This is a genomic window from Dyadobacter diqingensis, assembly GCF_024220585.1.
Lineage (GTDB): Bacteria > Bacteroidota > Bacteroidia > Cytophagales > Spirosomataceae > Dyadobacter > Dyadobacter diqingensis.
Genome location: NZ_JAMXKF010000004.1, coordinates 115,344 through 173,014, shown reverse-complemented (window position 1 = coordinate 173,014; position 57,671 = coordinate 115,344). Strand labels below are relative to the sequence as shown.

The 57,671-nt window shown below is 45.1% G+C and carries 38 protein-coding genes and 1 pseudogene (2 of these 39 cut by a window edge); 8 read left to right on the top strand and 31 right to left on the bottom strand.

Features of this window, described 5'->3' with window-relative positions; all coding sequences use genetic code 11:
* Positions 1-88, bottom strand: the 5' portion of a protein-coding gene (locus M1L62_RS13175; protein WP_254560050.1) for a SusC/RagA family TonB-linked outer membrane protein. Its footprint begins 3,152 nt before the window's first position; only the first 88 of its 3,240 coding nucleotides appear in the window; it begins with the start codon at positions 86-88; its stop codon lies off the left edge, out of view.
* A gap of 557 nt (positions 89-645) precedes the next feature.
* On the opposite strand from M1L62_RS13175, the gene M1L62_RS13170 reads away from it, so the two are divergent.
* Positions 646-4,758 (top strand): hybrid sensor histidine kinase/response regulator transcription factor, encoded by a 4,113-nt coding sequence (locus M1L62_RS13170; protein WP_254560049.1) that lies wholly within the window; start codon positions 646-648, stop codon positions 4,756-4,758.
* Positions 4,759-5,192: 434 nt separating this feature from the next.
* Positions 5,193-6,905 (top strand): tetratricopeptide repeat protein, encoded by a 1,713-nt coding sequence (locus tag M1L62_RS13165; protein ID WP_254560048.1) that lies wholly within the window; start codon positions 5,193-5,195, stop codon positions 6,903-6,905.
* Here M1L62_RS13165 and M1L62_RS13160 read toward each other — a convergent pair whose 3' ends face one another.
* From M1L62_RS13160 to M1L62_RS13125, 9 genes and pseudogenes are all read right to left on the bottom strand, one after another.
* Positions 6,906-10,715: a T9SS type A sorting domain-containing protein gene (locus M1L62_RS13160; RefSeq protein ID WP_254560047.1), complete on the bottom strand. Its 3,810-nt coding sequence runs from the start codon at positions 10,713-10,715 to the stop codon at positions 6,906-6,908.
* A 5-nt stretch (positions 10,716-10,720) separates the two neighbouring features.
* On the bottom strand, positions 10,721-11,551 hold the full coding sequence (locus tag M1L62_RS29575; RefSeq protein WP_254560046.1) for a phage tail protein: 831 nt from the start codon (positions 11,549-11,551) through the stop codon (positions 10,721-10,723).
* Between the two features lie 9 nt (positions 11,552-11,560).
* Positions 11,561-11,701 (bottom strand): annotated as a pseudogene (locus M1L62_RS29715) (tail fiber protein); the annotation flags it as partial.
* A gap of 54 nt (positions 11,702-11,755) precedes the next feature.
* Positions 11,756-12,265, bottom strand: coding sequence for a phage tail protein (locus M1L62_RS13150; protein WP_254560045.1), 510 nt, complete (start codon positions 12,263-12,265; stop codon positions 11,756-11,758).
* 68 nt (positions 12,266-12,333) lie between these two features.
* Positions 12,334-13,353, bottom strand: a complete 1,020-nt coding sequence (locus M1L62_RS13145) for a phage tail protein (RefSeq protein ID WP_254560044.1) — start codon at positions 13,351-13,353, stop codon at positions 12,334-12,336.
* Positions 13,354-13,375: 22 nt separating this feature from the next.
* Positions 13,376-13,882 (bottom strand): phage tail protein, encoded by a 507-nt coding sequence (locus M1L62_RS13140; protein ID WP_254560043.1) that lies wholly within the window; start codon positions 13,880-13,882, stop codon positions 13,376-13,378.
* Positions 13,883-14,591: 709 nt separating this feature from the next.
* The gene (locus tag M1L62_RS13135) at positions 14,592-18,797 is read right to left on the bottom strand and encodes a M4 family metallopeptidase (RefSeq protein WP_254560042.1); all 4,206 of its coding nucleotides are present in this window, start codon (positions 18,795-18,797) and stop codon (positions 14,592-14,594) included.
* A gap of 389 nt (positions 18,798-19,186) precedes the next feature.
* Positions 19,187-20,161: an ankyrin repeat domain-containing protein gene (locus M1L62_RS13130; RefSeq protein ID WP_254560041.1), complete on the bottom strand. Its 975-nt coding sequence runs from the start codon at positions 20,159-20,161 to the stop codon at positions 19,187-19,189.
* 306 nt (positions 20,162-20,467) lie between these two features.
* Positions 20,468-20,887 (bottom strand): VOC family protein, encoded by a 420-nt coding sequence (locus M1L62_RS13125; RefSeq protein ID WP_254560040.1) that lies wholly within the window; start codon positions 20,885-20,887, stop codon positions 20,468-20,470.
* Positions 20,888-21,505: 618 nt separating this feature from the next.
* On the opposite strand from M1L62_RS13125, the gene M1L62_RS13120 reads away from it, so the two are divergent.
* A complete protein-coding gene (locus M1L62_RS13120; RefSeq protein WP_254560039.1) occupies positions 21,506-21,829 on the top strand; it encodes a hypothetical protein in 324 nt (107 codons plus the stop codon).
* A 230-nt stretch (positions 21,830-22,059) separates the two neighbouring features.
* Here M1L62_RS13120 and M1L62_RS13115 read toward each other — a convergent pair whose 3' ends face one another.
* The 10 genes from M1L62_RS13115 to M1L62_RS13070 all read right to left on the bottom strand — a co-directional run bounded on the left by M1L62_RS13115 (position 22,060) and on the right by M1L62_RS13070 (position 38,398).
* Positions 22,060-22,419, bottom strand: coding sequence for a hypothetical protein (locus tag M1L62_RS13115; protein WP_254560038.1), 360 nt, complete (start codon positions 22,417-22,419; stop codon positions 22,060-22,062).
* 22 nt (positions 22,420-22,441) lie between these two features.
* Positions 22,442-24,235, bottom strand: coding sequence for a phage tail-like protein (locus M1L62_RS13110; protein WP_254560037.1), 1,794 nt, complete (start codon positions 24,233-24,235; stop codon positions 22,442-22,444).
* Between the two features lie 761 nt (positions 24,236-24,996).
* Positions 24,997-27,237, bottom strand: a complete 2,241-nt coding sequence (gene hepB, locus M1L62_RS29570; protein ID WP_254560036.1) for a heparin/heparin-sulfate lyase HepB — start codon at positions 27,235-27,237, stop codon at positions 24,997-24,999.
* A gap of 181 nt (positions 27,238-27,418) precedes the next feature.
* Positions 27,419-28,345 carry a sugar phosphate isomerase/epimerase family protein gene (locus M1L62_RS13100; RefSeq protein ID WP_254560035.1) on the bottom strand — a complete coding sequence of 309 codons (927 nt, stop codon included), beginning with the start codon at positions 28,343-28,345 and terminating at the stop codon, positions 27,419-27,421.
* Positions 28,346-28,361: 16 nt separating this feature from the next.
* Positions 28,362-30,164: a PQQ-dependent sugar dehydrogenase gene (locus M1L62_RS13095; protein WP_256527691.1), complete on the bottom strand. Its 1,803-nt coding sequence runs from the start codon at positions 30,162-30,164 to the stop codon at positions 28,362-28,364.
* A 116-nt stretch (positions 30,165-30,280) separates the two neighbouring features.
* Positions 30,281-31,750 (bottom strand): RagB/SusD family nutrient uptake outer membrane protein, encoded by a 1,470-nt coding sequence (locus M1L62_RS13090; RefSeq protein WP_254560033.1) that lies wholly within the window; start codon positions 31,748-31,750, stop codon positions 30,281-30,283.
* 24 nt (positions 31,751-31,774) lie between these two features.
* Positions 31,775-35,242: a SusC/RagA family TonB-linked outer membrane protein gene (locus M1L62_RS13085; protein WP_254560032.1), complete on the bottom strand. Its 3,468-nt coding sequence runs from the start codon at positions 35,240-35,242 to the stop codon at positions 31,775-31,777.
* A gap of 116 nt (positions 35,243-35,358) precedes the next feature.
* Positions 35,359-36,360 (bottom strand): FecR family protein, encoded by a 1,002-nt coding sequence (locus tag M1L62_RS13080; RefSeq protein ID WP_254560031.1) that lies wholly within the window; start codon positions 36,358-36,360, stop codon positions 35,359-35,361.
* 28 nt (positions 36,361-36,388) lie between these two features.
* Positions 36,389-36,946, bottom strand: a complete 558-nt coding sequence (locus tag M1L62_RS13075; protein ID WP_254560030.1) for an RNA polymerase sigma factor — start codon at positions 36,944-36,946, stop codon at positions 36,389-36,391.
* A gap of 858 nt (positions 36,947-37,804) precedes the next feature.
* Positions 37,805-38,398, bottom strand: coding sequence for an RNA polymerase sigma factor (locus M1L62_RS13070; RefSeq protein ID WP_254560029.1), 594 nt, complete (start codon positions 38,396-38,398; stop codon positions 37,805-37,807).
* Between the two features lie 509 nt (positions 38,399-38,907).
* On the opposite strand from M1L62_RS13070, the gene M1L62_RS29335 reads away from it, so the two are divergent.
* A complete protein-coding gene (locus M1L62_RS29335) occupies positions 38,908-39,033 on the top strand; it encodes a hypothetical protein (RefSeq protein WP_256527690.1) in 126 nt (41 codons plus the stop codon).
* A gap of 10 nt (positions 39,034-39,043) precedes the next feature.
* The gene (locus tag M1L62_RS13065; RefSeq protein WP_254560028.1) at positions 39,044-39,451 is read left to right on the top strand and encodes a cupin domain-containing protein; all 408 of its coding nucleotides are present in this window, start codon (positions 39,044-39,046) and stop codon (positions 39,449-39,451) included.
* 80 nt (positions 39,452-39,531) lie between these two features.
* Here M1L62_RS13065 and M1L62_RS13060 read toward each other — a convergent pair whose 3' ends face one another.
* The 10 genes from M1L62_RS13060 to M1L62_RS13015 form a co-directional block, all read right to left on the bottom strand.
* Positions 39,532-39,933: a VOC family protein gene (locus M1L62_RS13060; RefSeq protein WP_254560027.1), complete on the bottom strand. Its 402-nt coding sequence runs from the start codon at positions 39,931-39,933 to the stop codon at positions 39,532-39,534.
* Between the two features lie 69 nt (positions 39,934-40,002).
* A complete protein-coding gene (locus M1L62_RS13055; protein WP_254560026.1) occupies positions 40,003-41,274 on the bottom strand; it encodes a polysaccharide pyruvyl transferase family protein in 1,272 nt (423 codons plus the stop codon).
* Between the two features lie 111 nt (positions 41,275-41,385).
* Entirely contained in the window at positions 41,386-43,110 is a 1,725-nt protein-coding gene (locus tag M1L62_RS13050; protein WP_254560025.1) for a GMC oxidoreductase, read from the bottom strand.
* Between the two features lie 657 nt (positions 43,111-43,767).
* Entirely contained in the window at positions 43,768-45,591 is a 1,824-nt protein-coding gene (locus M1L62_RS13045) for a hypothetical protein (RefSeq protein ID WP_254560024.1), read from the bottom strand.
* A gap of 52 nt (positions 45,592-45,643) precedes the next feature.
* Entirely contained in the window at positions 45,644-46,645 is a 1,002-nt protein-coding gene (locus tag M1L62_RS13040) for a hypothetical protein (RefSeq protein WP_254560023.1), read from the bottom strand.
* A gap of 58 nt (positions 46,646-46,703) precedes the next feature.
* Positions 46,704-48,275 carry a DUF1961 family protein gene (locus M1L62_RS13035; RefSeq protein ID WP_254560022.1) on the bottom strand — a complete coding sequence of 524 codons (1,572 nt, stop codon included), beginning with the start codon at positions 48,273-48,275 and terminating at the stop codon, positions 46,704-46,706.
* Between the two features lie 134 nt (positions 48,276-48,409).
* The gene (locus M1L62_RS13030; RefSeq protein ID WP_254560021.1) at positions 48,410-50,305 is read right to left on the bottom strand and encodes a right-handed parallel beta-helix repeat-containing protein; all 1,896 of its coding nucleotides are present in this window, start codon (positions 50,303-50,305) and stop codon (positions 48,410-48,412) included.
* A 19-nt stretch (positions 50,306-50,324) separates the two neighbouring features.
* Positions 50,325-51,203: a phytanoyl-CoA dioxygenase family protein gene (locus tag M1L62_RS13025; RefSeq protein ID WP_254560020.1), complete on the bottom strand. Its 879-nt coding sequence runs from the start codon at positions 51,201-51,203 to the stop codon at positions 50,325-50,327.
* A gap of 124 nt (positions 51,204-51,327) precedes the next feature.
* Complete coding sequence (locus M1L62_RS13020; RefSeq protein ID WP_254560019.1) at positions 51,328-52,710, bottom strand: sugar porter family MFS transporter; 1,383 nt, start codon at positions 52,708-52,710, stop codon at positions 51,328-51,330.
* A 1-nt stretch (position 52,711) separates the two neighbouring features.
* Positions 52,712-53,557, bottom strand: a complete 846-nt coding sequence (locus tag M1L62_RS13015; RefSeq protein WP_254560018.1) for an IolE/MocC family protein — start codon at positions 53,555-53,557, stop codon at positions 52,712-52,714.
* Positions 53,558-53,754: 197 nt separating this feature from the next.
* Between M1L62_RS13015 and M1L62_RS13010 the strand changes: the two genes are divergently transcribed.
* Positions 53,755-54,603, top strand: coding sequence for an AraC family transcriptional regulator (locus tag M1L62_RS13010; protein WP_254560017.1), 849 nt, complete (start codon positions 53,755-53,757; stop codon positions 54,601-54,603).
* Positions 54,604-54,945: 342 nt separating this feature from the next.
* On the opposite strand, the gene M1L62_RS13005 is transcribed toward M1L62_RS13010, so the two are convergent.
* Positions 54,946-55,845 carry a helix-turn-helix domain-containing protein gene (locus M1L62_RS13005; protein ID WP_254560016.1) on the bottom strand — a complete coding sequence of 300 codons (900 nt, stop codon included), beginning with the start codon at positions 55,843-55,845 and terminating at the stop codon, positions 54,946-54,948.
* Between the two features lie 117 nt (positions 55,846-55,962).
* On the opposite strand from M1L62_RS13005, the gene M1L62_RS13000 reads away from it, so the two are divergent.
* Together M1L62_RS13000 and M1L62_RS12995 are read left to right on the top strand one after the other, a co-directional pair.
* Entirely contained in the window at positions 55,963-57,186 is a 1,224-nt protein-coding gene (locus M1L62_RS13000) for a multidrug effflux MFS transporter (protein WP_254560015.1), read from the top strand.
* A 44-nt stretch (positions 57,187-57,230) separates the two neighbouring features.
* Positions 57,231-57,671, top strand: the start of a protein-coding gene (locus M1L62_RS12995) for a subtype B tannase (protein WP_254560014.1). 1,074 nt of this gene lie beyond the right edge of the window; only the first 441 of its 1,515 coding nucleotides appear in the window; the start codon lies at positions 57,231-57,233; its stop codon lies beyond the right edge, outside the window.

The window sequence follows — 57,671 nt, the reverse complement described above, 5'->3', positions numbered from 1 at the left end:
CCGAAGTCCCGCCCAGCAATAAAATGGGAAGGGCGGATAAACCCGCGATCCTTGCCAACATGTTACGGTTTAATAGACAGTCATGCATAATTTAATTATGGGTTAATGTTTTAGATTTAATGAATTGCGGAGCCGAAATAGCTGCCATTCGTGATGGGAAATACCTGAGCGCCGGCCGGTATTTCTTAAAGGCGTATAGTATCATGTCATAGAATTTGGGTTAGATAAAATATTTAAATTAGTGTCAATTTGACAATACTAAATTTCGGCATAGTTATAGATCCCTGATGTGGCCGCTTATGTTATGAGCTCAGATTCATAATGACGATCCAAACTGCTAACAAGTACTAAGCGTATGCACCAAGACAGTCCATAATTTTTTCCAGATATTATTTGATTTATTTCCTACAAAAGTAATTCACGGCAATGCTCAGGTGTGAGCATATTTGTTCATTTTACAGATACAATTGTTCAAATGCGCGAAAAAAATGCCCGATTCTGTGACAAACTTGTATTTTTAGCATTATTTTTCGTTTGCGGAAAATAATCCGGTATGTCAAAGCCTCGAAGTTTTTTCCACGCTTAACGGGCAACCTCAAATCCTGTCGTCATGGAACAGGGCTGCTTATTTAACCCATCAGATCAATGCAATCCAAAATCCATTTCATATTCCGTTTCGCTTACTTACATGTGATGTTAAGTATATTGGCATTTGCTGCTCTGGCACAGCGTCCGGAGCCAAAGTTCACTTCACTTACATCCATGGACGGGTTATCGTCAAACACCGTGACGGCCATTTTAAAAGATCGCTATGGCCTGATGTGGTTCGCAACGGATGACGGTTTAAACAGATTTGATGGCACCGATGTTTTGGTATACCGCCACAATAAAAAAGATCCGGCGTCATTAAGGTCCAGCGACATTTCAAGTTTACATCAGGACAAAGCCGGCCGCATTTGGGTCGGAACGATTGAAGGAGGTTTACACCTTTATGACCGAAAAAGAGATTCATTTGTGAGCATCCCCTCTCCGCATAGTGTAACCAGTATCAGCAGTGATGCAACAGGGAGGCTCTGGGTAGCCACTACAAATGGGTTGATTAATGTAGATCCGGAAAGCCATCAAATCAGCACATTTTCCTCCGCAGCAAGTATTCCTGACCAAATCTCAAAAGGAATGATTCTCAGCGTAGCAGTCGACAGGAAGCAAAACGTGTGGATTGGCTCGGACAGCGGTCTCTTTAAAATAAATCCTGCTGACAAGGGAGAGGAACATATTAACTATTTGCAATTTCTGTCTGAGGATGCCGGTTCACATGCTGTAAAATCGATTATTGAAGACCGACAAGGGAATATTTGGGTTGGTACATTCAGTGGTTTGTATAAATTCAATACCAACGGACAGATCATCCAAACGTTCAGGTATCAGTCTGGGAATAAAAATTCGCTGAGCAGTAATATGGTCTTTGCGGTCGCACAGGAAAATGATCAGCACATCTGGATATGCACTGACGCTGGTCTTAACATTCTTAATACAGATAATGGAAACATTACACGTTATGGCCCGGACCCCAGAACACAGTTTAGTCTGAGCAACAAATCTGTGCGTTGTTTACTGATCGATAATGAAGGTATATGCTGGCTTGGTACCTACAAAGGCGGTGTAAATAAGTATGATAAAAATCTGGCTATTTTCGGACTAAAAAGATCGGACGTAAATGATCCATACGGGCTGAGTGCGCCGTTTGTCACCTCTTTCGCTCAAAATGCGTCAGGAAATTTGTTTGTTGGTACGGACGGCGGCGGCCTGAATCTGTATGACCGCAAAACCAACCTTTTCAAAAAATTTCAGATCAACCCGAAAAACAAAGCTGCATCCTCGGGACTGGCGATTCTGACTTTGGAACTTACCTCCGAGAATGAACTTTGGATAGGCACCTTTCAGGATGGTCTTTTCCGGTTTAATCCGAACACGGGTGCCTACACGCAATTTACACGCGGAAAAGATACTTCCAGCCTGGGCAACAATGACATTTTCTGTATAAAAAAAGACAGAGCTGGTAAAATATGGATTGGCACGAATGGCGGTGGTGTGCACCAGTTCGATCCGGTGACCCAACGGATTACAAGATTTTATAATCCCGGAACACCTATGTCGAAAAGGGCTATCCCGCTAAATGGCTACATCAGAGATATTGTGCAGGATCGTCGCGGGCAGCTTTGGATAGCCTCGCATGGAACAGGCGTCGCCGTTTTTAACCCGGTTACCCAACAATCAATCGTGCTCAATAAAAGCAACAGCAATCTACCGAGCAATATCGCATTTTCCATCCTGGAAGATAAAAAAGGAAATATATGGGTGGGCACATCCGGCGAAGGATTGGCTCTGTACAATCCACAGTCTAAAAAATTTATTTCCTACGGAGAAAAAGAAGGACTGGCCAGTAATATCGTTAATAAGATTTTGGAAGACGCCCAGGGGCGCATCTGGGTAAGCACCAATGAAGGGATTAGCTCTTTTGATGTCAAGAGCAAAAAGTTTACGAACTATACCACCTACAACGGCATTCAGAACAAAACCTTTGTCCTGGGCTCAGGTATCCGCGCTTCCGACAATATGCTTTTCTTTGGAGGTATTGCAGGATTCAACTATATCGATACCCGCAGTCTGCCTTCCGGAACAAACATGCCGCCCATTATCCTGAAAGATCTCCGGATTGGAAATCGCAGCATTACGCCGGCTGATTCAAATTTCATAGACGCCGATATTTCAGTAGCCAAAACGATAAGCCTGGACTACAAACAGAATTTTTCAATAGGTTACACCGCGCTGGATTATACAAATCCCAGACAGGTGCATTACCGGCACAGGCTCGTGGGCATGCAAACCGAATGGAACGAAACAGGCGTTAATAACTTCGCCAGTTATACCAACCTGAGTCCCGGCAACTATATATTTGAAGTTCAGGCCAGTAGCGACGGAATCAACTGGAGTCCTCAGACCACTTCGGTAGCCGTCATTGTAAAACCTCCTTTTTATCTTACCATCTACGCCTATATTTTCTATATCCTGGCGCCACTCGTCATTGTATTTTCGATGAGGCGTCGTGGCATACAAAAGCTTCAAAGGCAGTTTAAAGAACAGCAGCAGCGTGCGGAAGCTGAGCAAGTCCAGGAACTTGACAGACTCAAAATAAAGTTTCTGACCAATTTAAGTCATGAGTTCAGAACACCCATATCCTTAATTCTGGCACCTGTTGAAAACCTGTTGGGCAAGACGCAATCGACCGAATTGCAACCTCCGGTTATAGCCATTAAACGAAACGCAAAGCGATTACTTAATCTCGTGGATCAGCTGCTGGATTTGAAAAATATGCAGCAGCAGGAAGTAAGTCTGGACCTTGACAGTAAAGATATCATTTCGTACATCAAAGATACCTGCGATCAGTTCAGCGATCTTTCGATCAGAAAAGGTATTCAATTTAAAACCGAAAGTACGCTCAGTCAGCTCTCTATGGATTTTGATGCGAACAAGTTGGAACGGATCTTATTCAATCTGCTGTCGAATGCATTCAAGTTTACGCCCAAAGGTGGAGAAGTAACGTTAGAAATTTCTCGGCAAACAGACTCTGACGAAAAACCGTGGCTCGTGATCGCCATAGCAGACACGGGCATTGGTATTCCTGAGGATAAACATGAAAAAATCTTCGACCGATTTTTCCAAAATGACACGGACCAGTCTGTGCTTAATCAGGGAAGTGGAATCGGCTTGTCCATTGTGCGGGAATTTGTTCAGCTACATCAGGGAACGATCGCTGTCAAAAGCCGTCCTGGTTCCGGAAGTACATTCGTTGTAAAACTACCAGTCAGTGCCGACTGCCAGCCACTTCATGCGCCTGAGCAGCGCAACCCAGAGCCGGTAAAAGTCAATGCCGACTCGACTTCTCTCAGCAAGCAGGAAAAACCAAACATCGAAGATCCTTCAAATGTTCTGATCATAGAAGACAACGATGAGTTCAGACATTATCTCAAAGAAAGTCTGATGCCATTTTACAATGTGATCGAAGCAGTTAACGGAAAAGAGGGCTGGCAGAAAACGCTTAGTCACCACCCAGACCTCATTGTGAGTGATATCGCTATGCCGGAAATGGATGGCATTACATTGAGTCAAAAAATCAAGTCAGATAAAAGGACACATCACATTCCGATCATCCTTCTTACCGCGTCCACTGGTGAGCAGCAGCAGCTTGAAGGCCTGAATTCGGGAGCAAACGATTACCTGACAAAGCCATTCAACTTTGATATTCTGAATGCAAAAATCAACAATCTGATCCTGTTAAATCGTTTGTTAAAAGGTGTTTATTCCCGGCATATCAAGGTTTCCGGGCAAGATCCAAAGATCGAATCGAGTCAGGAAAAACTGCTCAAAGATATACTTTCTTATATTGAAGATAATCTGCATACATCGCAGCTCAGCGTGGAAAATCTAAGCAAACACGTCGGTATGAGCCGGGGAACCCTGTACAGTAAAGTGCTCGAAATGAGCGGACAAACGCCAATCGAATTCATTCGCTCCATCAAACTTGAAAAAGCGGCGGTTCTGCTGGAAAACAGTGATCTAAGCATTTCACAGATTTCTTACATGACAGGTTTTACGGCTCCCAATTACTTCGCAAAGTCGTTCAAAGCAAAATTCAACATGCTCCCGACAGAATATAAATCTAAGAAACGAAAGCACCAATTGCTGGTTAAAGTTTAGATTTCGAAAGTGGAGGCGCCAAGTAAAAAATGAATGATACCAATTGTGATCAAGCGAAGCGGATCCCGATTGAGCTAATGGCTTTAATTTTTTAATGGAGTTTATTAATCTATTTTTTTCTTTTAAAGCTCCAAAAGTGGTGAAGATGATCAGAGGCGCATTCTTGGCCTGGTCGAAACTAAATCAATTCACGGAGAGGTACAACAAGCAGCCCTCCTCTGCACGGTACTTGATTGGACTTCTGGAACGCTGTCCTCAGGTACAGTGTAACGATTTTGATACTCATAGCCAACATTCTCCTACCCAAAATTCGAACCGTAAACTAATTCGATGCACAACCTCTTTGTAGCCGTCGTTCATTAACAGTAAATTCACTTCATAAACCTTTTATGAGATGACTGGGAATTCCCCTCCCAATCAAAATTTACGAAAACATGAACCTCCTCATCAACGTTATTCTTTCCATCATACTGTGCGCGCTTAGTACGGGCAGTGCCGTTGGGCAATGGGATCATCTGCTGCACAAAACTTACCCGCAGCGCTTCCGCGATATCGGTAAGATTTATATCCGCGTGATGGACAACGGCGATTCAGCCTCGGTGTTTTCGGAAATATCTTCTCTGAAAAATTATGCCTTGGCGCATCATGACAGTGAACTGGAACTGGAATCGGATCTTTTGAAGGCGTATTATCTGAGCATCTGGCATAAAACACAAACCGAGCGCATCGTCTCGATGATCAATAAACTTGGTGCCAGAGCGGCGGAACAGCATAACATGCAAATTGGCCTGCGTTCGCTTAAGGTGCTTGGCGACTATTACTGGACCGGTGCCAGAAATTATGAACTGGCGTTTGAATACTTTATTCAGCAGGAAAATATTCTTAATAAGTTGAGCACAGACGAACTTCCCGATAAGGTCTATGCCCTGCTCAATATTGCTCATGCCTACCACGAATTTTCGGATTATAAAAAGGCGTCATCACTTTTCCGGCAGATCCTTACTTTGAAATACAACCCTGATCTGCACGCAGGGCATAACGCGGCACTTTGTGCGATCGCAATGATTCACCGGCAACAGGGCAACCTGGATTCGTCAGATCATTATTATCGAAGGACTATCCGCAAGGAGTCTCCCGGTAATTATGAGGTTTGGGCAGCTATTGCGCGTGGCGGGTTGGGCGAGAATGCATATGTAAGGGGTAACTACACAGAAGCGGTTCCATTGCTGCAATACAATATCGACCACGCCGTATCACAAAAAGATTTTAGGCGCGCAGCCGAAATTATGATTATCCTGGCCGATATTCACTTAAAAAACAACGAAGTTGAGAAAGCAGGGAAGCTGGCTGAAACCGCCCGACGTTATCTTGATCTTTGCCTTCCTGACCGCTACCGGCATTTCCAGGACCTCTATTTTATTCTCGTGAAAGTATCTGCCGCTCGCGGAAGGGTACGATTAGCCGAGGCTTATCTGGATTCCGCTTTATTCGTCAAGGATAGCCTGATCCATCAGTACAATGCAAAACTGATGCTGCGGGCGCACCAGAAAATTGAATTGCAAAAACTCCGTGCTCAAATGGAAAAGGCGGAGTCGGACCAGACACAAAAATTAATCCAGCGTAATCTTGCATTGATCCTGGTGCTGATTGTAGCCGCAGGTGCTGCGTACATTTATAAAATCCAGCGTCAACGGCACCGACAGGCCCAGCAATTGAAAGAACTCGAAATCAGGCAAAAAAAACAGGAACTTGAAAATGCTGCCTTGCAATTGAAAGAGTTTGCCCGCAACATTTCCGAAAAGAGCAGGCAGATCGAAGCATTGGAAAATAAACAGATCCCCGATGCTTCGACCCTGTCGCAGCTTCGCGCTGGTACCATCCTGACACAGGACGACTGGGATTATTTCAAAAAGCTTTTCAGCAAGGTGCATGGCGACTACCTCCATCGTCTCCGCGAGAAATTCCCGGAGCTCACCCAGGGCGAGATACGCTTCATTGCACTAACCAAACTGGGATTGGGCTATCAGGAAATGTCTGCTACGTTGGGCATTAGCAGCCACGCTGTGCGTACCACCAAATACAGGCTTCTGAAAAAGATTGACGTCCCCGACGACCGAAGCCTGGAAGAGGTGATGATGAATATCTGACTATTCGATCACCACTTTCCGTGTCTGAACTACGGCGCCGCTCTGCACACGTACTACGTAAATACCCTTAGTCAGGCTACCCACAGACAATGTCGCTTTTCCGCTTTTCAACCCACAATTTATTAACACAAAACCCTTGATATCCAATAACTCAACGTTTCCGGAGAGCATACCCGCCCCTGTCAGTTCGAGTTGCAGCAAAGTAGTAGCAGGATTGGGATACACCGTCATTTGAAACATATTCCTATGCTCAGCTGCAACGATCCGGCTGTAAGCAAAGGAATCGTCCAGATCGATCATTTTCAAACGATAATAATTCAGGCCCGTCAGCGGTTGATTGTCAGTAGCCGTATAGCGATGTCCGCCGCTCCCGAATGCGATAGGCTGTTCTGGCATGATCTCCCAATGCTTTGCATCGGCGCTCCGGTGTATCTCGAAGTGGCTGGTATTGACCTCCTCTGCCGTCAACCATTCGAGCAGGGTGCTATTTTCAACTACCTTCGCGTCGAAACTGATCAGTTTCAGTGGAAGCGGATCGACATTGGTTATAAAGAAACCACTGAAACCGGTCACTTCGAAACTGATCTCCCACCGGTTCAGGGCGTTGTTCCAGAAGATATCATTCTCGGTCGGGTTAATGGTTGTCGTGCCGCCAGTGTATGATCCAGGTAACCCGGTGACTGATGTACCGTGATACTGGACCACAAGCAGGTTGGTTTTGCCCGCACCGTCGGAAGATGACATTGGCAATTTTGCCCCACCCGTACTGCTATTAAAAGCGTCGAATTCAGATTGGAGAAAAAACAGTTTGATTCGTGCCTTCGCACTTTCCGCATTGCTGGCTGGCAGGATTTGGTAATGACGCTGAACAAATTTTACGCCCCCACTAGAAATAACGTCTCCCGCTACGAACGTCTTCGCTTGTACGCTCCCACTCACGAATGGCGACTCGGATGGACTCACTTGTGCGATGACCCTGCACCCGGATACCAGGAAACTATTTGTGGTACCATTCACGATCGTCATGGAAACGGCATCACCGTTCTGCGCCAGGCTGCTACCATCCCGGTATGACTGCAACTCGTAGGCTCCCATATCCGCCGTCACATCGAATACCCTGGTTTGGCCCAGAATGTCTGTGGAAGGAATATTGTTTGTATAAAAACCGGTGTTAACCGCCGGACTGCACGCCGATAATCGAAGTCCGTCATCGGCTGTCATCCATTTATTATCAGGACCATCAGGGTCCGACTGGTCCACAAACAATGCATCTGAACTCAAAATACCGGTGCCGCTATGCCCCTCCTGGACAAGTGAATAGGCTAACACCGGACTGGCGATATTGTCTTGCATACCGGCCGGCGCCGGGCCACTGTTTCCCCATATAACCGTATTAACATAAAGCGGATGAGATAACAAATAATTGCAGACCCCGGCCCCTTCGCCTGACGCGGTATTCCGTGAGATGGTGCAATTCTGAATGGTCGCGGCGGTGCTAAATCCATTGAAAATACCTCCGCCATTGATATTGTTACTAAAATTGTCCGATATCACACAGTTTCTGATCAGCGGTGTTGTTCCATCGCCATACGTGTAAATACCACCTCCCTGCCCCGCCTTATTTACTGTTAAAATACAGTTACTGATCACCGGTGACGAGGTGTAGATTGCCATTCCCCCGCCCGAAGATGCCTCAATAATGGCGCCGAATACATTCTTGCTGATACCTATTCCATCCGCATTGCCGTCGCGCACGATGAAACCGTCCAATCGCGCAGTCGCATTATTGTTTACCGTCACAATGGTGTGATAGCAGTTGTCTGCATTGCCAGACGAACCGATATCACCCGACAGGATGGTTTGATTCGCTCCCGGATTTCGGCTGGACAGCAAAGTTTCATTACCGAAAAATCCTCCGTAGATCGCTACATTGTTGACGAGATAGAATGCATTGTGCCGTGAGTCCCCGAGATTAAAGTTGTAAGGCTGGCCGGAAGGCTTATATGTTCCCGCTTTCACCCAAATCTCGGTAATTCCCGAACAACCCGCCGCAATATTAAGCGCATTGCTGAGATTACCCAAAGCATCGTCCCAGCCCGAGCCCTCACCGGATGCTCCTTCGGCAACGTACAATCGCCCGGTAAGAACATTCAGTGCAACGCTGTTTGAAAAGGTTTCTCCGCATGCATTGCTGATCTTAACTTTAAACTGCCCGCCGTTATCACCTGCAACGACGTTGTTGACCGTCAGCGTAGGCGTGCTGACACCGGCATATTTACCATCATTGGACAATGCAGTATTTCCCCGATACCATTGATAGGACATGGTGGTAGAACTGCTGCCCACAGCCGAAAACGCGACGGATGAAGCGCCGGGACAGGTAGTAACCTTCACCGGATTCGTACCAATCGTAGGTGCAGCGCCAGTCGTGATGGTCGCACGTGCTGTCAGGTCGGAACTTGTCAGGTATCCGGCTATCACATTGACGCTTCCATTGCCTGCGCCGCTCGCAGTATAAGTTGCCGTGGCTTTGCCGTCGGCCTGGATAGTGCTCTGTGCTCCTGAAATATTTCCATTCACCGCGCTGAAACTTACCGGCAGACCAATCAGTGCGGAAAGGTTGCTTACGGATATTGCAGTGCCCGCAGAATTGCTCAGGAAGCTGGCAGCAACAGATGTCTGTCCCGCGGAAGGTAAACAAAGAGCTGAACTGGTGACGACCGGCTTCAAAACCAGCCATGGACTGGTCGTAAGTACACCGGTGCCTATTACACCAAGCATCTGGGCGCGCTCTGCGCAGGTACCACCCGCTTGTGGATCCGTGTTGCAGCCCCACCAGTTGTTGGTTGCATTCACTATCCCGTCGCCGTTCCTGATCGATGTCAAAGCATCCTTAACCGAGCCGCTTACCGTATTTCCGGAAAAAGCATTGAGATTGATATTTACCGGAAAGTCGCTGTTGATATGAATAGCGCCCCCTTCACTAACCACCATACCCGGACCTGTGCTGTTGTTAAAAAATCCGTTCTTTTCAATTTTAGTGTAAAAGGAAGTGGTTGTGGGAGAATTAAACGCTTTCACGCCAATGGCTCCACCATAATTGTAATGTGTAGATGTTACGGAGTTGCTGGTAAATGTACAATTGGTGATAGTAGCACTGCCGGTTACAGGAGTGTCTCCGCCGCTATACTCTACCAGGATCGCCCCGCCGCTGCTGGCGTCTAATAAGGAAGCCGCCTGGTTGTTGGTGAATGTACAATTGTCTACGGTAAGTGTCCCACCCCCGATCAGTGCCAGCGCACCACCACCTCTGTACTCGGCCACATTGCCCTCGAATGCGCAGTTGGTAATATTGATGACGTTGTTGGGCCCTCCGCAGAGGATGGCAGCCCCTCCGTAATTATCCGAACTTTTCCCGTTGGTAAACTTAATACCCGATATCGAAGTCGTCACGTTGGGATTCAAACCCGGTGGATTGATGAGGAAGATACGGTCCTGCGCCGTGGTCGTCATGTTGACAATAGTCAGGCCCGGTCCGGCGCCTACGATGGAGATATTCTGTGCAACGGTACCAAATTCAATCGAACCGAGCGTAAGGTTGTAGGTACCAGCAGGAACATTGATCGTATGTGGTCCTCCTCCCAGCGCATCCGCCGCCAGGATCGCCCCGCGCAACTGTGTCACAGCGTTTCCGTCGGTAGTCTGGTTTACGTTAAAAGTATTTGCATAAGCACTCGTTATCAGACTGGTTATCAGTAACGAAGTCGCAAGAAATTTTCTTAAGAAAAAGTCGCAAGAAATTTTGGTCATACAGATCATGGGCGTGATGGGTAGATACCCGAAGTCATTATCCAGAATTCAATTCCCTGATAGGGCATCATATTGTTGTGCGACTCATCCCCACCTTCTTCCCCGATTGCATTAGGATTCATCAGCACTTTATTCCCTATTTCGCTCGCAAAGTCATTGACTTGGGGACGCCTGTCTTCATTCGCCCAGACGTGACCATCCGGTTGCTGCGAATTACCGTTTACATTGGCCAAAGCCGGATGGTAATGTGACGGCATTTGCGCAACAGTCAGTTTCACGCTTACTTCACCTGCCTTATCACCAGGTTGATATGGTGTGAGATCTTTGGGTTTCCCCCAGCAGACGGGTGCCCTCCCCCGCAAATCGGGTACGGCGAATTGTGTAGTGCCATTCCCCCCATATGTAAAACGGATCAGGCTGAACAGCGCTTCATTTTGATCTACCGCCAACAGACGCCCGTCACAGGGAACCCAACCCCTCGACCCTACTTTGCCGGCCAATACCTTGATCGTTCCCAAGAAGTCCTCCGCTGGCCCACTCGGCATCATGCCCGACACGCAAATGCAATAATTGACTGTCTCGTATGGAGACATATTTTCGTGCGCCACCCCATAGCCCACCTGGTCGATGGCCTGATCGCTCATTACTGCATTGCTTTGCAAAACATACCCTGCATCGGAGGGCCAGTAGTGATTTCTGGGTGTGGGACTGTTCGCACCATTCGAAGATGCAACCGCCTGATGACGATGCCGGGGCATCTCCTGGATAGTAAGCGTATGCTTCGCTTCACCGCCGCGGGCAAAGTCCGGGAATACCCCGCCGTTTCCGATCGTCACCCGCTCACGAAGATCAGGAACGTTGAAAACGCTTTCATTCCCGCCGTATGTCGTGCCAATCAGACTGAATAATGCGAGGTTTTGATTTATTGCTAATGCTCGGCCATCGCACGGAATCCAGTCTTTTACGCTAGAAGGGAAAGCGAACATTCTGATCTCGGAAAGTAAGTCGTTCATAAAATGTAGGTTAATGATTGGAATTCATTAATTGCCTGATGGAAAAATACCCATAAATGCGATGATGTAGGTGAGAGCAAGGACAGGGATGCGGTTTTCATGCGGCTGCCCTCCTCCCTCGAATTGGAGACTATCCAGCCCCATTTGAAAATTAGCGGGTGCTGACGCGTACCGTCGACCCCCTTCCGGGGCTGCTGACCAAAACGCATTGGTCGCGTCTTTTGAGTTGGCGTTTTCCGCAGTGCTGCAAGCCGGGACATGTCGGTGCGCGGGCAGGCCTTCTAATGGTATCGCAACTAACTCCGAGCCTCCTTTTTTCCCCAGGACGTTGTGCTCGCCTGGGCCCACAGCGACACGCGAGCGCAAATCGGGTAGCGCAAAATTCGTAACACCGTCGCCTCCGTACAGGTTTTTGAGCAAATAAAAGAGCGTCTGGAATTCCTCATTGACCGGAAGAAGCGACCCATCACAAAGAAGCCAACCCATTGGTACCCAAGGCGTACTGATTAGTTTTATTTCTCCAATGAATGGTTCCATAATTTTGATTGATTGATTGATTGATTGATTGATTGATTGATTGATTGTGGTTATGAATAGAGATTTTATTAGGAATTAAAGGGCATATCCCCGCCAGCGGCGATCATGTATTCCAATGTCAGGTAAGGCATCATATTATTGTGCGGCTGGTCCCCGCCCGCTTCACCGAGGGCAGCGGGGTTCATTACCGCCCCTTCGCCTTTTTGGCTGGCAAAACCATCGACAGGGGGACGTCTGTCTTCATTAGCCCATACATGGCCCCCGGGCTGCGTGGTATTGCCCCTTGTGCTGGCCAAAGCGGTGTGATTATGCCGCGGCATGTGATCGGTTGTCAGCTTTACCATCGTTTCCCCACCCTTTTCTCCCAATCGGTAGGGAGAAAGTCCCTCGGGTTTGCCCCAGTTGACCGTCGCGCGTCCCCGCAAATCCGGCAGTGCGAATGTTGTGCTTTTGTTGCCGCCATAGGTCCAGCCGATCACAGAAAACAATGTTTTATAATGCTCAATCGGCAAGACAGTTCCGTCACATGGAAGCCACCAGCCCTTGTAAAGTATTTTAGGAAAAGCCCTGATCGTACCCGCGAAATCATATACAATCTTAAAATCCGGCGGCGGAGGAAACCCTTTGACACAAATGGCATAGTTAATCGCCAGATAGGGTGACATGTTATTATGGGGGACATCACCTCCCACCTTCCCGGTAGCTTGGTCGCTCATCGTGTTGTCATTGTGCGTTGCGTAACCAGCGTCGGAAGGCCAGAAATTGTCCTTCGGCGTCACGCTGTCCGAACCATTGACACTCGCTGTGGCCGTGTGATGGTGCCTGGGCATCTCCTGGTAAATCAGCTGATGCGTCTGCTCACCTCCTTGCGTAAAGGCCCGATGTTCCGGCCCGCTCCCGATGATCGTTCTGTTCCGAAGATCTGGCAACCTGAAATGGTTCTCATCTCCCCCAAAAGTCGTTCCGATCAGCAAAAAGAGATGCATTGTATAATCATTGACCTGCAACAAGCGCCCGTCGCAGGGTTCCCAATCCATTGGTACCTGTGAAAAAGCGAAACTCCTGATTTCTGAAACATAGGGTAGCATAAAATATCAGATGGGTTAGCGGTTAAGTAAATAAGGGCTTTAAGCCAGCCAGTGCGATCATGTAAGTAACGGCGAGAACCGGCATCCGGTTTTCATGAGGCACGCCACCCCCATCGGGCACAACGCTTTCGGTATTCATACTGATACTTCCCGGTGCTGGTGCATAGCGTGATCCACGTTCCGCCCCACCTGACCAGAAAGCATCGGTTGCGTCTTTTGAATCAGCTTTGCCGGACGTATTACATGCGGGCAGGTGATTGTGCGCAGGCAAATTTTCCACACTCAGGTGTACCAACTCCGAACCTCCCTGATGACCGACAGGGTTCTCAGGACTTTGCCCAACCGGAACCCGCGACCGGAGATCCGGCAGCGCGAAATTCGTAATCCCGTCGCCACCATAGTCGTTCTTGATCAGGATATACAAGTCGATATGCTTCTCAATTAAAAGCAGCGAACCATCGCAGTATGCCCAATTTTGTGGAAGCGTGTCTGTGCCAAACGCCCTGATTTCACCAATAAATGGCTCCATAATCTGATAGGTTTTGTGATTTAGGAATGATAGAAGAGGTTGTCGTAGCACGGTCAACCGGGTCAATCCCGTAACCATCACTGCCGACTTAACAAATTAAGCATGCTATGTCACCGAAACGCTAAAAATGGGCGTCACAAAAACGTCACAATTTTGAAAGAGCGGTCACAAGCACATAGACAGCCCCAAATTATCAGTCGGGAGTAAGGAATTGCAACAGTAAAGATGGCCTGACATGACATCACTACATTTGTCAGGCGACAGAAATAATCAGACTTAATAGTTAAATTTAACTATAAGAAAATGAACGCGACGGATCTCACGAATTTGACGAATCTTTGAAGAGGGTTGCGGTAGATCTATCGGAAGAGAAAGGATCAGTAAGTACAACAGAGTTAACTCTGCACACTGGACTAATTGGCAAGTTGGGCAACAATTTTTGCGAGAGGTAAAGTTTGACCGGACAGTCGAAACTGCACGGGATTAAGAGAGCAGTACGCTTGTGATGCCAGATATCTTTTCTAGCTGTAAACTTCTTTTCCTCCATCGTGAGCAGCCCCAGATACCCGTTTTTTAACGTCGCAAGTGTAACCTTTTCAAACTAGGCTTGAAGCTGCGCCGCCCCCAAGAAGTGTCTAGCTTTTTGGGGGCGGTGCATTCCACAACCCTGAAGAAGGGCGTATTATTTCATCAGTTACCTAAATCTGGCCTACTCCTTCAACACAGATTTGTTGTAAGCAGCCCTTCCACTGGTCGCTATGATCTGATAAATACCAGTTGGCAAATGGCCAAGCTCAATACTAACACTACCTTTGTTCACTATTACGGCTTTCCTGGTCATCACCTGCTGACCGGATGTGTTTATCACACGCACGTCAACTGAAGACAGTGACGGGTCAGGTAACTCCATGGTCAGCACGGACTGTACCGGATTGGGGAAGAATCTGATTTGCTTACCGTTCGGAGAATCAATAGCAACAATCTTACTGAATGCAAACTTGCCATCCTTATCAATTTGTTTCAAACGGTAGTAAGTGATTCCCTGCTCATAATTCGTATCCAGAAACTGATACTCCTGTTTTATCGAAGAGTTTTCGCTCACCAACATACGACCAACCTCCTTGAAATTTTTGCCAGTCATGGAGTGCTCCACTGAAAAATAGTCACTGTTAATTTCCGAAGTGGTTGTCCAGCTTAACAAATTGCCCTCAGCAGTATTTTTTCCTTCAAACCTGACAAGTGTCACCGGCAACGGTCCATCGGCTGCCGGCGCATCGGACAATCCAAAGCCTGAAAATCCTGAATTAAATGTTGCAGAATAAGCAAAGTCCGTGCTGTAAGCGGAAGCGACATTCAATGCGGTAAATGAATTCCCCAGGGTGTTCCCGGCTCCGATCGCTCCTGTACTTTTACCCATCGATTTTATCTCAGCACCCGAAAATCCTGCCAGCTCAGCAGCAGTATAATAGAGCGTGATCGTATATTCACCATTCGGATTGTTATTGGTTGGCGTTACTTTAAAAGTTTTCTTGGTAATGTTATGGTTGCCTACCCAGGTCATTTTGCCCGTACCTGCTCTGTCAATCTCCACGGTCGTACAACCGTAGTCATGCGTGGTAAGATTTTCAATTTTGGCGATCAGGTTTCCTGATGTTCCGTAAAAATACGCCGTCTCTTTGGGACCCAGATACGCAGAGCTTCCTGCGTCTACTGCTGATTGTATTGCATTTGCAGGTGTCCGGGTAACGGTAACATCGTCAATAACCCAAAAATTATCAAAGTCTGTGACGTACCGGAACCTTACCTTCATATTTTCGTTGGCATATGCATCAGGAATGGGAATAATTACCTCATCCAAAGCCGTCCACCATCCCCTGACGCCACTATTCTGATCTTGCACGTGAACGGTAACCCAGGAATTTCCATTCCATACCTCGGTTATGCCGTATTCATTAAATTGATTTTGAAACACGTTAAAGATCTGTTTAAACTTTAAAGTTAGTCCCGTCATTCCCCTGGTATTAAATACCGGAGACTCAATGATTTCATCAAGTTTAGTATCCGGACCTGGTAATCTGCTGTCAGCAAATAAAAATGGACTTTTGTCGGGGGTGAAGCCTTCATAGTATTTTGGTCTCACCTGCCAGGTTTCAGCAGAACTACCACCATTGATGATATTCCACCCACTCAACCCGTCATTGAAATCTTCCTGAAAAACCGGAATAACCGCGTCTTTGGCAGGGATGACATCATTATCCTTGATTACCACAGTATGGCTTTGGTTGGCTGCCCCCGCAAAAGCATTACCTGTGGTCGAAAGGCCATAGGTCAGCACAACCGTTTCATTGGGTTCTACGTAAGCATCATCATAAATTCTCAAAGTCACATTTTGGCTAAGGTTCGCGGATGAAAGTACTACCGACGCGGGAGTAATCGTGTAGTCTCCGTTAGCACCCTGCCGGGCGGTTCCTGCGGCAGAAAACGTAACGGTGACCGGCTGCGTCGGCGCTTTGTCTATTTTTACAGCAACCGTTTTTTCTACATAATCCAGACAGTCATTATCTATGGCCGCATCTGACTCATTCGCAGATGAAGCAGCAGCGAAGAAGGAAACTGCCGGCACTGAGCAGGAATAAACCAGAATATCGTCGACATACCAACCATCATTTCCTCCGCAATAATCAGTTCCTAATTCCCAGCGAAGCGCAACGGTCTGCCCCGCTAAGACACCCGCTGCACTCAAATTAACCTGACTTTGTGCCCATGCACTTAATTCCTGAAGCTGAGCAGATCCTGAGAACGCCGGCTCTCCGGCGAGCGGGTTAGAACTGTTATTTGTTGGTTCGAGGTTCATCAGATATCCATTCGCCGTAAATGCACTTGCAGGCAGCAAGGTCCAGGATCCTCCATTAATAGAAATCTTGATATTGCCGCCATCATATCCACCCTCAGTTGCGACAAAGTGGTAAAAAGACATAAGTATATCGCCGGACGTGCCCGGAGGAATGGTTATCGAAGGGCTCTGAAGCCTCAGCACACCAGTCTCTGAGCCAGTGCCGGCGGAACAATCTCCAATGTTCGGGTCAGCTGCAAAGGCAACATTGCTTTTGCCCCGCTTGCTTGCGACAGCCGCCCAGTTACGCGAGGTAAAATTTACCGGATCAGTTGGAATTGCCGAAGCAGTCCAACCTGCCAGTCCGTCTTCAAAATTCTCCTGAAAGATCACTCCCGAAATAGCTCCTTCACATTGAGTAGGAGCATCGGCAAACAATTTTGGGACTTTGCAAGGTGGTGGTGTCCTCATTTCAACTGCCAAAAGAACCTTCCCGAGCTGAACCAGATCATTAGCCGTGATCACCTGACCTGATAAAGTTGGAGCTCCGTCAGAAGTAGAAAGAGCAGGTAAATTGGTGCCTGCTGCTAAAAGGTCATTTGCTGATGATTCCAACGCATCCGCCTGCGCGAAAAAATCACTGGTCCGGGTCAGATAATTGCTTTGCGCACGCCAGAAAATGTGAGCGGCTTTTGTCAGACCTATGCCATTAATCGTCTGCCCATTGTAAGTTCCACCGTCTACAAGAAGTGCATAGGCATGGTTATTAACCCCGGAATTATGATGGACACCACCATTGTTGGCAAGCGTGCAAAAATACTGTATATCGGAAACCTTGCCCGCATCTCCATAGCAATTCGGGTTCCACATATCCCTTGCGACGCCTGTGCTGGCAGCTTCGGTGATCAACCAGCGTGAAGAACTTCCGCAAGCCGAGGTGCGCAGCGCGCGATTTTCCCCCTCATCCATATACGAATTTAACAGATCAACAGTTTCACCCCAAATATCCGAATAGGATTCATTCAGCGCGCCTGACTGAAAAGAGTAAACAAGTCCGTTGGTGTACTGTGTGTAAGCATGCGCCCATTCATGCGCAACTAAGTCGTCGGATGCAGTGGTGGAACAAAAATTAGTAGAAGTACCATTCCAACTTCCCAGTGCCCCTGGACACACAATATCAGGATTATTATGCGTGGTAATCATTTTAGCGTCGGCTCCGTCATAACCCACCCGTCCAAATGCATTTTTCATCAGATTGTAAATATGACCCGCCGATTCTATTTCAGAACGCTGCCACTTATCCAATATTTCGGGAAATGCGTCGCCTTCTTTCCAAAGTAAGTTTGCAGGCAAATACGTTGGTTGGTACAGTTCCCGGTTGATGGAATGAATTCCTGTAAACTGTTCTACCAGCTCTCTGCTATGCGCGTCAATGAATAAGAACTCGCGCACGTCCGCTCCGTTTCCGACTTCTATTTCAAACACCAGATGTTTTCTCCCCTCGTATCCCTGCACCAGCCCTTTCTGGAACACTTCCAACTTTATGTTTTTTGCCCACAGAAGCTGCCTTGATCGCAACGGCTTCTGAATTTCTACCATATCGACAGCAATTTTACTAGCTTCCGAGCTCGAAATAGTCGGATTCACGTTCAGTTTGATACCGGAAATGTGGTTCCCGTTGACCGAAGTTAAAGCGCCCTTTTTATCGTAGTGGAATTTCATCAAACCATCAAATACAGGTACGCCATTGTAGCGCTGTTGCAATGTGACGTGCTCCAGCCCAATATTGTCTTTTTCAAGTTTGCTAAAAGTATACTGGTCATTTCCGGATCTGATACCTAAAAGGCCGGCATTTCCTCTGATGAAATTTACCGATTTCTCCCTAGCCCCTGAGCCGGAAATAGTGAGAGGCTTATCGGATGGAAATCTGAGGAGACTGAGCGAGCCTGTTGCTTTATTGATAGACGAAATAGCGCCTGTCTTCACCGCAAAATTATCAATCCTGCTTTTGATTACATCCTGCGCATACAATTCTGGTTGACAGATGATTATAAATAAAGATAAAAGAAGAAGTTTTTTCATAAATATTTTGAAAAAATAAGGGTATATCCAGATTATTTGCGGAGCCAGATCGACGACCGGACTGAAACGATCCTTTGTGTATTACCTATTGGACACAACGACGCAAAAGAAAGCAACCAATCGATACAACACAATAGCAAATTCTTGCTATGTCTGCCGTTTTTTTCGAGGCTCCGTATGTTAATTCAAAACATCAATCCGGAAATAACGCCGATTGTTCACAAAGCAGGATGGCTAAAAACAGGTTAGATACAAAGAGATCTGATACCGCTGGCTCTTTTTGTGAGATTCTGGAAATAATTGGCTTGAATTTTAGTAATTACCGATTCCCCGTTCGGTCCCGATGTAATATGATAACCTTGCAGAAACGGCAAACTTCCTATTTCGCTTCATTTGCCTTTCCTGGTCGCTCCTGCGTTCAGTAGGATTTCTTCAATTTCAGCATGTCCCCGTTTCTTTGCCCAGGCAAGAGGAGTTGCCCAGGATGCACCGGCTTTGCCTGAGTCTGCACCTTGTGCTATTAAGTATCTCACCATTTCTATGTGCCCCCATCTTGCAGCCATTCCGAGCGGTGTAGACCGGTATTCTTCGTCAACAGGGTTTAAGTTTGCACCATATTTGATAAGCAGTTCGGCTTTTTGTAAATGCCCTTTTTGGGCCATATCATGAAGGATAGTTACATGCTGCCAGCTCATAGTATCAGGGTTCATTCCTTTTTCCATAATGTAAGCTGCCCCTTCATCATGTTCAAAATAATAAAATTGTGTCCATTTTAAGATGTCGGGAACTTTGGCTCCACAGCCTGACAAAAGATCAATCATTGCCCGATTGTTTTCTTTGGCAGCAAACGTTAAAATTCCCTCAGCCCAAAAATATGTTTCGTCTCTTGCGAAGTCGGGATTTTTTCTCAGTATTTCTGCTACGCTCTCCAAATCTTCCATATCAACGGCTTTTTCAAATTCATTTTGCAAATCCGTCCTGTCGAAGAAAATTTTTCCATTATCTCCTTTAAATTTATGTGAGGAAGGACTGGCTACAAATTCATTCAGTAATCTATCGACTTCATAGTAACCTCTGTCTTGCGCAATTGTTGGAAGAGTATCCAAAAATGGATAAATTTTATAGCTGGGGTCATACGCTCCATTGGCCAACAGAAACTTCACTAAATCGATATGCCCTTCTCGTACAGCAAAATGGATAGGCGGCGTATAGTTATACTGGGCATACGCAAGTTCAGGATGTTCATCGACCATTGCTTTAACTGCGTCCAGATCACCGTTTTTACTTGCAGCTAAAACGTTCCACACTTTGGTAGTCGTTGACATGCAACCACGGGAGAGTTCCATTGGCAGGTCTAATTTCATTTCAGTTGGTTGTATCATAGTAGTGAATTGCAGGTCTGCGAAAATTGCGTGAATAACATACAAGTGGCTATCAGATCCATTTTACCGTCTGGAAACATAAATTGAAATCTTCATTGATTTGCTTAAAACTAATCATGATACCATCAAGCAAAACAGTATTTTTAACTTTTGATATAATGGCAGGTAACATATGCTCATTGTCTTTAATGGAACTGAAATAATTTACCCAGGTGTATAAACGCAGCCTGAAAACCAATCAAACCGTGTTATTCTGTTGTAAGCTGCCCATAAAAATTTCAACTTCTACTACTGCTGACTGGAAGAGCCCGGAATCCCCTCGCGTTCCGGTGTGGCAAAATCGTAAAAAATCCGGAACAGATTATTGTCCGGATCGGCGACTGTGAACTCATACAAACCCCATGGCTTCGCCTCTGGCGGCGAAACAATTCTGGCCTGCTGTCCACTCCAAAACCTATAAAGCTCATAAACCTGTTCCTTACTGTCCAGATTAATCCATACCAGTACAGGCCCCTTATTGCGATAATGTTCCCGAAAGGAATTGTCCGTGAGAAACATTCTGCAATGTCCTTTTGAGATCCCGGTAATCCCGCCATCCTCACCGCCCCAGTCAATACTGAAACCAAGAACGCGTTCATAATAGGCTGCAGCGCTCGTCAAATCACTGACCGGTATTTCGGGAACGGCAGCAGGAAATTCCGGATTCATAGGCGTTCTCTTTTTTTTAATAAAAAGTAAAAAATACTGGTATCTACTCCTGACTGGGTACTTGATGGCGGTTACCCTGCCATGTTCATTTCTTCTTACGTAAAACCTCCTATTTTACGAGTTTGACCCAAATAGAGGAACCGACAGCTTTAAAAAGGGTATTTCTCTGGACGGTGGCGGATACATCCAGGTATAGCTTATCACACCTCATCCAACAAAGTAGAGAGGGATACTAGCAAGCGTAGTATTCATTATTTCTCCCAACAGGATTTTATTTTGCTATTTTTCATTACCCTAACCTAGATTCAATAGCATCTTTGCCAACAACCACCACCACTTCATATAAGAAACATCACTCGGCAGTCATATTAGAATGGGGCCATGATGCCCGGAAAGCGCGTATGGCTATTTCGAGATCGAAAGGTTTGGAAAGGAGATTGCAACGTAACGAGTCAATTGTGTGTCTAAGAATAAACAAACTCTATCAATGTTATGAAGCTGTCGTTAATTCAGAGTAATTTATCATTTTCTTGTCTATTACTAATTACCTGCTTCTTAACTGGTTGTGACAATCGTATGGATTGCCAGGCGCCGCCTCCGGAGATTGCTGTTCAAATAATGGATGGATCGCTTACCTACCCTGCTGATCTGGACAGTGCTGCAAAGATCAAGGTGTCTTATCTGGAAAATAACCGACAAAAACATGTGGAGGATCTGGCTATACAGGATGATGTATTTTTTATTTCGATGCTGATTCAAGAATCCCGAAAATTGAATGATCCGGAATTTTCCTTCGAATTGAGCGGAAAGGTATTGGCTAAAATGAAATTGGAAACTTATATCAATAACGCAAAATGTAATGGCTGGGCTAATGTTTCGAAGGTTTCTCAAAATGGACAAGCCGTTTCAAAGTCAGCCAATGGCGTCTATCTGATTAAATAGTTATGGTTTAAATCCGGTATTTAAGTTAATGCTTTAAGACATCACAAAAGTTTCTGACCAAATTTGATCTGCTTACATTAGCTGCCTATCTGATCAAAAAAACCGTTGACAGATTGACTGGTTGTCATCTGTCAACGGGTAAAGTATTTCTAAATTCTCCGGACAACGTTAATTGAAATCCGTAATAAAGTCAATCGGAGACTGCTTGCCAAGCCTTATTCCTATCCCGATTATTGATCAGTTTTCGGACTACTACTTTTAAGGCGGCTTTGGTTATCCGTAGCCTTATCGTTAACCAACGGCACCTCGGGTTTAGCTTGTATATTCAAGTCTGTTTGAGATTTTGCAGTGGTTGTCTTGTACAACAAACCGGGCATGGTATTGCTGCGGATCTGCTTGCCAAGGCTTTCCTTATTTACGGGGTCCGTCACACTTTCTTTTTTTGCAGGAGCGGGCTCGCTAAACAATAGGCCGGGCGCTGTTCCGTTTTTTATCTGGCTGGCGATACTTTCATTGGTATTGAAACGGTTTTGGGCTTTTGCCGTTATGCCTGTTAAAGCTATGATGGCAATGATCAGATAGCATTTCATAATACGTGATGGATTGACGTTTTTATTTAACATTAACAAACACATTGATTTTACCAACTCCGTCGCCCTCGAAATTCTGCAAGGCTTTACCAAGAACTTGTCCTGCTTCTACCTTTGCCTTATCGGCTTTCATGGCAACACCGGGTATAGAAGAAGTAACCAGCAAATCACCCCGCTGAATCGCTCCACCTTCCGGGCATACTTTGGTAGGAATCACGCCCACTACACCCATAGGCACTTTCCCGGTCAGATCGCTGTCAATGTTTTCCTCGGTCAGCAACACACCGGGCTTGGTAGCGTATACACCCAATACCAGAGAGGAATAAGCGCCAGCACTTTTTTCGATGGTGCGGTCTTTGGAGGTTGCAATGCTTAACACATCACCGGGCTCATATTCCGAAACATCACTGATCACGTCGAATGCTTCTGCGATATCGGCCCCGCTGTTCTGTGTACCTCCGTTAAAAAAGCCCCTTCCTGCTTTGTTGATGCGCGCTACGTTGACTCCTGCGCTTTGCAACGTCGCCAGGTTACCGCTAGCACCGGTGTGGTTGACCAACAGCGCGCTTCCCGGTCCCGAGTTGGTAACGTGAACCGTAGGATTTACGTTAGCTGTGTTGAAGTTAGAAAACCGTGCCGCTCTACCAGTGCCAAAATTTGGTGTCCAGCCATAAATCGCATTACCGTCCCCGTCCGCAGTGGCTTCAACGCCATCCCCGTTGCGGCCGGCATTTGCAGTGAGGCCATTTCCATTCCCTTCTGTTAAGGCCAACAGCGCGGGACCATTACCGGCAGCATTGGACGAATAGAACAGGCCTGCATAACCACCCGTGCCGGAAGATATGCCCATCACGCCCGCTGTTCCGAAGTTGGCAAATATTGAATTTACTTCTCCTCTTACCGCCGGAGAGGTGCCTGTTGTCCGGTCAACAAGGAAGTTACCGGCAATTCCGTTTCCTACCGTCTTCGCGGTGAGCAAATCAGTTTCATTGTCTTCATTAAAATTTTCAAACCGTCCTGCACGGCCTGTCGCAAAGCTGGGCACCCAGGCATACAACGCATTACCACTGCCATCAATGTTCGTTTCGATGCCATTGCCAGCTTTTGCAGCGTTGGCGGTAATGGCGTTGCCGTTGCCGTCCGATATTGCCACCAGAGCCCGGCCATTACCCGTCGTGTTAGAGGCGTGGAACAAGCCTCCAAACCCACCAGTACCCGAAGTAATCCCAAACAAACCCGCCGCACCAAAGTTACCGAATATAGTATTCACCTCTCCCCGCACGGCTGCGCTTACACTGCTGTTATTATTCACCAGAAAGGAGCCGGCATTCCCCAGTTTGTTGTCAGGAATATTCCCATTCCCATTGGTTTCAACGGTTAAGACGTTGCCGTCCGTATTTGTGGCATTCGTGTTTTTAAACAGGCCAGCTGCTCCGGTACCGGCCGCCACGCCCTGTAATGCAGCACCTGCTCCCTGATTGGTCATAGAAAATAGAGGGGCCGCATTCGTTCCGCTGCCCGCGTAAGGCAATGCGAGTGTCGCATCATCAATCTTCGCCCAACCGGTTCCGCTTTTAAAATACCAAAAACCTTTTGTGTTCGTGTCATAAACCAGCAACCCGTCTGCCGGCCTTACAATGGCTGTCCGAAGGGCGGAGGTCATTCGCGGCACGAGTACGCCTTTTGTGTCAGATTTTACGTCGAGCTGTGCGCTCGCGTCCGGTGTCAGCGTACCAACGCCAACCTGCGCTTTCGCTTGTTGAAAGAGGCCGCTCGCAAGAAATCCAAGAGCTGCTTGTAGAATTAATTTGTTCATCAAAGTGCGAGTAAAGTATAGTTTTTAAAGGTTACGATAAGTAGTCGATATAGCAACTAATTGAATACGTAGCTGTTATACGACACAACAATTCTACAAAAAATTTCTATATCAAACCTACCGGCTTGATCTTTTTTTATTTAACGCAATTAGGGTTCAAGACTCTCATACACGGTTTTCATCTCAATATCTAAATCGCCGTTAAGTAAATCAGAAGAATCAAATAACCATAAGTTACTTATTTACAACACATTACAATAGAGAACATTTCACAGTCTGATCTATTAACCGTTCGCAAGCATCGTCTTTATATTTTAAAAAAAATCCTGCATAACCTCCGAAAATTTATTTTTTCACCAGGCCATTATATGTGAATTTTATTATTTCTAACAAATTCCGGAACCTATTTCAGGAGTATAAAGCCATTTTTTTGTCATCGAAAAAACACCGGGTTACGCTTTTTTCAAGCATAACCCGGTCGCCGAAATCTGATACTTACTGAATGTTAATTTGGCGGGTAAAATCTGACTGGTTCACCGGTTTTGATCATTTGAAGAAATTTGGGTCGTTAAGGATTGGTTAAGTCGTAAACTGCTATTGGATCTTACAAATGCAACTTGCTTCCCATTCATAAGGTTGATTCTTACACCTTTTGGCAATTGACCTATCTTTGAAAAACCAATCTGGTTTTCAGTCCAAATGTATAATGGGTATTCCAATTACACGATTTTTTAACCACAACCCGGCGATAAAATATCCGTTCACTTTCTTGAAAATGTATAATCTCCTGCGTCAAGTGTCAGGTATAATACTTGCGAAACACTTTTGATTTGATTATTGCTATTTTTTGAACTGACTTTCCAATCACCTTCCTGCACATCGGCAATCAATACCTTTACTACACCCTTTCCGGTTATTTTCAGATGAAATTGCTCGCCGACGAGCCGTCCGTTTTTGCTAAATAATACCACCCTGTCACCTATTCTTGTTCCGATAAACTCCTCTGTTTCTACCAACTTAGGCAATTTGTCTACTGGGGATGTATTATGTATATCCATCACCTGCATGACATTCAAAAATGAGTTTTCGGCTGCTGACTTTTTAGGTCGGACCTGTATGCGCCAGACTGTACTGTCTGCTGAACTCGTCGATGGATTGACAGCCTGCGGATAGTTAACGCCAAATACATCGTACTCCTTTCCTGGCCCTCCTATCTTATCAATAGTCAGATCATTTGCCATAGGAAGCAAGGTTGTATTAATCATTTTTCCGCCATAACCCCTCCCGGTCCGCTTTACGGTAGTACGTATTCCTTCAATCATCGGCTCTTCCACCGTATGCAGCAACCAGTATTTTCTAAAATCCGGGTCAGAAACGCTAACTTGGTCAAAAACAATTAGTGCAGCGGGGATTGCAGGTTCGTTAAAATTCAGAAACACAAATGATCTTTTGAAGCTTTTCACCTTGTCCGAATACGCTTCGGCCAATTCCCCTTTTAAGTAGGAAAACTCTGGCTTCACGGGGTCTGGCCCGACCGCGTGTGCCAGTACCTGCCCGGTTTTGTAGCCCCGTCCGATTACTTCATTTAGCGTGTCGGGTTCATGGGCATCATTAGGGTAACGTTGACCGCCGTCATTGCGAACTGCTTTTGAATGCCAGGTAAATTTCTCATTCGGATCGTAAACCAGCAGGGTATTATGGGCAATGGATCGTTGGGCATAGTTTTTAAAATGTTCATCGCCATACGTGCCATTTATACCTTGATATACCCCGGACTGGACCGCCATCGGGCCTTTGTAGTAGAGCTGAAAACTGCCTGCATCCAAATGCTGATGGTTAACAAAATTGTAAGTTTGCACTTTCATTTCAGCTACGACACTGGGGGATTTTAACCCGTCTTCCCAGCCGGTTCTGGCAATCATTGCCCCAAACGGAGGGGCAAAGTAATTTGTGAGTGGAAGCGATGTCTTATTAGCTGCGCTAATGGCTTTCTTATTAGAAAAAAGAAACTCAAAAAGGTAGTCACGGGATTCACCTATGGTGCGTTCTTTGAGCGCTTCGGCTAGCATGACGGGATCATTGTGATAGCTGCCTGCTAAAAACATCGCACTCTGACCTAATTGCCACCATTTGCCAAACCGGTGCGAATGTTCATTATAATCGTCGCCATTCCGTAACAATTGCCCGTCGGGCCGCCGGGCGTAGATAAAGTAATAGGGCACTTTTTTTTGCTCCTTTCCATACAAATCCGGGTAACCCATCCGATCGAAGATAAACGTGGCATACATCTCCCAACTAAAACGATACGCGCCATAAGCACTCCCTTGGTGGTGGTATCCGGCAGGGTAGTAAAAACGGCGGGCCGGGACAAATTCGGCGAAGATGCGGCCTGCCACCCGGTTATAAATATTTGGATTTTCGTTATAGGTAGCAATGGCTAACGAAAGCATATCCCTGGATAACTGTGCTTCGACTGTGTGACCCGTCAGCGAACTGCCTTTGATCTGAGGCCATCCAATTTCCATGGCTGTAGCCAGTGTTTCCATGCGGCCAATAAGGGTGGTTTTCTCGGCGTCCGTTAGCAAATCGTAACACCAGTCGTAAACCATTGACCCGGTTACAATTGCACGGCCTACTTCCCGTGTCACATCCGGACGATCCGGGCTGATCTTTAGTGTTGCGTAATAATGCAATACGGCATCAACAGCATCCCGACCCAGGTCTGCCTGTTTATTCAGCACATACATGAGTGCCTTTGCTTCAATGGCATTACTTACCGCTATATTATTATTGTGCGTCTGACCAGTCAGAGGCAGGTAGCCGTCGGTGCTGAAAGCGGCTGCATCAACAATTTTGTTCCAGCAATCCCTAAGTAATGGACTGGCAGTCTTTTCTTTTAATCCGGGAATATCTTTGCCGGTCAGATAAAGCCGCGGGTGCTGCACAGGCGGCTTGGGTAAATGCAAGCCTAATCCTTCCCGTTTGGTTAGGGCAGGATACACAACGGACAAAATTTGATTGGTATCCGAAGCCAAAATTGGCGTACAGAACGGGGAGCAAATTTTTTTGGAACTAGCACCGTATGCCGGCATCGGAAGCATTATTGCCCAAAAAGTAACGAACGAGAATAGACTGATCACTTGTTTCATTCTGGCTGAAATGGTTGTGTATTTGTTTGCATTTTTAAAAATAAGCCTTGATCGCAGTCGGGTAATGCGCCATGGCCACTTCTGGCTCTTCAAGTTCGGGGTGCCACCGCTTTTCCCACTCAAAGCTGTAAAAACCCTGATAACCTCCATCCACCAAGGCCTTAATGGCTTCGTGAAGCGGTGCCTGCCCCTGCCCGATCAGTGTGTAGCGGTGTTTGCCATTTTCATTTATACCGTCTTTTATATGCGTATGACGAATATACTTCTTCAACTTCCGGTATACGTCGACAACATTTTCGTGGCTGTCTATCCACATGTTGAACACATCCCAGATCAGACCGACATTCGAGTGTTCAGCAGCAGTCATAATCTGGATCAGTAAATCGCTCCGGGTTAACTCCCCGTGCGATTCAAGCAGAACCGTAACAGAACGTTTTTTGGCATAGTCACCCAATTCCAGTAAACCTTCGCTAATAAGCCTGATCGTGTGTTCACGCGGCTGGTCAGCAGGTAACTGGTCGGGGAACACGCGCACATAAGGGCAGCCAAGTTGCTGAGCCAGATCAATAAATCGCTGAGCTTCGGCGATGTTCTGTCGTCTTTTGGCAATATCGGCATGGTGTAGCTGGGCTGACGAACCTAGGTTGATAATCTGAACTCCCTGATCAGCAAACAACTTTCGGGTCTGAGCGGCGCGTTCAGCACTACTAAATTCAGGGCATTTGGTCAAATCCATTTCATTTTGCAGCCCTCGAAGCTCCACACCCTGATATCCATTTTCCACTGCTGTTTTCAGGATGGTAGCCAGTGACCAGGCAGGAGATCCGAGCGTAGAAAATGATAGTTTTGGAGGCCGGACAATACATTCCAGTGCCTGGGCGGGCAACGACCATTCAGGCAAAGCCAGCGCGAATAAGCCTAATGAAGATTTAAAAAATGAACGTCGGGTTGAAAGTGTCATGATCAATGAGTGTTAGTTAATGTTTACATGCTGTTGCCTGGTAGATTTTACCGTCGGACTTTGTGAAGAGATATAATTCCTTATGCAGCCCGATACCAAACCGCAGATCCGTTTTTTCGCTGCCGCACAGGGTCTTAAAATTGGTTACCTGCCCGTCAACTTCCAGTTCCAATTCCTGAATAGTGGCCTGAACACCGGGCATTAAATCTTTATTGTCGACAAAAAATATACGTCCATTGACGATATCGCCAAATATGTATTTCCCCCTGAGCTCCGGCAATGACGTTCCATCATACACAAAACCGCCGGAAATGGCACTACCTTCGTCGTGATCGTACTGAATTACAGGATAAGAATAGGTAGTCAATGAATCGTCGGCAGGCAGGGAATAAACTATGCTCATGTCACCCCGGGGATTGATCCGGAACGTCCCTTCCCTTTCCGGCCAGCCGTAGTCAGCTCCTTTCATGCCAAAATTAACCTCCTCCGCATTGTGCTGTCCAATATCAGTGATAAGCATCTTCCCGTCGTAAGTCCAACTAATGCGGTTCGGGTTCCGAAACCCCCGGCAGAAAATTTCACCAAGCGTTGCCGGGTTTTGGTCATTTGCATAGGGATTGCCGGGAGGAATTTTATAACTACCCATCTCGATGTTTGTGCCCAGCGGATCGATTCTGACAACCGAACCCCAGATTTGAGTTTCGTCTTTGCACAGTCCATAGTAGCCTTCTTCCGTGGCACCACCGTCACCCACCCCGATGTACAAAAGTCCATAGTCATCGCTGCCTGGCCGCGCCATGGGATTGAAAGAGATTTCCTGAAGCCCATGAATAGCCGAGACAAAATTGATGCGCATTAACTCGCGACGAGTTCCTGAAAAAATAGACTCTGCCGGGCTACGCATTTTCCATTCCGTAACTACCCCCTGCAAAGTGACGTGAATAGAATCCGGGTAGGTAAAACCGGCGGGAGCCGCACCCGCGTTTTCATTGTGCGTAGTGTAAAAAAGCCCGTTTTGATAAAAGTCAGGATGAAAAGCAACACTTCCAAAACCTGTACCCAGGCCGGGGGCATCAACAAACCCAGACAATTGTTTACGGATATCCATGAAAATCCGCAGTTTATTGTCCAGCAGCTCATAGAGAGTCCCCCTCAGATCCTGAATAAATACCCGGTCAGGTTGATCCTGGCCTGACAATCCGGGCAAAACTACCATTTTGTTAATCCGTGCCCGGGGAGCGGCTTTGGCCGTCGCTGGCGCTGTAAGCACTTCACTGAGCCGGAGCTTTAAACCCGATTGGATGGGTTTGGCAGGCACCGGATTTTTCAGTCCGACGCCCAAAGTTCCGGGCTGAGGGGCGAGGGATTGTGGTTTATGGTTGGCCTGTAAATAAGCCAGCAGAGCATTAAGCTCAAATTCGGTCAAAGTTGGGAACGCTGGCATAAGCTGCTTATACTCCTCCAATAGCCGGACTGCCCGTCCATCCCCTTGATTAATCCTGGCGGGTGCATTGCTGATGAACTTCTTCAACCAATCCGGCGAAACCTCAGCTGTGACATGGGCAAGATTGGGACCAATTCCCCTCTGCAAAAAGTTGTGACATGAAGAGCAATTCTTTTGAAACAGAATCTTTCCCTTTGCTATGAATTTATCATCGGGATAATTTGCCGTTGCAGAAGCCGGTTTTCTCTTATAAGATTGAACCGTTCGGCGGGCACTCCGTCTGACCGGCTCCTGGGCACTTGCCGAATTGCCCCAACAAGAAGCAAATGCCAATAAGAAATAAAATATCAATAATTTTAAACAAGAAGCGTACATCTGTATTTTTTTATAGCATTTCACGATCAACGTTGCAACTGTTTTGTCTAATTAAATGGTAATTCCAATTGCCAGGGAATCAGCTCCACTGAGACGAAAAGTTGGTGTCATTGCGATTAGTATCCTGGATTTTGTGGCAACAAGTTGGGATTTAGATCAATCTCAGATTGAGGGACAGGATAGTACCGGTGGAATTCCTTTATATTCGTATTGCCTTTGGCCGTCAGAATAGCTACTAATTTTCCCATGCGGACCATATCATCCCGCCGTTTTCCCTCAAAACACAGTTCCCAGTGCCGCTCATCTAAAATGGCATTTTCAAAAGCGGTCTGATTCAACCCTGCAAGCGGCGGCAGATTAACCCTTGCCCTTACCCGATTAATCCCGGTGTACCTGGATGGATCAGTCGGGTTGATCCTGTTAAGTGCTTCTGATTGCATCAGCAGTACATCGGCAAACCGCAGGATCAGGTAGTTGCACCTGTCGTTAAACGAGTTTTGCGCAAGCACGTCGTCACGGTATTTGGCACAATATGGATTGGTGGCCGGAGCTGAAATAAAATCGTAACTACCACCTCCGATCCCCACACCCCGATCATAAAAAACAAACTTTTTCCGAACCACATCATTTGCCGGGAATTCATCGTAAAATCTGCGCTCGGCCGGAAAAGCGCCAAACGACCGCGGATAAACTTGCACTGGGGTCAAAAAGCCCGTGATACCGCTGGTTCTGTTGGGTACCTGATCAAACTGTATCGAAAAAATATGCTCAGTTCCGTTCTCCTTATTGACGTCGAACACATCCTGATAATTCGCAAACAAGTCGTAGTCACCCGATGCAATAACCTTATTGCATGCAGCTGCGGCATCTGAAAAATCATTTGCCTCCGCAAAAGGCAAATAGGCCCGGGTTAGATACACCTTTGCCAATAAGGAGGTGGCAGCCCCGGCACTCGGTGTACCTTTCAACGTCGACGGAATTGCTTTTTCTTTGGGCAAATACTCAGACGCAAACCTGAGATCGTCTACCAACTGCTTGTAAATCTCCTTTTGGGCTGTTCTGGAAGGCTTTAATGCCTGCAAATCATCGATAGAAGTAGGCTGATCGAGCACCAGCGGGACATCACCAAAAAACTTGACCAGCTCAAAATAACATAACGCGCGAATGAATTTCGCTTCGGCGATAAAAGCCTGTATTTTCTGCTCGGTTATAGGCACCGTCGGAGCCTGTTTTACAATCACATTTGCTCTGGAAATAATTGTGTAATTCCTGGACCAGGCCATAGAAAGCTCAATATTCCCGGGTGTGATTAAGGCATTTTGCATCTCAAACCTCGGACCGCTTAACGCGATCGTGGTGATCTCATCAGAAAACACATCAGAGATCGTAATGTAGCTTCTGCCGTAATGCTCGTTCACCTCGAACATATTGTATAACCCGTTACATAACACCCGTAGATCACCCTCAGATCGCGGAAAGATCGATTCGTTCAAATTGGTGAATGTCTTTTCCTCCAAAAACTGCTCACAACTTGTAAGCATTGACATAGCTGCCAGCAGCGGTAGTATTTTTTTTAACAATTTCATAATATGGTTCGCCAAAAGGTTAACTTAAAATCCAATTTTTAGCCCAAAAATCAAGGAACGGGACACCGGATAGGCCCCCTGATCGACACCTTGCAGAAATAGGTTGTTCCGGTAGGAGTTTACCTCCGGATCAAATCCTGAATAATTTGTCAGAGTGAATAAGTTGGTGCTGGTCACATAAAAACGCAAAGCTTTGACTTTGGTAGCCTGCAACCATTTGGCTTTACCTGGCACCTGGTAGGAAAGTGAAAGGGATTTTAAGCGGATATAACTGCCGTCTTCCAAAAAGTCCTGTGCCAGCAAACGGCTTGACTCAAACCCGGCAGCGGGTAGTTGGTTACTGGTTCCTTCACCTGCCCACCGGCCGAGCACATTCGTGCTTTTGTTTGAGGTTGGATGGTATTCCATCCAGTATTTATTCAAGTTCAGTATTTTGTTTCCCTGCTGGCCTTGCAGAAAAAAGTTAATCTCAAACCCCTGATAGCTAACCGTGTTGTTAAAACCAAAGACAACCTTAGGATAAGCCGAACCACGCGTAACACTCCGGTCATTTGGATTGATCGTGCCATTGCCATCGACATCTTTATATTTTGCGAAACCCGGCTTCAAACTGCTTTTGTAGGTGGAATTAAATGAGCTGTTGTCAATCTCATTCTGAGACTGCCAGATCCCTTCAAATGTGTAGAGAAAAAATTTGCCGATCTCTTCACCAGGTTTCAGAATGATAAAGTTGTCGCGGGCAATCAGCGGCTGGGTCGTGCCGGAGCCATATAGCCTGAACGGTTCTTCACCCAGGCTCAAAATTTTATTCCTGTTCATGGCTGCATTGAATACCGTAGTCCACTTAATTCGTCTGCTAACAACCGGTGAGGCAGAAATACTCAATTCCAGCCCGTTGTTTTGAATCGAACCAAGATTCTTGAAGGCTCCGCTAAAACCGGAGGTGGCAGGCAGCGCCACGCTCCATAATAAATCGTTGGTTCGTTTGGTGTAATAATCGAAGGTTCCGGTCAACCGGTTGTCCCACAGTCCGAAATCAATCCCGGCATTGACCGATTGCGTTTGCTCCCAGCGAAGATTGGGGTTAGCAGGACGACTGGCGGCCACCCCTACCTGTCTTGTCGAACCAAACACCAGAGCGCCATTGGGTACTCCCGGACTGGAAGCGCTGGCTAAATCATAGCCATATTGCGATAGATACGGATCAATTTCCTGATTCCCTGTTCGTCCATATCCTACACGCAGTTTCAGTTCAGAAACACCCGTCAAGCGTTTAACCAGTGGCAACTCAGTTAATTTGTATGCTATGGCTCCCGAGGGAAAGTAACCGTATTTGAAGTTGGCCCCAAACTTACTTGACCCATCGGCCCTTAGGGTTCCGGTTAACAAAAGATTTTCCCAGAGCTGCGCGTTGACCCGCCCATAATACGAGTTGAGCTGATTCTGACTAGCTGTCGAACTAACTGATGCCCCTGCGCCGGCGCCAAGATTGTTGAATGAAAAGGAATTGGTGAAAAAATTAGTGGCTACTGCCGTGTTTGATTCATCTTTAAACTTCTGGAAGGAAAATCCTACTAATGCTGACAAAGTAAATTTCGTATTGAAGTTTTTTGAATAGGTCAGCGTATTTTCATTTAGCCAGTTGGTTCTTACCCTGTTAAATCGACTAGCGGTACCAGCGTTTTGGGCCTGTTCAAATAAATCATAAGGCGCATAGAAGTTCTGCCAGTTGTTAAGATACTCGCCGCCGAGTAATAGCTTAAGTTTGAGACCTGTTGTAACCTCATATTCGCCAAACATACTGATCTGGCCCCGGTGCAAGTAATTGACGTTTGTAACGCGCTCGGTATAGGCGATCGGATTGCCCAACTGATCAATATCTGATGCCTGGTCCGATTCTGCATCTTTTTGGAAGCCATTTCCGTAGGTATAATTCCCGTTCGTATCATAAACCGAAATCGCAGGGTTAAACCGCAGCAGGTTTAACAAAACACCGCCTTCCGTGCCGCCACTCGTGTTAACCAAGGTCGTGTTACCTACGGTTCTGGCCAATACGGTGGTCAATCCAAAATTCAGTTTGCGGGATATTTCCCGATCGAAATTAAAGCGTAAAGAACCTCGTTTAAAATCTGTATTTCGCAGGACACCGCCCTGACTAAAATATTCACCGCTCAATAGAAATCTTGACTTTTCATCGCCTCCACTCATACTCAATTGCAGGCTCGAAATCGGCGCTCTTACAAACATTGCTTTTTGCCAATCGGTCGAATGTGTGGAGAGATAGTCTAAAATTGCCGGTGAAGCAAAAGGTTTTGCCGAGGGGGCAGCGGTATTCTTTACAATCTCATTGCGGTATTCAGCATATTGCCGGGCATTCATCACGTCAAGGGTTTTAGTCACGTTACCAACGCCGTGGTATCCCTCCAGATTAATGGAAAACTTGCCGGCCTTTCCACGTTTGGTTGTAATTAAAACCACCCCGTTAGCTCCTCTAGACCCGTAAATGGCTGTGGCGGATGCGTCTTTTAGGATTTCAATAGATTCAATATCGTTTGGGTTGATCGACGAAATATCTTCATTACTTGGATAACCATCGACCACAAATAGCGGTTCACTGCTGGTGCCCAGCGAGTTTGTACCCCGAATTCGGATGTTAGGGCGCGCGCCGGGCGTCGCATCGCCGTTAGTAACCTGCACCCCGGCCGCCCGACCCTGCAGTGCCTGAGCTGCAGAGGTTAGTTGCGTTCCCTTCAGATCGTCCACCTTAATACTACTGACCGAGCCGGTGATGTCAGACTTTTTAACCGAACCATAGCCAATAACGACTACCTCGTCCAACGATTTAGTATCCACTTTTAGCGACACGTTCAGCGTAGATGACATTTGTCCGACGCCCACGGTCACCTCCTGTGATAAGTACCCAACGAACGAAAACACCAGCACTGCTTTCTCATCGGGGATATCGAGTGTAAAATTTCCGCTAACGTCCGAGGTTGTCCCCCGAAGAGTACCTTTAACGGTAATACTGACCCCCGGAAGACCTATTTCTTTTTCGTCGGATACCTTCCCTTTTATCGTTTGCTCAAGACTGTTCGAAGGAAGCTCGACATTTGGGAGATCCCCATCAACCGGTTTGTTTTTTCTGAGTACAATTCGGTTTTCAATAATCTCGTAGCTAATGGAGAGAGGTAGCAGCAATTCGTCCAACACTGCCGATAGTTTGCGATTGCTAACCCTTATCGTCAGACGTTGATTCGATTTGATCTTTGTGCTGTATACAAACTTTACTTCGGCTTGTTTTTCAATTTGGTTCAGGATGTCTCTTAATTCCCTGTCCCGCCCATCCATCGAAATGGTCCGGTTGAGTATGTCCTGAGCATGGGTTGGATAGCCAACGGCCATGCCGGCAAACAATAGGAGCAAAAGCAGTTGAGAACAGGTGATTTTCATAACGGTCCACAAGCTTTTGGGGATTGATAATGGTTTTTTCATACATTTACTTGTTTTTTAATTTGACCAAATTGGAAAACAGCGCCCTACCACAGATTGGCGTTTGTATAGGGCACTTTATTCAAGCCGGAAATGCGACAACATTTCCGGCTTTTTTCTTAACAACCATCACCGTCAATGAATATGACCGTACCACGTTTCTGGTAGGTGGCATCAATGGATTTGCAGATCAGGTCAAGTTGCGTATACATGGACAGGCCGTTCAGATCGGCGGTGATCCGGCAATCCCTGGATTTGGGATTGGCAATGACAAATTCGATACCATAACGTTGAGAAAGTGCCGTCATTACCGCATCCAACGACACATTGTTAAAAAGTAAGATCTGGGCCGGCGCTGCCCCCGAGGTGATCGGTACAGGTGCCTCCACAATACCCGGAGTAATATTTTTCGAGGCAACATCGAAAATAACCCGCTGATTTGGGGTCAAAATATGGCCATTTCGTTCGGCCGGCCGGTCGTCCTTCTCAGTATAAACCGAAACGCGCCCCGTCGCTACGGATACTTCAATTTGATTAGTTTTCGGATTAGGCCGAATTCGAAAACTGGTACCCAGCACTTCGGTTACCAAATCACCGGTATGGACAACAAACGGTTTTGTAACGTCGCGCTTGACCTTAAAAAATGCTTCTCCTTTCAAATAAACAACCCGTTTCGATACATTAAATGATTTGTCATAAACCAGGCTGCTATTTTGCCTAAGCAACACCACTGTCCCATCTTCAAGTTTAACCTGTTGATCTGACTGAGTTGTGTTCGTTACTTCAATGCCCTCTTGCATGGTTGGTTCAATAAATGAAACAAGCTGCCTTACCGCGAATAATCGTAGGTCTGTAAACCAAAACAACCCCGCAACCATGCAAGCGGCCAATCCACAGATCCAGGCAGTTTGGTTGCTGAGAACGCGCCAGCGGGGCCGGATCCGCGTATGGATTTTCTTCCAGATCTGTTTTTGCAGTGCATTTTTTTGTGATCCGGTTAAGTCGGCTTGAACTAACGGGGGTTGCGCGCCGAACCACTCCATCAGATAAGTTTCTTCTTCCTGAGTCGTCTGGCCCTCCAAATACCGCCGTGACAATTTATTGAATTCCTGCTGAGTCATTGCTGATCTATTTTTGCCGGATCGGCGATTAGTTATCCGAGTGATAGGCTTTCAAATTATCTTTCAAAAACTTCAGCGATTTGGTGATATGATATTCTACCGCCTTTTCGCTTAGCTTTAAACAGAGAGCAATCTCTTTTACCGATTGGTTTTCGAAACGACTTCGTTTGAATACTTCGGCACTTTTTTCAGGCAAATGGCTCAATACTTTTTCTACTGCTTCTGACAACTCAGCGAAATTCACAATTTCGTCAGTGCCATAGTGCTGGGAAATTTCCTGAAAAACAAGGTACTCCTGATACTTTCTAAAGCTGATGCGTGACTTGATGTAGTCATAGATTTGATTCTTGACAGCAAGCGTGAGATATAAATCCAAATGCCGAATCGTTACCTCTGACCTGCGACGCCAAAGGCTTAAAAAAACCTCTTGCACCAATTCTTCTGCCTCCTCACGTACACCGGTCTGATGATACGCAATGCCAAACAGCTTGTACCAGTAACGTCGATATATTTCTTCGAAGGCTGACATTTTCCCCTCCTGAAGAAAGAGCACCAAACGCTCATCATCAACCTGTTTTAGTATCATCCTGGATGGTCTGTTAGTGTAATTAACTGTACAGTAGAAAAACCGGGCAAAACCCCTAAAAAATTTAAAAAAAAAGTTGAATAATCTTGTTTTAGCCTAAAACGTTATGATTTCCGAGACTGGGTTCGTTCTTACACGGCATGGAAAAATACCAGCCAGGCCCCAAACTGGGCCTTAGCATACCGCTTAAAATAAATTTAACATCGATAGATTTATGTCCCATGCATCTGCCAGAGGCAGTTAGGTGTGGAGCATACATATAGTGTGTATGATCATCATGAGCCAGATAGACGCGCAGGATTTCAATGCCAGCTAGTATGCCATAAAATTTAAAGTAACCATAGTATTAAGAAAAGAGTAAGCTCCTGCGCGTCGGGCTCGTCTTACACACCAGAACTTCACGTTTAATTACTGGGCAACACGATTCATTCAAACCCAAATCACCGTTTCGATGAGCGCGTTTTTAGTTATAACGTATCATATATACGTTATACTGAATTGAACCTAGATAAACTAACTTTCCTATCAACTAGTTTGGCAATGTTGCACCTGTATAAGCAAGCATCATTTGATTTTAATTAAGGACAGATCGGCGATTAGCATACCTGGATTGTAACCGGGAACATTTTTACCGAAAAAAATCAGGAGATTTTTAGGCTTGACTCAGCATTGAGCCACGCGCGCCAACCATCCGCAGGGTCTTGCGAAGGTTGATTGCCTGATTATAATACCGAAGAAACAGATCCTGTAAACGTTCGCTTTTCATAGTCCAATTGTTAAATCCGGAGCATGCGTCCTGAATACAAGACTGGAAAAATCCCAGGTCGGGTGACAATGGTATGAAAAAAAGTTAAAAAATTATTTTATCAAGAAAATGACCAGCCAGGATATGGACATACTGAGGCGCGACATGCTGTATTCACGAATGCTCCTGACCGCTCGGGCAAGATGTGTTTTGACAGTTTCAGAAGAAATTTCTAAATTTTTTGCAATGTCATCCCGCGTCATTTCTTTATCCTTGCTCAACAAATAAATCTGTTTTTGCTTTGGAGACAAACGGTCAACAGCCTGTTGGATGATAAGTTCGTATTCCTGAGCAAGCAACGCACTATCTGCATTACTATACGAAACAGCTACATCCTGAAAGTGTTCTTCATCAAGTATCTGCGTGGAAAGTGCCTGTTTCATCGAAGTAAATACAATGTTACGGGCCATTACAAAAATGTAGCTTTGAAAGTCTGCTATCTCAGTGAGTTTCTCACGCCGCAGCCAAAGTTTCAGAAAAACATCCTGTACAACTTCCTCGGCTAAAAATGAGGATTTGGTCAGCTTGTAAGAAACAGAATATATCCTGTCTTTATAATGATAAAAAAGCGAAGTGAAAGCTGCTTCACTTCCCCGCTCTACCAGCATCAGCAGTGCTTTTTCATCAAAGACTACATTCTTTTTCACGGAAATTAATTTTTCTTGTCCAAGTAATCTACATCTATCAATCTATAAAGAAAAGAAAAACAAATATAACTATATCAACATAAAATAATAACAGAAACCCAAACAGATTCCCTTCATCTTCTAATTTATTTGGTTTTAGATTTCGGTAGCAAATAATTGGGGCTCATCGGAGATTTCCGGCCTTCATTCCATTTTGCGGCATAGGGTTTCTTTTCTGCCCTACCTTCGTGATCCAACCAAAAGACGATCAAAAATGAAGGTAATTCAAAAAATAGTGAGCACTGTATTCCTGATCGCGCATTTTACAGTGTTATCATCTTCCTGTGACAAAGTGGCCCCTGATGAACGCGAACGAGAGGAGAATATAAAAGTGGATGGTCATAACCTAAACATTCGAATCCGTAGTTCAGCAACTACAACCATCATATTTCTATCAGGTTTGGAATCTTCCTGTCAAATTTACGGGCAAACTCAGAACGCCCTTATTGATTCGATAAAAATCCCCGCTTATGAACAATCTACCAAACGGCCATATCATTGGCGATAACGACGACCGCTGCCAGTCCACAAAAACGGACTTTACATATTTTTCAACCATTCCCGATACCAAGATATTTATCAGGTTTCTTTCCTAACATAATTATCATGCAAAAACAGATTTGTTACATTCTGCTATTTACGATGTTATGCATCACCGCTTACGCACAGCAATCCGTTGGGCGTAAGGATCTGCTTTCTGTCTCACTTGACGACCGAGTGGTTGATAAACTTCTGGCAAAGGAAATCACATTGACTCCCGGCCAGCACGCGCCGCTGCACCAGCACCCTTGTCCGGTTGTTGGTTATGTGGCCGAAGGCACCCTTGTTTATCAAATTCTGGGTCAGCCAGCTCGGACACTGAGCGCAGGTGACGCTTTTTACGAACCTGCCGGCACGGCAATCGCCCGTTTTGAAAATGCATCTGCCGATAAGCCGCTAAAATTTATCGCCTTTTATCTAAGCCATGGAGAACAACCGTTGGTAAAGATCTTGTCACCAACGGGTGATAAATAAAGAGCATTGTCATTAGAGCAAAGCAATATTACAAGTGTCATTAATTACCTACCCGTTAGTTCAATAACATCCTACTGGCATTAATCAGCTTTCTCCTTCACACCAGAAGTAGCCGGTGTAAAAAAATTGACAAGATTGCCATCCGGATCACGGAACAGCATTGAACGGTTTCCCCAAGGCATTGTAGTTGGAATTTGCACAATATTATTGCCAAGCTGCTCTGCCAACTTATGGTATTCTGCATCAACATCATCCACACGAAATTCCAGTATTATTGAGTGGTTAGATCGTGGTGTGGCCAGATGTGTTCCCCCAAAAAGTGCTAAGGTCCGGGTACTGCCGATGGCTACGACAAATGAAGGCGTGCGTAATTCAGCAAAATCCTCTGTATACTGAATGCTTGGCAAGCCTGTAATTTGTTCATAAAAACGAACTAACGGCTTGATATCTGCGGTGATAATCCGGATGGATGCAAAGTTCATAAGATCTAAAATTATGTTTTTTTCCAAAAATATTTGGTGCTGCTGACAACTGTATGTCAGTAGATTTTTTTAGCCTACAACTTTATTCACAAGCTTCGTTCGGTCTTTGTAAATTCCTGCTACCTTATCCATATTGGTTCGAAGCTGAGCTTTCGCCTTTTTGTAATCTTTCCAAACTTCCCGCAATCGCTGGGTGAGCTGCTCGCCTGTTGTTTCATTCATTTCAAAAGTCCAGTCATTGAAGCCCAAATCATAATACATTTGCCCTTTGATGGTGTCTTCGGGCTGGCGCAGATAGAAACATGGCGTACCGTTAGCGGCAGCAATGATGGGTGAATGACATTCGAAACTCAGTACAGTATGCGCTTTGGCATAAACCGAAGCCGCCTCGTCCGGCAGCCAGTAACCGCGTTTCACCACAAATGGTTTGACATCAGCCGGTAACGGATTGATGAGCAGCTCATCCATAATATCTACCTGATAGGTCATCTCAGGACAAACCAGCACTTTGTTTCCTGTTTCACATACCCAGGCAATCATCGCTTGCCGGAGTTTTTCATGATCAATTTCCTTATACTTTTCATTCGTTCCTTCGACCAGTTTTATCTTTTCGGCACTCCATCCATTGCTGTTGGCATTGAACTTATGATATGGCGTATAGCGCAGACGCGGTACAACACAAATAAATTTCCGGTCTTCCAGTCCATTTTCCTTCAAAAACCCAAACGCTTTTTGATCATTACGGATATGGATAAAAAAGGTGGCATCCGGCGCAAACTGCACATGTTCCCCAGCGATGCCTACCTTTCTCAAGTGTTCTATTGATTTAGTTTCCCGTGTAAAAATGAAAGAAGCTTTCTTTAAAATATCCTGATGATATGGACTCGGATTTTCTAGCGTAGCCCCATAGATACCAAAGGGCTTATTGCTATACTTCATCCAGCTTGCCAGATTGTCTGCCGCAACTAACATCGGGCCTGACCCGTGAATCATGACATCGGCCTTTTGAAATGCCTCTGTAATTTCCGGATTGTCCACATCTTTATCTTTGGTAACACTGCCATAAATAATTTTCACCTTCGGAAAATTGTGATTGAGTAGTTTTTTTACCTCCTCACCATTGCTCCTTTTCCAAAGGATAATGGTTGCCTGGGGCATAAAAGTCTCCAATACATGCAGAAGCCCAGGTGTATGCCCGATATCACCAATGTTAACATCTTGCCAGCCCGAAATAAGCAAAATGGTAGGATTCGCTTTCTGACTGGCCTGGGTAATTAATGGGGTAAGCAACGAACCCGCTGCGAGTAGACTTGCCTGATTGAGAAAATGTCTGCGGTCCATATAAATTGAAAGTGATTTTAAAGGAAATAACCGTTCATGGCATCCATCACGGTGAATATGGCTTGCAAAAATCCCACACTAATAAATTAGGTGGAGATCTTTAATGCCACATTATAAGTTTAATTTTTTCATCTCTTTTACACAGTGATCCACCGCTCGCGCAGTCAAAGCCATGTAAGTTAATGACGGGTTTTGACAGGCCGAGGAGGTCATACTGGAACCATCAGTTACAAACACGTTTTTACAGGCATGGATTTGATTAAATCCATTCAACACCGAAGTTTTAGGATCTCTTCCCATGCGGGCAGTCCCCATTTCATGAATGGCCAGTCCCGGATTTTGATGATTATCATATGCCTCTACCACCTTAATTCCGGCCGATTCCATCATTTCCTGGGCCTGATTGAGCGCATCAAGCACCATAGCATTCTCATTTTCACGCCACTGACAATCAATTTTCAGCGTGGGCATGCCCCATTTATCCGTCTTACTTAAATTAACGCTTACCTTGTTATCCACATGCGGAAGCATCTCCCCCATTCCCGTCATACTGAAACTCCAAATCCCCGGCTTTGTCATACTTTCTTTAAATTCTGCTCCAAAACCGTCCGAAGCATTTCCCCGCTCCCATCCCTGACGCGAGCCACTGCAAGCGTAAGCATATCCCCTGACAAAGTCTTTTCGGCGGTCGGTACCCATATTCCTGAAACGTGGAACATAAGTACCCGTTGGGCGTCGTCCGTAGTAATAGTGGTCATCAAAATCTTTGCCTTCATATATGCCGCTAATCCTGGCGCGGTAGTTATGATCCATCAAATAATGCCCCAATGCTCCGCTATCGTTTCCCAATCCGTTAGGAAAACGACTTGAAATGGAGTTCATCAAAATGAGTGTGCTGTTAAGCGTTGCAGCATTGACAAAAATAACCTTGGCATAAAATTCTGTCAATTCCAAAGTATTCGTATCAATTACCCTAACCCCCGTAGCTTTCCCCTTTTTTTCGTCATATATGATTGAATGAACAACCGAAAATGGTCGTAAGCTAAGGTTGCCGGTTTTGACGGCCGCCGGTAATGTTGACGACTGGGTACTAAAATAGGCCCCAAATGGACAACCCCGGTTACACCAGTTTCTTGACATACAGCCTGTTCTTCCCAGATCCGTATGAATTTTTGATGGCTCACTCAAATTGGCAGTCCGGCTGATGATAAAATGGCGGTCATTATAATTTTCAGCAGTCTTCTTTTGAAAATGGCTTTCTATACAATTCATCTCAAATGGCGGTAAAAACGCGCCGTCAGGAAGAGATGCGAGCCCGTCTTTGTTACCGGCTACGCCTATGAAACGCTCAACGTGACTGTACCAGGGAGCCAGGTCCTGGTAACGAATCGGCCAGTCGACACCAATTCCCTCTTTTAAGTTTTCTTCAAAATTGGTTTCATTCCACCGTTGCACCCACCTGGCCCAGATCAGTGATTTTCCACCCACCTGATAGCCCCGCGTCCAGTCGAAAGGCTTTACTTGTTCAAATGGATGGTCGGCATCTTTTACAAAAAAATGTCCGCTATATTCATTGAATGCATAACCGGTTTTACTTACGACCGGATTTTGATTTATTACTTCAACCGGTAGTCTTCCACGATGAGGCATCTCCCAAGGCGCCGACATGGTTGTAGGATAGTCTTCAATATGCTTCACATCCCTGCCTCTTTCCAGCATAAGTGTTTTGAGTCCTTTTTCGGTCAGCTCCTTTGCTGCCCATCCCCCACTGATACCCGAACCGATAACAATGGCATCGTATGTATTAACCTTTTCCGCTTTGATATTGAGATTCATGATCGTCGGTAGTTTTCGTTAACAATAGGAAATGTTTTACCAGCCAAAGTACACTTAACAAATAGCTGGTGTAAACCAAAGTGTCAGCTCTGTTTTACATTTACTTTAAGACAATTTTATCTTTAAATAATAACACAAAGTAAAAGGCTTCATTGATGACATTCCTCCGTTATTCGATTAAGTTTATCTGCTATTTTGAAGGCAAAATATTTTTTATCAAAAATTTCGTTGAATATCTCATACGAAAATATCCATCGGAAGCTTCCAACCGATTCAGACGGCTCCTTGGCAGCATGTGCCGATCGGACTCCATATTTTGAAATCCAATGGAAGCAGCATATAACGTTTGAGCTTATGCTGATAAGAGAAAGAAATGGAACTGCTTAGGCGGGAGATTTCATAGGTGAACCAGGAATCCGAAGAAGTGTATTTATGCGGCGAAACCTGACGCATTGGTTCCAAAAACAGGATTCTGATATAATTGAGTATGAATTCCTGAGCGAACTCACGTCGATTAACTATCCAAATGAGGACGAAAAACTAACTAATACATTTATGAGGTATTTTGAAGGAAAAGAAAATTTATGCTATTTAAGTTAATGCAAAATCAACAGTCTATGCCTAAAATATAGCATCTTAGGTTTGCCCAGATCAATACTAATCCATAAGATTCCAATTTCCTGAATAATAGGCCTTGTCTAATTTTTTCAGTTGAGCCACATTGCTTACGGCGTTGAAATGATCTCTCAAATCCCGGTAGATGTAGAAATTGAGCCAAAATCCGTAGTCATATTTTTGGTGCAGGCCGATGGGCTTCTTGTAGAAATTATACCAGTGTGTCGGCAAGCCCGCTTTTTCAGCAATTTGTATTGCCTGTTTAGCGCGCTGCCAATTTTTTTCAATGACTTTTTTAAACCGTTCCTGAGATTTCCCTATCGTTTGCGATTTGCCCGTAAACGTCGTGTGCACGTCATTCACGCCAATTTCCTTGAATGAAACGCTGTCTTCAAACATTTTGTCGCCATCTAAATCGTACCAGAGTTTGTCTATAAAGCCATTCAGGTCTGTGTCCGCATATTTGATAACTGCAAACTGTTTCGGCTCGGTTTGCATCCGGCCTTTGCCGCGCCAACGGTCGTAAATTCCGCCATAACCCTGGAAAGAAAAGGCCGTTTGGTCAATTCGCCATGTGCCCCATTCGGCGCCAACCAGATGGATTTTGCCGTCAAATGCACCCATATACAAGTTGCCATTCCCGGAAAAATCGGTATCGAATTCGCCCCGGTCACCTATGGCATCAGCCTGAGGATTATTGTCTACCCCTCCCTTACCAGCACCCACTTTGTAGAGGTCTTTAGGTTCATAAAATTCCACCCGTTCCCAACGGTTGCAATCGTCGTCTTCATCGAAAACAAGAGAGCATTCTTTCCATTTACCTTTGTCAAATGTTAATTTCCACGCCTGATTTCTGTCAGGGTAAATAAGTTCATCCAACTGCCGCCAGCGTTTGTCGAAGAACAAAAATTCGGCTTGTTTACCGAGTCCTTTGAGGCTATTGAACCTGTGTTTTTGGTTGGAATAATCAAAGCCTTCGCCTTTAAGCAGGATGCTCAGATCGAAATCAAATTCGTTGCCGGCCGCATTGTCATTGTCCAAATCCCAGGTTAGACCCACGTAATCCATTTTGCCGTTGAAATGTACATCATAGGCCGTATCGATTGGAGCAAATGCAGGATTGGAACCTTGTTTATTTCTGAAAGTGGGGGTGTTTACAAAACGAATCGCCATTTCGGAAAGATTGTCCCCGTCTGAATCATAAAACAGGAACGGGTTTTCCCAGCTATAACGCAAGTCGTTGATCCGAAACGAGGACGCGTGCATCTTAATAAATGAGGTGTTCCCATGGTAATCTTCGTAAAAATTGGCGTGTCCGTTATGCTCCCAGGCCAGCATCGTGATGGCGTTCCAGTCCACAAAATGCATGATGTTGTCTTTGTCGTCGTCCATGACGTACATGATTTCAGCGGCCCAGTCAAAAAAGTTACGGACAGAGGCACTGCCGTTATTGACAATAACCTGAATATCAGCTACGCCATCTCTGTTTTCATCGCACCAGTCAATGGAGAAGTCGCCAGGCCCGGCATAAATTCCGTCTTTATTCCGATCAATCAACAAGCAATCACTGTCAGCATCGCCTTCCCCGTCGGTAGGTTTCATGTCGTCATCATCATCGATCCAGACGATGGGTACTTCGTTATGCACAAAACTATAGATAAGATCAGGATCGCCGTCGTTGTCCAGATCCACCTGTTTTAGTTTTTTAGCATCAACCGGCAACGGCATTCGCCAGGGAACGAGCTGGGTATCCTGATTCCAGTACCGTCCTGAATTTTGTTGGGCATGAAGATTCACACGGCTCAAAATACCGATTAATAACGCAATATAAAATTTGGAAAAGTTGCAATACTGGATTGGCTTCATAGTCTATTTTTACTTAAACCTGCTATTGATGGCAAACTGGTCCTTATCCCTGTTATGGTTTTTTTCTTGCCCACAGTTTAAAATCATCCCAATAGATTTGCAGGGTTTTCCCCCGCGATTTAACATGAGCCACTAGTTCCCTGGAAGTATAAAGTTTCATCGGATTATAGCCCGTAAACCCATCCGGGCTGGGGTCTTCGATGCGGTGCGTAAAGTTGGTTACGTCTGCTATCAACTGCGTCGGTTCACCATCGGGGGTGATTGAAATGACCACCCGCCCATTTTCTTTGTTGCCCTCTTTAAGATAATAATCCAGGGTGAACCATTTTCCAATCGGCACCTTCACTTTTGTATTATCTCCGTTCCAGATTTCATTGTACAAGCCGTTTTCTGCATTCAAAATAAAATTCAGCTCACTGGTTTCTTCGGTGGGTTTTCCGATGCCCAGTGTTATGCGAAAGCCATATTTTTCATCCTTCGGCCACCATTCATTATTCCAAAACTCCGAAATGGTAAGCCATGTAATTTTATGGGGATAGCTTTTCAACACATTGAAATCCTCGGTCAGGAACACCCGTACCGACTGGCGAAACTCTTTAATACCCCCTTTTATGCCATAGAGATTGGCCTGAATACGCGCTTTTTGCTGACTTTCGGAAGCTGCCCAGGAATCATTTAACCAAAATTTGAGCAGATGATTTTTGGGGTTTTGAGGGTCGGATTCGATGCGGGCAAATCGTTTCGTAGAATCACCGCCCGTATATTGCAGCTGCATCACACCGTTATTCAGGACATCTTTCCAGTCCTTATCCCAATTATTTTTAGGCGACAGTGTGTTGTCACTGCCCGCGATGTGTTCAAGCGAGGCGCCGTAATCATTGGTACCCAAATCCCGCACGACCTGACTTGTTCCTTCAAAACCTGTCTGAAAGATTAATTCTTCTTTGGAAAAAGCCATTTCAGGAATATGTTTTTGAGCATTGGCAACGTTCGATACTAACCATAGCAATATTAAAAATACTCTTCCCGAAACTATGTTTGAGGTACTGTTCATTTTTTCTTTACTTATAAATTAATGTCCTGAACTATTTTCAATTCAAATTAAATCTCAATCAATCTTTGAGTTTTATTATTCTTTCACCGTCAATTGACTTTTCCGTTTTTATTTTTTCTTTGTTATAAACTTTCAAATTTCTAAAAACCATCTTTGAACGTAACATGCAACGAATCGCGATTCGCCCAAAGTCCAGAACAGGCCCGTTGTTTGTAAATCCGTCATCAGTACATTCAAACATGATAACACCATCAATTGCACCTACCAACTTGTTGTCTATTTGCAAGAATTGAAGCTTATGCCACGTGTCTTTGGCTAGCGGAACGTTGCGGGTTGCAAATGCCAGCGGATAATTCCAGGGTTGTTTCATAAAAGCTGAGTTGTCCAAATCATTTCTCATATCAGCCATTTCCCTGTAATATTCCCAATGGTAACTACGTACATCCTCGCCATAAATCATGGTCATGCGACCACTGGTTCGCAAGGGATAATCGGCCATAAAGTCCTCGCGGTTCATACCCGATGCTTGTGTCAGCAGCAAACTCAGACCGCCCGGGCGTAGTGATTTATACTCATACTCTACATACAAATCGCCTTCAAAAGGTTTTTTAGTCCAGACATACATTTGAGAATCGAGTACGGCTGCATTCATTTCTTTATCAATCGTTTCGATCAACAGACCTTCTCTGGTAATTTCAACCTGGACCGGTTTTCCCTGAACATAAAAACTATCTATGTCAGCCGATTTTGTCAGGCTTAAATTTAGTTTTGACGTCCAACTCTCGTCAATTTTCCATTGAAAGGGTTTGATTTTTTTTCCGGCATAGGTGTGCTGCAATTCCTCTTCTAACGGCAGGTCGAATCGGGTTACTTCTTTTCTAAACACGCCATACACTTCTTTTTCAGTGAGATTTGTATTATAAAATTTGATGTCGGAATAACAGAAGGTTGGGTTTCCTATGTACAAGGACGTATTAATCGAATCCCGATGAAATTTCTGCTTTCTAAACTGATCTTCCTTCCCTATCGAAATACCGTTTAGATAAAGCCGGTATTCATCTTTATCATAGTCCCACGTAAGGGCGAAATTATACCATTTTCGACTCTTAAAACTAAAATGGCTTACCGCAACTAAGGCCTTGTGGGGCAAATTGAAAGCATTTTCATAAAATTTATCTTTTCCAAAAAGAGCGATTAAATTTGGATGCCATGCGTTCATCCAGACCATTTTAAAATTTGCACGTACTACATTCTGCGGGTCGGGACAATCCGAGAGTAAAGGATATGTCTGCCAGTACGGATTACTTTTAGCCATAGTAGATTTCCCACCCGAAGTTCCCAAATCTTCCAGCGACATAACCCACATGGATACCGTTCCCCGTTTTTCTTTCATGGTGTGCGCTTTTAGTGCCAGCACACTATGAATACTCGTCGTGTTCAAACCCCTGCGTCCATCAACATTAACGACCCTGGCCGGACCGGTAAGTTTTACCTTCGACGTATCACCGAACTTAAATTCGTTCAGATAACTGATTTGTGGCGTTGGAATAGATTGTCCAAAGGCCGTTGAAAAAGAGATAAACAGCAAAGCGGTAAAGGCTTTAATCCTGGCATTTGATTGTCTTTTCATTGAAATCAAGTAATTGCTTTAAATTGTTTGAAGCGTTTTTGTTCTATACCACTTGCTGCATTTAAATCTCATTTAACAGCTACTCAAAATACTTCTGTGCGCGGTTAACATGATATCAACAATAGGCGCATTCTTTACCAGACCTTTAACACCACTTTTCCCGGTTTAACATTCGCGAAAGGACCTGCAAATATTTTGTCAGCGGTACGACTGTTTCCAAAATAGTCCGTATCAATCGCCAGAACGGTGCCGTCAGGATTTTCAAAAAGCGCTTTGGAAACTTTGGCTTTGCCCAGTAAATCGGTTGTAATCATTTTTCCCTTCTGACTGGAAAGTTCCTGGTCGAAAGTTATATGGAGAAAGGTTTCGTCGCCTAGTTCAACCAATTTAATATCGGGATTATACGCCGAATAATTACCTGGCATTAAGTCTTTGAGCGATGGCTTTGCATGGTTGCAATATACGTTGTTCTCAATCCATACGGGAAGCTTTGCAGTGTTATACGCCTCCAGCCCATGTGTACGTTCGGGCTTGTCGTTGCCAATAAAAAGATTGTTGTATACCCTGTCGTCGCCGCCAAATATGGTAGTAAGACCCTTTACATCAATCGAATGCGGCAGAAAATAGGGAGTAAAACGGTTGAGATCCGGCCGGACTACCACAACGCCTTGTATAAGATTGTGAATATAAGCTCCGCCATCCGACTGGTTGTTAATAGCTTCAGAGGACAGAAAAATATTGTTGTCTACGATGTAGGGCCCGTGATTTACTTCCAACCACAAATCCTGTTTAGCGTTATTGTAAAACAAATTACGGGAAACTCTGGTCCCCTGCGTCATCCAGTCAAGCCAGATACCGCGGGCGCTATCATGAATCTTGTTTTTCCTGATCGTAACATCAATGGGCGCATGAAATTTTATTCCTGAGATCTCCGCACCATCAAACTGCCGCTTGACCCAGATATTATAGATATGATTGTTCTCAATGGTACTGAAAACAGCGCCCATGCTCCCACAAATACCGGTTTGCTCGCAGTTAAAAATACGATTGTTGCGAACAATGTGCGAACCGATCATCTCTTTGTTCCAGTTGTTTCGCACCACATTAAAAATTACCTCTATGTAGTGAATATTCCCATCACGGTTCACATTCTCTTTATCTGTCGTCCATACGTTATGCCCCGTGCTGCGTTCCTTGCCCAGGGTTATACCATTACACTTGGAATCACTGATGATGTTGTTTTCAATAATCCAGCCCTTATTCCAGTGCGTTGCTACCATACCTACCTGTTCAGCCGTAGGTGCTGCCCATTGCGTCGCTGCCTGACTTATACTAAACCCGGAGATCGTGATGTAATTGATCCCTGGTTTCTGAGGGTAAAAGCACGTTCGGCGGGTCGTAATTTCTACCAAAGCCTTGTTAGGGTCCTCTCCTTGAAAATTAGCCCAAATGGTTGTATTCTTTTCATCGCTTTCGCAATACCAGGTGCTTAAAGAACTTTGAACGTCCTTAATCTCCTGCATCGCAACCGGGTTTAAAACCTTGGCAAGCGTTTCTTTTTCAAAAAGAGATTTTCCGTTAAAAAATACTTCACCCGTATGGTGTAACCTACCTCTATCAATAAACCAATCTCCATTGATAGAATCTTTGTAGGGATTATAATCTCCAAAAAAAGAGTTTGGCAGGATCACTTTCCATACACCGTTTTGTACCCTCTTCCAACCGGTCACAACCTCGGAGCCTTTGATCTGTACTTTTTCACCTAACGCGGCACGGTATACAATGCGATTGGAATCGCTGTTCCCACCTCGTAGCGGATTCACCCATTCTCTATAAGTTCCGGTATGGACCGTAATGGTGTCTCCCGGATAAGCCAGTTTAACGGCAGCCGAAATAGTTTGAACAGGCCTTCCTGACGACCCTTCATTGCTATCGCTTCCATTTTTAGCAACATGATACTCTTTAGAAAAGCTGCAAAAGCTTATCAAAATGCTTAGGCAAAAAAAGTACAAAGTAGATTTGTTCAACATTTTATCGGGATTTTGCTTATTAGTTCTTAACGATTTTCAATACTTCCGGCCTCAGGTAAGGCTGATTTACGTCTGCAATCGGGCGATATGCATAGGGATCTTTACCCGCCACCAATACAATATCTCGCAAATCGGCAGTAAGCGGAAACTTCCCATCCTGGTCCCAGGGTAACATGCTTTCGGCACTCATATAATGGTTGACAAGAGCAGTCCTGAAATTATCCTTGGTTTTATTCCTTAACGAGCTATGTAAAAGGTATCCGTTAAAAAATACGACATCACCCTTTTTTGCTTCCAAAGGAATGACCTGTTCCTCGGGATAGCCGGAAACGTCGACCGTATCTACATCGGCATATTCTTTGCTATCGTTATCAATCCTGGGCATTATAAAGCCAGATTTCTGACTGCCCGGAATAACCCATAAGCATCCGTTTTCTACGCTCGCATCGTCAATGGCTATCCAAACGCCGATCAGCGACTTATCGCGGGTAGGGATATAGAATTCATCCTGATGCCAGGACTGCCCTGCTTTGCCCGGACCTTTTACAAACAACATCGATTGCATACATTTAAGGTTCGGACTAACGATCTTAGTCAACACCTCCGTTACCGCCTGATGAAACAGATAATTTTTTATTACGGGCGATATTTTATGGGGAAAATGGATGGCCACATATTTCTTTAAAACATCAACGTCGCTTTCATTTTCGATTGCGGGCAACATCCCTTCTGTGTGTCCGTACTCGCCTCTGAATATTTTTGCTGTGTCTCTTTTTAATTCCTCTATTTCTGCGGGATCGAATAGGCCCCGGGCAACAAGATATCCGTACTCGTGGTAAAAACGTATGTTTTCTTCGGTGATGTTTTTGTTTTTCAAAAACTGATTTTCGTTAGTCATGGTCTATTTTTTTAATAATTATTGCAGATTGCGTTGCAGGATAACACGGTATCCTTTTGAATTTTCGGCACAAAAAAATATAGCTGGGAGCCTGTTGAAACGCTTAATTTTCTAGGGGTTCACCTCATTGGTTAATCAGTTGAGCTTCCAGTTCTTCGAGCGTTTTCCCTTTGGTTTCCGGGACCCGGAATTTGAGGTAAACGAAGTACACCAGGCAGAAAGCGGCGAACAATGCCAGCGTTGCCGATGTACCGAGATATTTATTTAAGACCGGGAATGAAATGCTTGCCAGAAAATCTGCTAGCCATAAAATCAGGGTCACCAAAGAAAGCGCAAGCCCCCTGATGCGGTTAGGAAATATTTCTGAAAGGATAACCCAGGTTACGGCACCTAAACTTGCAGAAAAGCCGGCTATGTATATTAACAAAAAGATAAGGACTAGGTAGTATTGATAAAAATCAAGATAAAAACAGGTAGCCACTGCCAGCAGTGATATCACCATTACCAGGCAGCCTGCAAGCAATAATTTTTTACGGCCAACTTTATCGACAAGCCATATTGCGACTAGGGTAAAAACCAGCATAGTAACGCCGATTGCAATGGTTTGTATCGCGGCAACAGCGGCGCTTACACCCGTACTCTTAAAAATTTCAGGGGCATAATATAATACCGCATTAATACCAGTAATTTGTTGGAAGGATGCTATAAGTATTCCCATAAACAGCACTTTACTGTATTGAGGAAGAAACAGGTCCTTCAAATTGCCGGCAGATTGGCTGGCAAAACTGTTGCTGATTGAGCGTAACGCTGCCTCGGCGTAAGCCTGGCCGCCTGTTTTTGAAAGTACATTATATGCCTTTTCCTTCTGGGATTTTTGAATAAGCCAGCGAGGCGTTTCGGGTACCAAAAACAAGGCAAAGAAAAAAATCACTGCGGGAATAGCCTGTGCCGCAAACATCCAGCGCCAACTGTTTTCTCCAAGGTCACTCAGGGTATAATTAGCTACATAGGCCAATAAAATACCCAATACAATAGCCAGTTGGTACAGGGCGACCATTCTTCCGCGGAAGGGAGCAGGCGAAGTTTCAGCGATGTACATCGGTACTACCATGGCAACTGCACCTACCGAAATCCCACCAGCTATCCGGAAAACTGTGAAGATAAAAAGTGACTCAGCAAGTGCCACACCTATGCCCGTTGCCGCGAATAAAAACGCGCAAATAAATAAAGCTAATTTTCGCCCCAGCGCATCGGCTATTTTGCCAGCCAGCATAGCACCGAGGCCACAACCCAGTAAAATGGAACTTACAGCCCAACCCAGCGTCACTTCATCCAACCGGAAGTATTTTTGGATAAACGGAATCGTGCCTGATATGACGGCTGTATCAAATCCGAACAGCATACCACCCAGAGCAGAAATAATGCTGATACGCAGGATGTATTTTTTGTTGAAATTTGACAGCGGATTTAAATCTACCGTCAAAGCACTCGTATTTGCATATGCCATGCTAACCTTCATTTAGGGTGTGGGGAGTAGAAAATCTTTCATAACGTTCTCTTAGTAACCGCATCATGTAAACATTGATATCCCATTGACACGCTATCGGTTCGTTCGTTGCAGGATGATGAACCATGTAGGGATAAGGTCCGAACTCGGGCGTAATAGTAAACGATTCTGCTTTCGTGCCTGCCCTCAGATTTACGATTCTGTCCCACCAAAGTAAATGAGCGTCCACCTCTGTTTTCCACCTTTCTACCCGCGGGTCTGGCACCTGCGCCGATTCACAATAACCAACCCTTGCATGGATATGTATCGCGCGACTGATGGCCAATTCTAACGACTCCTCGTGTTCTTCCAACAAACTCTCCGACACATTACACCAGTGGGAGAAATCGGCAGTAATGCATACATCCGGATTAATCGTCAGCAAATCCCTTGCAATATGTGCTGCAAATAATGCCTTGTTGCGGTGTGTCTCATGAGCGATCCGTATTCCTGTTTCTTCTGTGACTTTCTTAGCTATTGAAAAAAGCCAACTATTTTGCTCCTGACTGAAGTAATCTTTTCCGGTTTGAGCATCGATTAACACAGGATTTAAACTGGCTATGTTACGAAGGTTTTTTTCGAAGCTGCTGGCATGCGCTCCAAAATCTTTTTCGAATGAATGAAAGTACTGCCCAATTAATAATAGACTGTGCTTCTTTAATGCCCGAGCGATCTCATCCTTTTCGGTTGCGTCAAAAGGAATTCCGGCTTCTACACCATCATAACCCGCGGCTTTAACCTTCCAACAAAACGCATCCCACGGAATGTCCTCGCTTCCCCATCTGGGACAGAAGTAGTTTATTACCATTAAAAATATGGTTTAGTTCGTTTAACAGGACTACATTAAGCATTCTTCAAACCCATTTGATTTGGTTCTTACCGGATGTAAAATTACCCGGGAAGCTGATGCAACGCTCTCGCTATCTTATCGAGTTTAGAAACTATCTTATTATTTTTAGTATATTATTTCGATACATGCCTTAATATTGAGTTAACCAGAAATAAATGAAGCCGATAACTCAAAAACTTCCGCTAACAGAAAACAGCTCTTTTATTAGTCGTACCTACCGCACACCGAACTTTGAAGTACCTTGGCACTATCACATCGAATACGAATTGATTTTGTTTACCGAAGGCTCAGGCATGAGCTTTATAGGCAATTACATCGGTGAGTTTGAAACCGGGGATATATTTTTCCTGGCCAAGGACCTTCCGCATACTTTTCAAAAAAGGGAAAAAGACTTAATAACGAGTGCAATTGTCGTTCAGTTTAGAGAAGATTGCTGGGGCAAGGATTTCTTTTTGTCCGACGAGTGCGCTCACATCAGGGACTTATTTGCCATATCAGAACAGGGATTAAAGATTTCAGGAACAAGCAGGTCTTTACTCACCAACATTATTGAGGGCTTGGAGAACACCAAGGGCTTTCAACGAATTATCAGCCTATGCAATTGCCTTAATATCATAGCCTCATCCAGCGACTATACTTTGCTATCTACCGGAATGGTCAGGCAATCAAACTCAAAGGGCAATGATAAAATTGACAAGATATTTGATTTTACAATCAATTCGTTCAAAGAACCCGTTGGTTTGAAGGAAGCAGCCAGTGCTGCCAATATGAGCGTTCCTGCGTTTTGCGCCTATTTCAAAAAGTGCACGAAGAAGACATACAATACATTTCTAAATGAGATTCGTATTGGTTACGCCTGCAGGCTTCTCGCGAACACAGGTAAACCGATTAGTCAGGTTTGTTTTGAAAGCGGCTTTCAATCGCTGCAAAACTTCAACAAGCAATTTTATAAACTAAAACAGGTTACTCCATCGGGTTATCGCAAAAACACTTCCGGAAACTGAGGTGCTGCATTTTGTTACTAAGTACATGGCTCTAAATAACCTTAATGACGCAACTTCTGAATTGAGGTTGGCACCTCGCCCCTTGCATTAGTGCTGCCAAATCGGCTAGAAATTGAACGCAGACATCACAGCCCAATTACTCGTTCTGAAATCTTGCAATCCATTTATAGCCGCAGAACTACCCCTATCATTGTTGAAGCCGTAGTTCTGCATTAAGACGTTACACATGCTTTCGTGTCACTTAGAATTGTGGGACGAAAAATGTGTGGTATAAATTTGGGCAGAAGATCACTTGCTATTACTATTATTCCCCTAGTCCTTCCCATAGCAAGTCTGAGAAGGTCATTTGTCCATCTGGCGTTTCCTAAAGTCTGTCGGAGACATGCCGGTATGATTTCTAAAAAACCGTGCAAAATAGTTAGGATATTCGTAGTTGAGCACATAAGCGATCTCAGATACTGAATAACTGGTGTAAGTGAGATAATTCTTTGCCTGGCCAACAAGATATTCCTGAATAACCTGGCTGGCAGTCTTTCCTGATATTAATTTGCAAATTCTGTTTAGGTGAACCGGGGTGACAGCCATCTCGTTGGCCAGGTCGGCTAACGTGGTAGAACCTCCATTTTTTCGGATTAGGTATTCAAATTTCCTAAAATGGCGGACCGACGGCTCCATATCTTCCCTGTTATTTTTACCCGGTCCGACCAGTCTGTAAATCAGCAAAAATAATTGTTGCAGACAGGCAAGCAGCATCAACCCTTTCCCTGTTTCTTCATGTGTCAGTTCGTGATCAATTGACTGAATCAGTAGAGAAATACGATCTGCCGGACATGATCTGCTAAATGAGTTGACTTGGATTACCTTATCAGCTCTTGACGGTAAAATATTCAAATTGGGAAATAGGCTATCGAAGTAAGACTCAGCCATTGTCAATATATGCCCTTTTACGCCGCTGTTAAAAACGAAACCATGCAGGGCGCTGGAAGGGATGAAAAGCAGACAAGGGGCACTCAGCTCAGTTTTGTTTTCAGCATCTACCAACAAAAACTCTCCTTCCTCAATAAAAAAAACCTGTAAAATATCCGGATGTATATGCGGCTTGATGTCCCATCCAAATTTTGGGCTGCGCGTTTCCAGCCGTTCGCAGAAGACATAGTCCTTTTCGGGGCGTGTGCTGCGATCACCGTAAAGCCATTCGTACTTGGCGATATCTATGGATAATTTATTCTTTAATGCCTTCAAAGTTCAGCCAATGTTTCATTTGTATCCTAAATAAGTCAATTAATAGCCATCAATGTATCATACATTTCCAAATTTTGCAATGCAATTGATTACAAGATTTTGAAATAAGCAATACTGATGAAAAAAACTGCACATACGAAGATTATCTTAATTCTTGGGGGACTCATCGCCCTCAGTCCATTTTCAATAGACATGTACTTACCTGCATTCAGCAAAATGGCCGTTTCTTTAAAAACCGATATTTCAACCATCGGCTATTCGTTGACCAGTTATTATGCCGGGCTATGTATCGGTCAGCTGGTCTATGGTGTGCTAATTGACAGGTTTGGAAGAAAAAAACCATTAATAGCAGGTCTGGTTATCTATTTAATCGCTTCGCTTGGATGTGCCACTGCACAGAGCGTCGACTTGCTAATCGCTTTTCGTCTTTTAATGGCGCTAGGCGGCTGTGTGGGAATGGTTGCTGCCAGAGCTATTGTACGTGATTTGTTTCCAGCGGAAGCAACAGCCAAAGTCCTTTCCATACTTGTACTTGTTATGGGAATTGCGCCGATCATCGCTCCTACCGTTGGAGGGCTCGTTAACGGCTGGCTTGGATGGCGCTGGGTATTCGGTGTTATGGGCTTAATTGCTCTGCTTTTACTGGCGGTAGTTTACTGGGCACTACCAGAAACGGGCAAAGCAGATATGTCCGAACGTTTAAGATTAAGTTCATTTCCGTACGCTTATTCCATAATTATCAGGAACAGGATTTTTTTAATCTATGCCTTGGCGGGTGGGATCAGCTATGCGGGAATGTATGCCTATATCGCAGGATCACCCTTCGTTTTTATGGAAAAATATGGCTTATCCGAGTACAGTTATGCCTGGGCGTTTGCCCTGAATGCCTGCGGATTAATAACAGGCAGCCAGCTAAACAGGTGGGCATTGAAAAAGATTGAACCGGAAAAACTAAACCTTTGCGCTGCTGTTCTTTTGGTTGTAGTAAGCACAGGTTTACTCGGCTTCAATATTATAGATATGGCGGGGCCAGCTTTAACATTATGGTTTACTTTCATGTTTTTGTTTTGCCTCGGTTTTATAAATCCCAACACAACCGCCATTGCCCTGAGACAATTTGATTCTTCTGCCGGTAAGGCCTCAGCAGTGTTAGGCAGCCTTCAGATGATGGCAGGCGTAGTGGCTTCCTGGTTTGTTAGCTTTTTACACAATGGTACAACCGTTATTATGCCGGCCGTTATGTTTGGTTGTGCCGTTTTGACACTGGGTCTTTTGTCACAAACTGCGGTGGATTCAAAAGTAGCCTGGCTCTTAAATAATAGACAGACCAAAGTGCATTAAAGAAGTCAAACTAAAAGGTTACATTCATAACAATAAATAATCAAATGATGACAATACGAACAGGCGCAGTAGCTGCATTTATCTGTCTTTCCGGCAATTTATTTGCACAGAAGAAAACGGAGTACAATTTAGAGTTTAATCCGCAGCATTATCAAACACAAACACTTACCCTCGACGGCAAAACGTTCAAAGTAAGGGCATTTGAAAAGATTGTGTATGTAAAAAATCCGGTTGATACTTCCAGGCAAATCATGAATATCTATATTCCGGAAACTTATTATGAGGGAGGGGCCGTGAATGGCTACACAGCAGAAACCGCTCCTATTTTCTTCCCTAACCAGATCGGTGGATATATGCCAGCCAAACCTGCGACCACAGGCAATAATCCGATGGGGGGAATGCCGCTTATGGCAAATCGTCCGCAGGGGACCTCGGATGGCGGGGTGATGGGAGCTGGTAAAAAACAATCTGCTGTGGTAGTAGCT

Coding starts and splice junctions, on each gene's coding strand:
- M1L62_RS13170 (WP_254560049.1), top strand. CDS start 646: ATGCAATCCAAAATCCATTTCATATTCCGTTTCGCTTACTTACATGTG.
- M1L62_RS13165 (WP_254560048.1), top strand. CDS start 5,193: ATGAACCTCCTCATCAACGTTATTCTTTCCATCATACTGTGCGCGCTT.
- M1L62_RS13160 (WP_254560047.1), bottom strand. CDS start 10,715: ATGACCAAAATTTCTTGCGACTTTTTCTTAAGAAAATTTCTTGCGACT.
- M1L62_RS13150 (WP_254560045.1), bottom strand. CDS start 12,265: ATGGAACCATTCATTGGAGAAATAAAACTAATCAGTACGCCTTGGGTA.
- M1L62_RS13145 (WP_254560044.1), bottom strand. CDS start 13,353: ATGCTACCCTATGTTTCAGAAATCAGGAGTTTCGCTTTTTCACAGGTA.
- M1L62_RS13140 (WP_254560043.1), bottom strand. CDS start 13,882: ATGGAGCCATTTATTGGTGAAATCAGGGCGTTTGGCACAGACACGCTT.
- M1L62_RS13135 (WP_254560042.1), bottom strand. CDS start 18,797: ATGAAAAAACTTCTTCTTTTATCTTTATTTATAATCATCTGTCAACCA.
- M1L62_RS13130 (WP_254560041.1), bottom strand. CDS start 20,161: ATGAAATTAGACCTGCCAATGGAACTCTCCCGTGGTTGCATGTCAACG.
- M1L62_RS13125 (WP_254560040.1), bottom strand. CDS start 20,887: ATGAATCCGGAATTTCCTGCTGCCGTTCCCGAAATACCGGTCAGTGAT.
- M1L62_RS13120 (WP_254560039.1), top strand. CDS start 21,506: ATGGATGGATCGCTTACCTACCCTGCTGATCTGGACAGTGCTGCAAAG.
- M1L62_RS13115 (WP_254560038.1), bottom strand. CDS start 22,419: ATGAAATGCTATCTGATCATTGCCATCATAGCTTTAACAGGCATAACG.
- M1L62_RS13110 (WP_254560037.1), bottom strand. CDS start 24,235: ATGAACAAATTAATTCTACAAGCAGCTCTTGGATTTCTTGCGAGCGGC.
- M1L62_RS13100 (WP_254560035.1), bottom strand. CDS start 28,345: ATGACACTTTCAACCCGACGTTCATTTTTTAAATCTTCATTAGGCTTA.
- M1L62_RS13095 (WP_256527691.1), bottom strand. CDS start 30,164: ATGTACGCTTCTTGTTTAAAATTATTGATATTTTATTTCTTATTGGCA.
- M1L62_RS13090 (WP_254560033.1), bottom strand. CDS start 31,750: ATGAAATTGTTAAAAAAAATACTACCGCTGCTGGCAGCTATGTCAATG.
- M1L62_RS13085 (WP_254560032.1), bottom strand. CDS start 35,242: ATGAAAAAACCATTATCAATCCCCAAAAGCTTGTGGACCGTTATGAAA.
- M1L62_RS13080 (WP_254560031.1), bottom strand. CDS start 36,360: ATGACTCAGCAGGAATTCAATAAATTGTCACGGCGGTATTTGGAGGGC.
- M1L62_RS13075 (WP_254560030.1), bottom strand. CDS start 36,946: ATGATACTAAAACAGGTTGATGATGAGCGTTTGGTGCTCTTTCTTCAG.
- M1L62_RS29335 (WP_256527690.1), top strand. CDS start 38,908: ATGAACAATCTACCAAACGGCCATATCATTGGCGATAACGACGACCGC.
- M1L62_RS13065 (WP_254560028.1), top strand. CDS start 39,044: ATGCAAAAACAGATTTGTTACATTCTGCTATTTACGATGTTATGCATC.
- M1L62_RS13060 (WP_254560027.1), bottom strand. CDS start 39,933: ATGAACTTTGCATCCATCCGGATTATCACCGCAGATATCAAGCCGTTA.
- M1L62_RS13055 (WP_254560026.1), bottom strand. CDS start 41,274: ATGGACCGCAGACATTTTCTCAATCAGGCAAGTCTACTCGCAGCGGGT.
- M1L62_RS13050 (WP_254560025.1), bottom strand. CDS start 43,110: ATGAATCTCAATATCAAAGCGGAAAAGGTTAATACATACGATGCCATT.
- M1L62_RS13045 (WP_254560024.1), bottom strand. CDS start 45,591: ATGAAGCCAATCCAGTATTGCAACTTTTCCAAATTTTATATTGCGTTA.
- M1L62_RS13040 (WP_254560023.1), bottom strand. CDS start 46,645: ATGAACAGTACCTCAAACATAGTTTCGGGAAGAGTATTTTTAATATTG.
- M1L62_RS13035 (WP_254560022.1), bottom strand. CDS start 48,275: ATGAAAAGACAATCAAATGCCAGGATTAAAGCCTTTACCGCTTTGCTG.
- M1L62_RS13030 (WP_254560021.1), bottom strand. CDS start 50,305: ATGTTGAACAAATCTACTTTGTACTTTTTTTGCCTAAGCATTTTGATA.
- M1L62_RS13025 (WP_254560020.1), bottom strand. CDS start 51,203: ATGACTAACGAAAATCAGTTTTTGAAAAACAAAAACATCACCGAAGAA.
- M1L62_RS13020 (WP_254560019.1), bottom strand. CDS start 52,710: ATGGCATATGCAAATACGAGTGCTTTGACGGTAGATTTAAATCCGCTG.
- M1L62_RS13015 (WP_254560018.1), bottom strand. CDS start 53,557: ATGGTAATAAACTACTTCTGTCCCAGATGGGGAAGCGAGGACATTCCG.
- M1L62_RS13010 (WP_254560017.1), top strand. CDS start 53,755: ATGAAGCCGATAACTCAAAAACTTCCGCTAACAGAAAACAGCTCTTTT.
- M1L62_RS13000 (WP_254560015.1), top strand. CDS start 55,963: ATGAAAAAAACTGCACATACGAAGATTATCTTAATTCTTGGGGGACTC.